Genomic DNA, 57,671 nt, shown 5'->3' on the forward strand with positions numbered 1-57,671 from the left:
CGGCAAACTTGCCGCATTGTGGGACGAAGCAGAGCCGTTAACGCCCGATTGCCCCGTTGTCCAGTATTGGACATCACGCGGCTTAAACGCGGCATACCTTCCCGAAAACATCCGCCATCATGCAGGCATGGAATATTGGACGCAGGGAGAGGACGGCAAACCGCTGTTCATCGGGCGTTTCCACGCGGCAATAGCGGCTTCCACACGCGGCGGCACTGTTTGCGGTTTGCACATTACCTATCTGGAAGCACAACGGGGCGGCGGCTTTGCCAAAGCGCGGATTAAGCACCCCCAAACGGGCGAAGCCTTGCCCGCCAAGAAAATGCGAAGCCGCAAACAGGGCGCAATGACGGGCGGGGCGGTTTACCTGTTCCCCGTCCCTGAAAACGGGCGGCTGATGGTAGCGGAGGGCATAGAAACCGCCTTAGCCGCGCGTGAGCTGTTCAACGCCCATGATTGGGGCTTATGCGCCTCCCTAAGCGCAAACGGCATGAAGCGGCTGGAGCTTTCAGACGGCATTAAAGAGCTTGCCGTTATCGCAGACCACGACGCACCGCGCCCCGTAGGGGAAACGGCGGCATTAAGCCTGGCAAAACGCGCCCAAAGCGGCGGAATAGCCGTCCGATACTGGATAAGCGGCACGGCGGGCTATGACGCGCTGGACGAATTGAACGACCGCAAACGCAGCGGCAAGGCGTAAAAAATGCCGTCTGAAAAACAGGCGGCATTTGTAGGCGGCAATGGATTATTTATCAAGCGGAAACCAAACGCGGAAAACTGCGAAAGGCAACCAAACCCATACAGGAGATTTTAACACTATGTGTAAAGAAGTAAAGCCGAATTTCGCAGAAGAAGCCGCCCCGTTGGGCGATATGTCGGAATTTGCCGCGCCGTTTGCACAGCCGCGCTACGACGTGGACAGTTCGGGCGTGTGGTATATCGGCGTTAAGACCGACAGGGAGGGCAACACGCAGGAAGCCACGCCGGTAAAACTCTCATCCCCTATCGACATCATAGGCAGGGGCACGGACAACGACGGCGCATATTACCGCGTGATACGCTGGCAGGACACCAACACGCACCGAACCAAAACCGCCGCCATCCCGCAATCGGAAATCGGTACAGTTCAAGGCTGGCAGCGTTTGCAGTCTTACGGCTTGGCTGTCTTATCGGGCAGGGTTAAGCGTGAGCGGCTTTCCGACTATTTGCAGACACAGGGCAGCGGCGATATTTACACCATTACCGACCGCGCAGGCTGGCACAAAGACACCTATATCATGCCTAGCGGGGAAACCATCACGGCAACCGACAAAGGCCCCGCCATCATCTATAACGGAGACACCAGCCAAAGGGAGGGCTATACGGAATCGGGCAGCCTTGAAGAATGGCGGCAGGAAGCCGCCCGATACGCAGAGGGCAACAGCCGCCTATGCCTTGCATTGGGCTTAAGCCTTGCCGCGCCGTTCTTGGCACTGCTGCACGAAGAGGGCGGCGGCGTACACTTGGCAGGCAGTTCGTCCAAAGGCAAAACCACAGCCGCCAACCTTGCATTAAGCGTATGGGGCAGCTATGAAGCCACAAAAAGCAACTGGGACACTACCGCATTAGGTTTGCAGAATGCCGCCTTAGCGCGTAACGACGGCTTTTTAGCACTGGACGAAATCGGACAGACCGCAGACCCGCGAAGAATCCCCCAAATGGTTTACAGCGTGATTAACGGCATATCGAAAACACAGGGCGCGAAAGACGGCGGCAACCGCAAACAAAAGACATGGCGCAATTTGATACTCTCAACGGGCGAAACCAACCCCGAAAGCCTAATCGGAGACCGCGCCCAATGGAAGGCAGGCAACCGCGCCCGATTGCCCGATATACAGGCAGAAGCCAAACACGGCATATACGACACGCTGCACGGCTTCACAGACGGCGCGAAACTGTCGGAGCATATCAACAGGGCAGCCGCCAAGAAATACGGCACGGCAGGGCGCGCCCTTATCCGCCAAATCCTTTCAGACGGCAAAGAAGCCGCCGCCGAAACCATAGAAGCAACACGCGCCCGATACCTTGAAGCCTTGCCGCCTATGGAAGGGCAGGCACGGAGGATAGCCCGCCGTTTTACCCTTTTAGCCGCCGTTTTAGAATATGCCGCGCCCATCACAGGATTAAAGACAGGCGGGGCGGCGGTTATGCAGTGCTTTCACGAATGGCTGGAAGAGAACGGCACAGGAGACCGCGAAGCAGAAGCGATATGCAGCCAGTTGGACGACTTTATCGCACAATATGCCGATTCCCCGCGCTTCCTGTCGTGGAGCGAAAGAGACGCGCCATACACCATGACAGGAGGTAAAGGCAAAGGGCATGCAGGCTTTAAAGTGCAGGTTGGCGGCAATGACGAGTTTTACATCCTGCCGCTGGTGTTTAGAGAAGAAATCGCCCAATCGTTCCCGATTCATACCGTGTGTAAGGTACTATCGGAAAAAGGACGCTTGAAGCCGTCCAAAAACGGCTACCAGCACCAAATCAAAGTGAACAAGAAGCCGATACGCCATTATTTAATCATTGAGCCGCTAGAACTTGATTGATACAGAGAGCCGCCGAAGGCAGCTTTGTCATACTGCTTTACAACGCATTAAACGGCAATGTATCATAATGATACATTGCAAGGGGGAGAGATGACGAAACAGGAAATTATCAGGCAGATACGCCAAGCGGCGGCAAGCGGCAAAATCCTTTATACCCAGCACGCAATAGAAAGAATGCAGCAGCGCGAAATATCCCGCCTTATGGTGGTGCAGTGTCTTTTAGCAGGCACATCAACGCGCCCAGCCTTTCATAATACCGCGCATCAAACCTATGAATGTAGGATTAGCCACTATGCCGCAGGTACAAATTATGACGTAGTTGCCGCTATATCGCCTCAAAGACCCGATGCAATCATTGTTACCGTTATTAATACCGACGACAGGGATTAGCCATGTATCACTATACAATGTCAGGACTGGACAACATTTATTTAAGCAACGGTTACACCGTGGAGCAGACACCATACGGGGAAGCTGTCAGCATAGAAGCAGCCGAAGAATTGGACGGACAAATCGCCCTGAATCTAATCAGCCAGCCGCGCCCGTTAAGCGCGAAAGAGTTTAGATTTTTACGCCAACAAACAGGAATGAGCCAAAGCGACGTGGGGGCATTTATCGGAGCAGACCGCCAAACCGTAGCAAGATGGGAGAAGCAGGAAACGCCATTGCCGCAATATGCAGACAGTTTAATCAGGCTGTTATATTCAGGCTATCACGCGCAGGACATCACAACAACAAGCCTGATAAAGACCCTGAACGCCTTAGACAAAGCCAAAAACAGCCGCATCATCCTAAGCAGGCAAAAAAGACAATGGGCAGCAGCCGAAACCGCCTAAACCGAAACAGCCGCCGAAAGGCGGCTTTTTTACGCTATCGAGAGCAGGGAGACGAAAGAAAAAGGCTATCACGGCACGGGAAAAGCCAAAAAATAGGCGGAAAACGGGGAAAGAGTTGTTACAGTTGTTACCGACTTGTTACCGAAAAACGCAAAAAGAAATATTAAAATCATAATGTTGCGAAGCGGTAACAAGAGTAACAACGGTAACAAGTGATTTTTATATATATACTGTTTTTTTATACGGGGCGGCGGCGCATGATTGCCGATGTTACAATGTGCCCATATTTTACAGCTTGGCAGAAATGCCACAAACCGCCCCTGAAAAATTTTGACTTTGACAAATTTACGGTATTTTTTACGGTATTATTGATTTTCCTAAAAATAAAATATATTTAAATCAGTGTGATATGCTTTCATTTCGAGAGAGATCCTGCCGCTTTTAGAGCGGTTATTTTTTTGTCTATTACTGTTTAATGAAATAGATAAGATTAAATACAATCAATATCTTAAGTTGTTGTTAGCCCTCTTGGTTCTGTCAATGCCGCCCAATACAGTCCGGTGCAATGAGCCATTTTCAGGAAGTATGGTTGGGAATATTTTTGATATATCAAAAATAAAATCAAGTTCAATCAATATTCCGAGTCTTTATTGGGATGAAACCCTGTAAATTTTAAAATTCTTGATACCGAAGAAGGATTTTTCACATCTGCCCCTCCTGTATAAACTGTCAACAATTTCCATCTTTCAAAAAAGGTACTCCTGATTTTATTCTTTTAAAATCAATCAATAATATCTCCATCTTCAAAAAATATTAAAAGATGAAAGATTTTTCTTGATTGAACTGTCGGTTTGCGTTATCGTTTCTACTCTTTTTCACAAACTCTGTGTTTCTTTCCAATTGATTGGATAATCCGTCTGTTGCTGTGTTCTTCCAATGCGCGTACCCTAAATCGCTGCTTGGTGGAATTGCATTACAGGTGCTGTGGCAAAGCGGTTTGTCCCTATTGGTTTGAAACCGTATAAAAGAGGTCGTTATGCAGTTATCAGGCGCACAAATCATAGTGCAGAGTCTCAAAGCCGAAGATGTCGAGTACGTTTTCGGTTATCCCGGCGGTGCGGTTATCGAAATCTACGATGCCCTGTTCCAACTCAATAAATTCAAACACATTCTTACCCGCCATGAGCAGGCGGCAGTACACGCGGCAGATGCGTATGCGCGCGTCAGCGGTAAGGTGGGCGTGGCATTGGTTACATCCGGCCCGGGCGTTACCAATGCACTGACCGGTATTGCTACTGCCTATACGGATTCGATTCCGATGGTGGTCATCAGCGGACAGGTAGGCAATTCCCTGATTGGTACGGATGCGTTCCAAGAAGTTGATACGGTGGGTATTACCCGTCCGTGCGTCAAACACAATTTCCTGGTTACGGACATCAATGAGTTGGCGGAAACCATTAAAAAGGCGTTCCAAATTGCCGCAAGCGGCCGACCGGGACCCGTGGTGGTTGATGTCCCGAAAGATGTTACGCAGGCGATGGCGAAATTCAGCTATCATCAGGAAGATATTTTTATCCGTTCGTATCAACCGGTTGTTCAAGGGCATATCGGTCAGATTAAAAAGGCCGTGCAGATGTTGGCATCTGCCAAACGTCCGGTCGTCTATTTTGGCGGCGGCGTGGTGTTGGGTAATGCTTCTGAAGAGCTGACCCGATTTGTCCGAATGACGGGTGCTCCGTGCACGGGTACGCTGATGGGCTTGGGTGCTTATCCTTCCAGCGACCGCCAATTCCTCGGTATGCTCGGTATGCACGGTACTTACGAGGCAAACCTTGCCATGCAGAATGCGGATGTCGTTCTTGCCGTAGGTGCGCGTTTTGACGACCGTGTGGTTTCCGTACCGTCCAAATTTTTCGAGAAGGCGAAGAAGGTTATCCATATCGATGTCGATCCTTCCAGCATCGCCAAACGCGTGAAGGTGGACATTCCGATTGTCGGCGACGTGAAAAACGTTTTGTCCGAGATGGTTGCGCTGTGGCAAAAACAAGAGTCCGTGCCGTCTGAAGATGCTTTGGGCAAATGGTGGAAAACCATAGAGGAATGGCGTTCCCGCGATTGCTTGTGGTTTGACAACGGCAGCGAAATTATCAAGCCCCAATATGTGATTCAGAAGCTTGCCGAGATTACCGGCAATTCGGCAATCATCACATCGGATGTAGGGCAGCATCAAATGTTTGCGGCTCAATATTATCCCTTCGAACGTCCGCGCCAATGGCTCAATTCCGGCGGTTTGGGTACGATGGGCGTGGGTCTGCCTTATGCGATTGGTGCAAAACTTGCCGCCCCGGATCAAGACGTATTCTGTATTACCGGCGACGGCTCGATCCAGATGAACATCCAAGAGCTGTCCACCTGTTTCCAATATCGGATTCCGGTTAACGTCATTACGCTGAACAACGGTTATCTTGGTATGGTACGCCAGTGGCAGGAAATATATTACGGCGGTCGAGAGTCGGAAACCTATTTCGATTCTTTGCCCGATTTCGTCAAACTTGCCGAGGCATACGGCCATATCGGTATCCGCGTGGACAAGAAGTCTGATGTGGAAGGTGCGTTGTTGGAAGCATTGAACCAAAAAGACAGGCTGGTGTTTATCGACTTCCTGACCGACCAGAAACAGAATGTGATGCCCATGGTCGGCAACGGCAAAGGTTTGGACGAAATGGTACTTCCGCCGCATATGCGTGCGGACGAAAAGGCGTAAGGAGAGACAAATGCGACATATCTTATCTGTTCTGATTGAAAACGAATCAGGTGCGATGAGCCGCGTGGTCGGTTTGTTCTCTGCACGCGATTACAATATCGATTCTTTGGCGGTTGCGCCGACCGAAGACAAAACCCTGTCCCGTATGACCATCGTTACCCACGGCGATGAGCAGGTCATCGAACAAATCACCAAGCAACTCAATAAATTGATTGAAGTGATTAAAGTGGTCGATTTGAACGAAAGTCGTTTTGTCGAACGCGAATTGATGCTGGTAAAAGTCCGCGCCGTTGGCAAAGACCGCGACGAATTTTTACGCCTGACAGAAATCTACCGTGGCAGCATCATCGATGTAACCGACCGTAGCTACACCATCGAAATCACAGGCTCAACCGACAAACTCGACTCTTTCCTCGAAACTGTCGGACGCGCTCAGATTCTGGAAACCGTACGTACAGGCGCAGCCGGCATCGGCCGCGGCGAGCGTATCTTGAAAATTTAATACCGCCGTTTTTCAGACGGCAATATGCCGTCTGAAAAACAAAGCGGGAGGAGAGATTGATGTCAAACATTAAAATCGTCGCACTGGTTACTGTTAAACCCGAATACACGGAAACGCTGAAACCCTTGTTCCAAAGCCTGGTCAAAGCCAGCCGCGCGGAAGAAGGCAACATCAGCTACGACCTGCATCAGGAAATCGGCAAGCCAAACCGTTTCGTTTTCGTTGAAAACTGGAAATCTCAGGCTGCCATCGATGCGCACAATGCCAGCGAACATTTTCAAGGTTTCGTTAAAGCCATCGACGGCAAAACCGATGCGCTCGAAATTGTTTTGATGGAAGATATCCCCGTTTAACCCTTTACCCTCAATCTAACCGTCCGGCATTCTCAACACAAAGCCGGAACTCATTTTATTCAAAGGAAATCAAATGCAAGTTTATTACGATAAAGATGCCGACCTGTCTCTGATTAAAGGCAAAACCGTTGCCATCATCGGTTACGGTTCGCAAGGTCATGCCCATGCCGCCAACCTGAAAGATTCGGGTGTAAACGTGGTGATCGGTCTGCGCCAAGGCTCTTCTTGGAAAAAAGCCGAAGCAGCCGGCCATGTCGTCAAAACTGTTGCTGAAGCGACCAAAGAAGCCGATGTCGTTATGCTGCTGCTGCCTGACGAAACCATGCCTGCCGTTTATCATGCCGAAGTTGCCGCCAACTTGAAACAGGGTGCAACCTTGGCTTTTGCGCACGGTTTTAACGTACATTACAACCAAATTGTTCCCCGTTCTGATTTGGATGTTATTATGGTTGCTCCTAAAGGACCGGGTCATACTGTACGCAGCGAATATAAACGCGGCGGCGGTGTTCCTTCATTGATCGCCGTTTACCAAGACAATTCCGGCAAAGCTAAAGATATTGCCCTGTCTTATGCGGCTGCCAATGGCGGTACCAAAGGTGGCGTGATTGAGACCACTTTCCGCGAGGAAACCGAAACTGACCTGTTCGGCGAGCAAGCGGTGTTGTGCGGTGGTGTGGTCGAATTGATTAAGGCCGGTTTTGAAACTTTGACTGAAGCCGGTTATGCACCTGAAATGGCTTACTTCGAATGTCTGCACGAAATGAAATTAATCGTCGACTTAATCTTCGAAGGCGGTATTGCGAACATGAACTATTCTATTTCCAACAATGCAGAGTACGGCGAATATGTTACCGGTCCCGAAGTAGTAAATGCATCGAGCAAAGAAGCCATGCGTAACGCCCTGAAACGCATCCAAACCGGCGAATATGCGAAAATGTTTATCCAAGAAGGTAATGTCAACTACGCATCTATGACTGCCCGCCGCCGTTTGAATGCCGACCACCAAGTTGAAAAAGTCGGCGCACAACTGCGTGCCATGATGCCTTGGATTACTGCCAACAAATTGGTTGACCAAGACAAAAACTGATTGTTTTCAAACGGGACTGCCTACACATCGTGTAGGCAGTTTTTATATGGATGCCGTCTGAACATCGTGTTCAGACGGCATCTGTGTTGCGGATGAATTTAAACAGGTACAGTTCTGTCAGTCGCCCAGAGCCGCGACCATTACCGCTTTAATCGTGTGCATACGGTTTTCCGCTTGGTCGAACACGATGCTGGCAGGGCTTTCGAATACTTCTTCCGTTACTTCTACGCCGTTTAAGCCGAAGGTTTCGTAAATCCATTCGCCGACTTTGGTTTCTCGGTTGTGAAAGGCGGGCAGGCAGTGCATGAATTTGACCTGCGGATTGCCCGATGCCGCCATCAGTTCGGGGGTAACGCGGTAATCTTTCAGCAAATCGATGCGTTCCTGCCAGACTTCTTTCGGCTCGCCCATGCTGACCCATACGTCAGTATGAATGAAACCGACACCTTTGACGGCTTCATGCGCGTTTTCGGTCAGGGTAATTTTTGCGCCGGTTTCTTTGGCGGCGGCGTGTGCGGCGGCGATAATGCCTTCAGACGGCCACAGGCTTTCCGGTGCTCCGATACGCACGTCCATTCCCAATTTTGCCCCTAAAATCAGCAGGGAATTGCCCATGTTGTAACGCGCGTCGCCGACGTAGGCAAACGCGGTTTGGTTCAGAGGTTTGCTGCTATGTTCGCGCATAGTCAGTGCGTCGGCAAGCATTTGTGTGGGATGGAACTCGTTGGTCAGCCCGTTGAACACGGGTACGCCCGCATATTTTGCCAATTCTTCAACAATTTCCTGACCGAAGCCGCGATATTCGATGGCATCGTACATCCTGCCCAAGACGCGCGCCGTGTCTTTGATGCTTTCTTTGTGCCCGATTTGGCTGGCAGACGGTTCCAGATAGGTTGCACCCGCGCCTTGATCGCGTGCGGCGACTTCAAATGCGCAGCGTGTGCGCGTGGATGTTTTTTCAAAAATCAGGGCGATGTTTTTCCCTTTCATCCGCTGCACTTCGCACCCTGCCTTTTTGGCGGCTTTCAATTCGGCGGCAAGGTCGAGGTAGGCGGTGATTTCTTCCGGCGTGAAGTCTAAGAGTTTCAAGAAGTGGCGGTTTTTCAGGTTCATATTATCGTCTGCCTTGTATGGCGGATGGGGAGGATTACATTATACTGCCCGTTAAAAGGGGAGATTGGCAGAATATTATAATGCCGTCTGAAAAACTTTCAGACGGCATGGGTGCCAACCCCTTATATCACGGGGTTGCTCCGGTTAAACATTCACGGTTTCGGCTACTTCGTTGTAGCTGTCGATTTCGTTGAAGTTCATGTAACGGTAGATTTGGTCGCCTTGTTCGTTGATGATGCCGATATTGGCTTGATATTCTTCAACGGTCGGGATTTTACCCAGTTTGGAGCAAATCGCCGCCAATTCTGCCGAGCCGAGGTAAACGAAGGTGTTTTTACCCAAGCGGTTCGGGAAGTTGCGGGTGGAAGTGGACATGACGGTCGCGCCTTCGTGCACTTGGGCTTGGTTGCCCATACACAATGAACAACCCGGCATTTCCATACGCGCGCCGGCGCGGCCGAGTACGCCGTAGTGGCCTTCGTCGGACAACTCTTTCGCGTCCATTTTGGTCGGCGGTGCTACCCACAAGCGGACGGGGATGTCGCTCTTGCCTTCCAAGAGTTTGGAAGCAGCGCGGAAGTGGCCGATGTTGGTCATGCACGAACCGATGAACACTTCGTCGATTTTGGTGCCGGAACGTTCGGACATGAAACATACGTCGTCGGGGTCGTTCGGACAAGCAATAATCGGCTCTTTAATGTCGTCCATGTTGATTTCAATCACGGCGGCGTATTCGGCATCTTTATCCGCTTCGAGCAATTCAGGATTTGCCAACCATGCTTCCATGGCTTTGATACGGCGTTCCAAAGTGCGCGGATCTTGATAGCCGTTGGCAATCATGTTTTTCATCAACACAATGTTGGATTTCATGTACTCGATAATCGGATCTTTGTTGAGCTTCACAGTACAACCTGCAGCGGAGCGTTCGGCAGACGCATCGGTCAATTCAAAGGCTTGTTCCACTTTCAAATCAGGCAGGCCTTCGATTTCGAGAATGCGGCCGGAGAAGATGTTTTTCTTACCGGCTTTGGCAACGGTCAGCAAACCTTGTTTAATCGCGTAAAGCGGGATGGCGTTCACCAAATCGCGCAGGGTTACGCCCGGTTGCAGTTTGCCGCTGAAGCGTACCAATACGGACTCGGGCATATCGAGCGGCATTACGCCCGTTGCGGCGGCAAAAGCGACCAAGCCTGAACCTGCGGGGAAGGAAATACCGATGGGGAAACGGGTGTGGCTGTCGCCGCCGGTGCCGACGGTATCGGGCAGCAGCAGGCGGTTGAGCCACGAGTGGATGACACCGTCGCCCGGACGCAGGGACACGCCGCCACGGGTGGAAATAAAGGCGGGCAGTTCTTTATGGGTTTTTACATCGACAGGTTTCGGATAGGCGGCGGTGTGGCAGAAAGACTGCATCACCATATCGGCTGAGAAGCCCAAGCAAGCCAAGTCTTTCAACTCGTCACGGGTCATCGGACCGGTGGTGTCTTGCGAGCCGACCGTCGTCATACGCGGTTCGCAGTAAGTACCCGGGCGCACGCCTTGCCCTTCGGGCAGGCCGCAGGCGCGGCCGACCATTTTTTGTGCCAAGGTGAAACCGGCTTTGCTTTCGGCAGGTGCTTGTGGCAGGCGGAATGCAGTAGAGGCAGGCAGTTTCAGGGCTTCGCGCGCTTTGGCGGTTAGACCTCGGCCGATAATCAGGTTAATACGGCCGCCAGCTTGCACTTCGTCCAGTAATACTTGTGATTTCAGGTTGAATTCGGCAACGGTTTCGCCGTTTTTCACGATTTTGCCTTCATAAGGCAGGATATCGACGACATCGCCCATTTTCAGCGCGGAAACATCGACTTCAATCGGCAGCGCGCCGGAGTCTTCTTGAGTGTTGAAGAAAATCGGCGCGATTTTGCCGCCCAAGCACACGCCGCCGAAGCGTTTGTTCGGCACGAACGGAATGTCTTCGCCGGTATGCCAAATGACAGAGTTGGTCGCGGATTTGCGTGAAGAACCGGTACCGACCACGTCGCCAACGTAAGCAACCGGATAGCCTTTGGCTTTGAGTTCTTCCAACAATTTAATCGGGCCGACTTCGCCCGGTTTGTCGGGATTGATGCCGTCGCGCGGGTTTTTCAGCATGGCCAGCGCGTGCAACGGAATATCGGGACGACTCCATGCGTCGGGCGCGGGAGAGAGGTCGTCTGTATTGGTTTCGCCGTCAACTTTGAAGACGGTAACGGTGATTTTTTCGGGAACTTTGGCACGGGAGGTGAACCATTCGGCATCTGCCCAAGATTGCAAAACTTCCTGCGCGTATTTGTTGCCTTTTTCGGCTTTTTCCTGAACGTCGTGGAAAGAATCGAACATCAGAAGCGTATGTTTCAGGCCTTTGGCGGCAATGGGCGCGAGTTTGTCGTTGTCCAAGAGTTCGATTAAGGCGTGGATATTGTAACCGCCGAGCATCGTGCCCAACAGTTCGGTCGCATATTCGGGGGAAATCAAGGGGCTGGATGCGCTGCCTTCGGCAACGGCAGCCAGGAATGAGGCTTTGACTTTGGCGGCATCGTCCACGCCGGGCGGCACGCGGTGGGCAAGCAATTCGACCAAAAATCCGCCTTCGCCTGCGGGCGGGTTTTTCAGCAGCTCGACCAAATCGGCGGTTTGCTGCGCGTTCAAAGGGAGGGCGGGAATGCCGAGGGCGGCACGCTCGGCGGCGGCTTTACGATAGGCTTCTAACATCTCTTTGTTCCTTTTTCTGTTTTTCTTTTATCCGGTTGCAAATGACTTGCGTTAAATATTGTAAACAATATTTGCACCGCTATCATAGACTAGTTTTAACAAAAATGGAACTGTTATGACAGGCTGTGTAATAGGGAACGGCTATCTGTCTGTGGGAATGTGCCAATGAAAACAAATGCCGTCTGAAGAGAGGTTCAGACGGCATTTGTTCAACGTTTTTCCTGTTTGCGTATCAACCGGACGGCAAGTAGGGCAAACAGGGCGGTGGGCAGGATGCCGGCGAGGAAGGGCGGCACGCCGTACAACTGGCCGGCAAACCCGAAGAGCCTGCCGGCAAAGTGGAACAGCAATCCGAGACAGATGCCGCCGAAGAGTTTCAAGCCCATATTGCCGTGGCGGGTGGTTTGCGGGGTGAAGGCGAAGGCGACGAGAGCCATGACCCAAGCGGCGACGGGGTAAACGAGTTTGCGCCACCACGCGATGGCGTAGATTTGGGTGTTTTGGCTGTTGTTTTGGAGGTGGCGGATGTAGGTGGTCAGCTCGCCGACGGACATTTGGTCGGGTTTGACGAGCAATACGTCCATCAGGTTGCGTTTGACGGAAATCGGCCAGCTTTCTTCGGCAGCGGTGGAGACTTCGACTTTGTCTTCGCCCAATATACTGCGGCGGATATTTTTCAGCTGCCAGCTGCCGTCGGTATTCAAAACGGCTGATTCGGCTTCCGCTGCTTGGGTCAGTTCGTTTTTATCGTTGCGCTGCCAAATTTTGATGCCCAAAAGCGTATGGTCGGGCAACATTTCGCGCACATTGATAATGCTGTTTTTTTCTTTCAGCCAAAGGCCGGTATTGCCGGCACTGATTTTGCCGTTGATGGCGGCGGCTTTGATGTTTTCGGCTTTTTGGCTCAGCGCGGGGGCAATCCATTCGCCGAGCGCGGCGGTGGCAATGGCGAAAATCAAACCGAACTGCGACAGGATCAACAGCAGCTTTTTGGTGCTCATGCCGCTGGCTTTGATGACAGTCAGTTCGCTGCCGGCGGCAAGCTGGCTGAGGGAAACCAGTCCGCCGATGAGAACGGCGAGGGGCATGAGTTCGTAGGCGTGTGCGGGCATCTGCATTAAAACATACTGCCCCAATTTTGCGCCGTTATAGCTGCCTTTTCCAAGATTGCCGACTTCGTTGATGATTTCAAAAAAGCTGTACAAAGCGAGGAAGGCAAGGAGGGCGTAAACCGCCATAACCGCCATTTGGCGGATGATGTAACGTGAAATCAGGTTCATTTTCCGCCTTTCAATGTCAGACTTTTGCCAACCGCCCGCCAGAAGGGTTGGCCGGGCATACTGCGGACGCGCAGAAGTACGATTGCGATGACGAACATGATGATGTGCATAGGCAGCAGTCCGAGCCAAAAATGGATTTTGCCGTCTTCCACGGCTTCAAAAAGCAGGGTCAGCCCGTTTTGGTAAATTAAAAACAAACCGATGGCAATCAGGATGTTGTAGGTGTGGCCGCTGCGCGGATTGAAATAGGAAAGCGGCACGGCAAGCAGGCAGAGCAGGAGGACGCTAACGGTCAGCGAGATGCGCCACATCAATTCCGCCCGGTGTTGGGGGTTGCTGCTGCCGATTAATTGGGCGGTCGGAATGGTGCGGCGGTGGGAAACAGGGTCGATGAGTTTGGGCGTGGTGCTGATAATCAGGCTGAGGTGTTGGAAGGAAACGCGGTTGTAATCGGCTTTGCCGGGCGTGCCGCTGTAACGGTAGCCGTCGTGCAGGTCGAGCGTGCGCTTGTTGTCGTTCAGCGAGAAATTGCCTTCTTTGGCGAAGATAATGTTGTCGTTGCCGTTTTTGTCCTGTTCGCGCAGGAACAGGTTTTTCATGATGCCTGATTCGGTGTCGAAGGTTTCGACGAAGTAAACCCTGCCGTTGCGCTTGCCCAGGCTGTTGAACTCGCCTGCTTCCACCATGGACAATTCTTGTTTCTGCTTGAGGATTTCGGCGTATTCACGGCTGCGCAGTTCCGCCCACGGCATGACCCAAAGCTGCATGACGGCAATCAGCAGGGCAAACGGCACGGCAAACTGCATGACGGGGCGTATCCACTGTTTCAACGCCAGCCCGCAGGAGAGCCAGACCGACATTTCGCTGTCGCGCCAGTAGCGGGTCAACACGGTCAGCGTGCTGATGAACGCAGTCAAAACCAGCAAAAGCGGCGTCATGCCGATAACCCAGAAACCGACCAATGCCAACACGGCATCGATGGCGACGCGCCCGTCGGCGGCTCGGCCGAGCAGGTTGATTGCCTGAGTGGAGACCAACACCGCCAAGAGGACGACGAAAATGCCGACGGCGGTAAAAGAGAGTTCTTTGATGAAGTTTCTTTGATAAATCATAGAATCGCGGCTAGGAGCGGTAGCGGTTCGGCGCAGGCGGATTGTCTGCGCAAGGTTTCAGACGACCTCTCAAATGGAGTACAATCTTTCCAACCGTTTTCAGACGACCCCTTGATGCAAAGGGTCGTCTGAAACTACCCGAAACCATCTCAATCAGGAGAATAAACGTGGAATTTAGCACAAAAGCCGGAACCTTGCAGCCGCAACAGGCAGGCGCGCAGTTATTTGTCTGCACCGAAACCGCACAATTAAACCACCCGACCGCCCTTGCCCTTTTGTCTTCGCTTGAAGAAGGTCAAACTTTTGCCGACACCAAAATCCCGACGGACAACGGTTTGCAGGCAGTCGCCGTCGTCCGCCTCGAAAAAACCGACCGCGCCGCGCTGAACAAAGCCGCCGCCGAAGCCGCCAAATGGGCGCAAAATCAGGAAACGGTCAATGTGGACATCCATGCCTTCGATGAAGCGCAAGCCGCCGCCGTTGCCGAAGCCTTTGCCATCGCATTTGGCAATGCCGCCTACCGTTTCGACCGCTATAAAAAAGAAGCCAAGCCCGCCAAATTCGCACAAGCCGTGTTCCACACCGTACACGAAGCCGCCGTCAAAGAAGCCCTGCGCGTCGCCGAGGCGCAGGTTTACGGACAAAGCCTCTGCCGCGACTTGGGCAACGCCGCACCCAACGAATGCACGCCCGAATTTTTAGCGCGCACCGCCAAAACCGAAGCCGAAAAACTGGGCGCACACGCCAAAATCATCGAAAAAGACTACATTAAAGAAAACATGGGTTCATTCTGGTCGGTCGCCAAAGGCAGCGTGGAAGACCCCTATCTGATTGAATTGAGCTACTTCGGCGCAGCCGACAAAGAAGCCGCCCCCGTCGTCTTGGTCGGCAAAGGCATCACCTTCGACACCGGCGGTATCTCCCTTAAGCCTGGTTTGAACATGGATGAAATGAAGTTTGACATGTGCGGCGCGGCAACCGTCATCAGCACCTTCTGTGCCGCCGTCAAACTGCAACTGCCGATCAACCTCGTCGCCGTCGTCGCCACCTGCGAAAACATGCCTTCCGGCGCGGCCAACAAACCGGGCGACGTCGTGAAAAGCATGAAAGGCCTGACGATTGAAGTGTTGAACACCGATGCCGAAGGTCGTCTGATTTTGTGCGACGCGCTCACTTACGCCGAGCAGTTCAAGCCTAAAGCCGTCATCGACGTCGCCACCCTGACCGGCGCGTGCATCATCGCCTTGGGACATGACGTCAGCGGCGTGATGGGCAACAATCAGGATTTGATCGACAGCCTGCTGGCTGCTTCCCGAAACGTGGACGATAAAGCATGGCAGCTGCCGCTCTTTGAAACCTATAAAGACCAGCTCAAATCCAATTTTGCCGACATTCCCAACATCGGCACGCCCGGCGCGGGCACGATTACCGCCGCAACATTCCTGTCTTACTTTACCGAAGGCTACCCGTGGGCGCACCTCGACATCGCGGGTACAGCGTGGAAATCCGGAGCGGAAAAAGGCGCGACCGGCCGTCCCGTGCCGCTGCTGTTGAACTACCTGCGCAATCTTTAACCCCGTAATCATGCCGTCTGAAACAGTGTGCCGCACCGTTCAGACGGCATCGTCCTGCCAAGCGTTCAAACAATATGCCGAAAGCCACCTTTTACACGCACGTTGCCCAAGTTCCGATTTTCACCTGCCGCCTGATTGCCCGTGCGATTCGGGACGGCGGCAGGATACTGGTGTGGTCCGACTCGTTCGGGCAGCTTCAGGAATTGGACAAAATGCTTTGGCAATACGAGGCCGAGAGTTTCATTCCGCACGAAATTTGGGAAACGGAAGAAGCCATGCCGTCTGAAACATCCGTCCTGCTTGCCTGCGGCGGCAATCTGCCCCGAATTCCCGAAGGCATGGCCGTTTTGAACTTGTCCGACAGTTTTTGGAACACCGCTCCGGTCTTGCCCGCGCGCGTTTTGGAAATCGTCGGCAACAGCCTGGAAGATCTCGCCGACGCGCGCGAACGCTTTGCCGCCTACCGCCGAAGCGGTTTTGCCATCGAACATCACGGCATGGAGGGCAAGGCATGAAATGCCGTCTGAAATGCCGCATTTACAAAATTTAAACAGGCTTGATTCTATTTGATTAAAATTTCCTTATCGGTTGAACCCCGCCACTTGGACATCTGTCCTTCGAGGCGGTAGAATCAGACCTTATTTGGGAAGGTTCAATTCCTTCCAAAACAGGGCAACACACAGATTGACACTTTATGTGTCATCCTGTGTGTTGAAACATTCAAACTCGGCTATAATCCCGTTTTTCCGACCTTATTAACAGCGAAGAGCTATTATGAACAAAATTTTCAAAATCAGCGCACTGACCCTTGCCGCCACTTTGGCACTTTCCGCCTGCGGCAAAAAAGAAGCTGCTCCCGCATCTGCATCCGAACCTGCCGCCGCTTCTGCCGCGCAGGGCGACACCTCTTCAATCGGCAGCACGATGCAGCAGGCAAGCTATGCGATGGGCGTGGACATCGGACGCTCCCTGAAGCAAATGAAGGAACAGGGCGCGGAAATCGATTTGAAAGTCTTTACCGAAGCCATGCAGGCAGTGTATGACGGCAAAGAAATCAAAATGACCGAAGAGCAGGCTCAGGAAGTCATGATGAAATTCCTGCAGGAGCAGCAGGCTAAAGCCGTAGAAAAACACAAGGCGGACGCGAAGGCCAATAAAGAAAAAGGCGAAGCCTTCCTGAAAGAAAATGCCGCCAAAGAAGGTGTGAAAACCACCGCTTCCGGCCTGCAATACAAAATCACCAAACAGGGCGAAGGCAAACAGCCGACCAAAGACGACATTGTTACCGTGGAATACGAAGGCCGCCTGATTGACGGTACGGTATTCGACAGCAGCAAAGCCAACGGCGGCCCTGCCACCTTCCCTTTGAGCCAAGTAATTCCGGGCTGGACCGAAGGCGTACAGCTTCTGAAAGAAGGCGGAGAAGCCACGTTCTACATCCCGTCCAACCTTGCCTACCGCGAACAGGGTGCGGGCGAAAAAATCGGTCCGAACTCCACTTTGGTATTTGATGTGAAACTGGTTAAGGTTGGTGCACCCGAAAATGCGTCTGCCCAACAGCCGGCTCAAGTCGACATCAAAAAAGTAAATTAAGTCCGAATCCATGCCCGAAACAGGTTTTCGGGCATTTTTACGGCAAATGCCGTCTGAAACCATCAAACAGCGGTTCAGACGGCATCCCTTTCAGAAGCGCACCATTATGAAAAACATCGTCATCCTGATTTCCGGACGCGGCAGCAATATGCAGGCAATCGTCAATGCTGCCGTTCCAAATGTCCATATCGCTGCCGTGTTGAGCAACAGCGAAACGGCTGCCGGTTTGCAATGGGCGGCCGAACGCGGCATCCCGACCGGCAGCCTGAACCATAAAAACTTTGCGTCCCGGCTTGCCTTCGATACCGCTATGATGGAGAAAATTGACGCATATCAACCCGATTTGGTGGTTTTGGCAGGTTTTATGCGGATTCTGACCCCCGAGTTTTGCGCCCATTACGAAGGCAGGCTGATGAACATCCATCCGTCCATTCTTCCCTCGTTTACCGGACTTCATACGCACGAACGCGCTTTGGAGGCAGGTTGCCGCGTTGCCGGCTGTACTATTCATTTCGTTACGGCCGAGCTGGATTGCGGCCCGATTGTATCGCAAGGGATTGTGCCGATACTTGATGGTGATACGGCAGACGATATTGCCGCACGGGTTTTGGCTGTCGAACACAAACTCTATCCGAAAGCCGTTGCCGATTTTGCCGCCGGCCGCCTGATTATCGAGGGAAACCGCGTCAGAAATTCGGAAAACGCCGATGCCGCCCGTTTCCTGACGGCGTAAACCGGGCGGGAGCAAATGATGAAGACTTTTAAAAATATATTTTCCGCCGCCATTTTGTCCGCCGCCCTGCCGTGCGCGTATGCGGCAGGGCTGCCCCAATCCGCCGTGCTGCACTATTCCGGCAGCTACGGCATTCCCGCCACGATGACATTTGAACGCAGCGGCAATGCTTACAAAATCGTTTCGACGATTAAAGTGCCGCTATACAATATCCGTTTCGAGTCCGGCGGTACGGTTGTCGGCAATACCCTGCACCCTACCTACTATAAAGACATACGCAGGGGCAAACTGTATGCGGAAGCCAAATTCGCCGACGGCAGCGTAACCTACGGCAAAGCGGGCGAGAGCAAAACCGAGCAAAGCCTTAAGGCTATGGATTTGTTCACGCTTGCCTGGCAGTTGGCGGCAAATGACGCGAAACTCCCCCCGGGTCTGAAAATCACCAACGGCAAAAAACTTTATTCCGTCGGCGGTTTGAATAAGGCGGGTACGGGAAAATACAGCATAGGCGGCGTGGAAACCGAAGTCGTCAAATATCGGGTGCGGCGCGGCGACGATACGGTAATGTATTTCTTCGCACCGTCCCTGAACAATATTCCGGCACAAATCGGCTATACCGACGACGGCAAAACCTATACGCTGAAACTCAAATCGGTGCAGATCAACGGCCAGGCCGCCAAACCGTAAATCGGTTTTCAGGCGTTTTTTTGCCGTTTTGTCCATATTTCTGTATAAGCCGCTTGAAATTGTTTACAATAACGCCATATGCAAAGCGGTTTTAACGCTATTTTCGGGAATGACACCATGCAGGTTACATCAAAATGGATAGACGGAATGTGCTTTGTCGGCACGACGGAAGGCGGGCACAGCGTCGTTATGGAGGGATCGGCGGCAGAAGGTGCGGCCAAGCGCGGGCCCAGCCCGATGGAAATGCTGCTGTTGGGCGTGGCGGGCTGTTCGAGCATCGATGTGGTGATGATTGCCGAAAAACAGCGTCAGAAAGTGACTGACTGCCGTGCGACGGTTACGGCGAAACGGGCGGACGATGCGCCGCGCGTGTTTACCGAAATCCACATCCATTTCAAAGTATTCGGGCACGATTTGAAAGAATCGGCCATTGAGCGCGCCGTTCAGATGTCTGCCGAAAAATACTGTTCGGCTTCGATTATGTTGGGCAAAGCGGCAAAGATTACCCACAGTTTTGAAATTGCCGGGGCAGATAAATAGGCATCGGGCGGCATTATGGAGAAACGGCTGATGCCGTCTGAAGGGGAAAGGTGCGGGCAAGCCGGAGGCGCATAAAAAAGCAGATATATTCGGACTGCACCTCCCGAATATATCTGCCTGCTGTTTCCTCTTTATTCAGCCTTTATAATACTTGGACTTGTCGGGGTATTGTGCAGGCTTGATTCCGGATTGTCAACAATTTTCGGTCAAATTTTAAATGCCGCGTTTTAAAATGATACCCGCCTGCTTCTGCGGGCGGGCGGAAGGCGGGAATCCCGTTATTTTAAGTAATATATTAATTTGTTGAATTAAAATAAATTTGTGTAATACTTTGATTTCCCCGACACGATTTGAAACACAGCCGTCTTAAAACATCTTAAAAAATTTGAAAGCGTAAAAATACGGAAAACATCATGAACTTTGAAAACGACGACATTATCCATGCGCCGACCACGTCTTCCCTGATTCTCGAAGAGCGGCACGATTCGGAGCTGTTCCGTGTTTACGCCCTGATTTTGGACGGCATTACCGATCAGGTGCTGCTGCCCGGCAAAAAGCTGACCGAGTCCGAACTTTGCCGTCAGATGGTGTGTTCGCGCAACACCGTCCGCGGCGCGCTGTCGCTTTTGGCGCACGACAAGATTGTCGATTTGCAACCCAACAGGGGCGCGTTCGTCCACGTTCCCGATTTGAAAGAAATGCAGGATGTGTTCAATGCGCGCATCGAAATGGAGACGATGATTTTGAACATCCTCGCCGACCTGCCGGATTTGGAAACGCGCCTCAAGCCGCTTTATGCGATGATACGGCGCGAAGAAGAGGCCTCCGGCAGGGGCGACCGCGTCGGCTGGAACCGCCTGTCCAATGCCTTCCACGTCGAACTGGCGCGACTGGTGGGCAACGATGTGCTGTTCGACATTATGAACACGCTGTGCGCGCGATCTTCCCTGATTGTCGCCGTGGCGGGCGTGCATCGCGAGGAAAAACACGCCATCAATATGCACACGCATTCCGAACATCGGGAAATCCTCGACCTGCTGCTGGCAGGCAGGCGCAACCGCGTGGTCAAAATCCTGCGCCGCCATTTGGGCAACTGTATGGAGCGTTTGGAAAAGACTTTGGAAGATTGAATGCCTGATGGAGAGAAAACCGTCTGAATCAGATGTTCAGGCGGTTTTTTAATGGCGAACCTGATGCCGTCTGAAATATGGATGCGGGTATCTGTAATTTTCAGACGGTAATTTTTAAGCTGCACATATCATGCGGCAATAAAGGAGGGCAGGGGATGGACAGCCTGATGATATTGATTTCGGTTTTGATACCGATGTTTGCCGGATTTTTTATCCGTGTGCCCAAGCCTTACCTGCCCGCTTTGGACAAGGTGCTGTCGGTTTTGGTGTATGCCGTGCTGCTGCTGATCGGCGTATCGTTGTCGCGCGTGGAGGATTTGGGTTCGCGGTTGGACGATATGGCGTTGACGGTTCTGTGGCTGTTTGTTTGTACGGTCGGGGCGAACCTGCTTGTCTTGGCAGTTTTAGGAAAGTTATTCCCGTGGCGGATAAAGGGGAAAGGGAAGGGCGTTTCGGTCGGCGTGTCGGGCAGTGTGGGGCAGCTCGGATGCGTGCTGTTCGGATTCTCATTCGGCAAACTGATGCGCGATATTTGGATGCCGTCTGAAAACGCGGGCATGTATTGTCTGATGCTGCTGGTGTTCCTCATCGGCGTACAGCTCAAAAGTAGCGGCGTATCGTTGCGGCAGGTTTTGGTCAACCGCAGGGGTATTCGGTTGTCGGTCTGGTTTATATTGTCATCTCTTTCGGGCGGGCTGCTGTTTGCCGCATCGGCAGATGGTGTGTCGTGGACGAAGGGTTTGGCACTGGCTTCTGGCTTCGGTTGGTATTCCCTCTCGGGTTTGGTCATGACCGAGGCTTACGGGGCGGTATGGGGCAGCATCATGCTGCTGAACGATTTGGCACGAGAGCTGTTTGCACTGGCATTTATCCCGCTGCTGATGAAGCGTTTTCCGGATGCGGCGGTGGGGGTTGGCGGTGCGACCAGTATGGATTTCACATTGCCCGTGATTCAGGGTGCGGGCGGTTTGGAAGTCGTGCCGGTAGCGGTCAGCTTCGGCGTGGTGGTCAATATTGCCGCCCCGTTTCTGATGGTGGTGTTTTCCGCTTTGGGTTGAACGCGGTAAAATCGGCATCCCGATGCAAGGAAGCAGAAAACGATGAAACCGAAAATCCAAAGGCATGGAGAGATTTTAAGCCTTGTCCGCCGGCATCAGTTTATGTCGGTGGACGAGCTTGCCGCCGCATTGGACGTTACCCCGCAGACGATACGCCGCGACATCCGCGAGTTGGAGGAGGGCGGCAGCCTGAAACGCCATCACGGCGGCGCGTCCTCGGGCGGAAACCTGCCGGAGGGGCTGCCCGCTAACCGCCAAATTCAATGTCAAAACGAAAAAAATGCCATTGCCCGGCTGATTGCGGAACATATTCCCGACGAGTCATCGCTGTTTGTCAGTATCGGCACGACGATGGAAGCCGTGGCATCGGAGCTGGTGAGGCGGCGCGGCAGCCTGCGGATTATTACCAACAATATCCACGTCGCCTCCATCGTTTCGGCGCGGACGGATTACACGGTCATCATCACTTCCGGAGTCGTCCGCCCTTTGGACGGCGGCATTACCGGCGTGGCGACCGTCGATTTTATCAACCAGTTCAAAGTCGATTATGCCGTGATGAGCACACACGGTGTGGAAAGCGACGGTTCGCTTTTGGATTACGATTACAAGGAAGTCAGCGTCATGCAGGCGATGATTGCCAACGCGCGCGTCCGCTTCCTGGGTGTCGATCACAGCAAATTCCGCAGCAACGCGCTGGTCAGGCTCGGCGACATTACGGCGTTTGACAAAGTATTTACCGACCGGCTGCCCGATACCGCGATGCAGAAGATGCTGAAAGAGGCGGGGGTGGAATGCCTGATTGCCGATGCCGTCTGAACGCTATGTCAAAGCGCGCAAGTCGGGTACAATAAACACATTCTCAAACCGCTTCAGACGGCATACGGAATCATTCCAATGCCGTCTGAAGCCATCCGTTCAAAGAAAACTATGCTCAATAAAGACCAATTCGCGGACAACCATTTTATCCGCACCATCATCGAAGACGACCTCAAAAGCGGCAAACATACAGCCGTCCAAACCCGTTTTCCGCCCGAACCCAACGGCTATTTGCATATCGGACACGCCAAATCCATCTGCCTGAACTTCGGTTTGGCTTATATTTACGACGGCTTGTGCAACCTGCGTTTTGACGATACCAACCCTGAAAAAGAAAACGACGAATACGTCAACGCCATCAAAGAAGACGTTGAGTGGTTGGGCTTCCATTGGGCGGGCGAGCCGCGTTTTGCCTCCAACTATTTCGACCAGCTTTACGACTACGCCGTCGGTTTAATCCAAGACGGCAAAGCGTATGTCGATGATTTGACACCCGAAGAAATGCGCGAATACCGCGGCACGCTGACCGAAGCGGGCAAAAACAGCCCTTATCGCGACCGCAGTATCGAAGAAAACCTCGACCTGTTCACGCGCATGAAAAACGGAGAATTCCCCGACGGCAGCAAAACCCTGCGCCTGAAAATCGACATGGCATCGGGCAACATCAATATGCGCGACCCCGTCATCTACCGCATCCGCCGCGCCCATCACCACAACACCGGCGACAAATGGTGCATCTACCCGATGTACGACTACACGCATTGCATTTCCGATGCCATCGAAGGCATCACGCATTCCTTGTGTACGCTCGAATTTGAAGCGCACCGTCCGCTTTACGACTGGGTGTTGGACAACATCCCCGCGCCGCACGCCACCCGTCCGCGCCAATACGAGTTTTCACGCTTGGAGCTTTTGTACACCATTACCTCCAAACGGAAATTGAATCAGTTGGTTGTGGAAAAACACGTTTCCGGCTGGGACGATCCGCGTATGCCGACCATTTCCGGTATGCGCCGCCGCGGATACACGCCCGAAGGTTTGCGCCTGTTTGCCAAACGCGCCGGTATTTCCAAATCTGAAAACATCGTCGACATGAGCGTGTTGGAAGGCGCGATTCGCGAAGAGCTGGAAAACTCCGCGCCACGCCTGATGGCGGTTTTGAACCCGCTCAAAGTCACCCTGACCAACTTTGAAGCCGGCAAAACCCAAAGCCGCCGTGCCGCGTTCCATCCGAACCACGAGGAAATGGGCGATCGCGAAGTACCTGTTTCCCAAACCATCTACATCGAAGCCGACGACTTTGCCGAAAATCCGCCCAAAGGCTTCAAACGCCTGATTCCCGGCGGCGAAGTGCGCTTGCGCCACGGCTATGTCATCAAGTGCGATGAAGTCGTCAAAGACGAGGCAGGCAATGTGGTCGAACTCAAATGCAGCATCGACCACGATACCTTGGGCAAAAATCCCGAAGGCAGAAAAGTCAAAGGCGTGATTCATTGGGTGTCTGCCGAACACGCCGCCGAAATCAAAGTCCGCCTGTACGACCGCCTCTTTACCGTCGAGCGTCCCGATGCCGTGCGCGGAGAAGACGGCGAATACCTGCCGTTCACCGATTTCCTCAATCCAGAATCCGTCAAGGAAATCACCGCCTACGCCGAACCTGCCGCCAAAGATTTGCCGGCAGAAAGCCGTTGGCAGTTCGAGCGTATCGGCTACTTCGTAACCGACCGCAAAGACCACGGCAAAGACACGCCGGTGTTTAACCGCACGGTCACGTTGAAAGACTCTTGGCAGCCTAAGTAAAACTCCATCCTTGCCGTCTGAATATTGTTCGGACGGCATTTCCCCTTTGCCCGCGAAATGCGGCACATTCGGCACACCGGAAAGGAAATATGATGAAAGTCCTCTTTATCGCCGACCCGATGGCAAGTTTCAAAACCTACAAAGACACCACCTACGCGATGATGCGCGAAATGGCAAAACGCGGCTGGCGGCTGTTTCACACATTGAGCGGGGAATTGTCTGTAAACGGCGGTTTGGTAACGGCGCAGGCATCGGCATTTGAATTTTTGGGTGCAAAAAACGATGATGATCATGCGTGGTTCAAATCTGCCGACAAAGTTCAGACGGCATTGAAAGCATTTGATGCCGTGATTATGCGTACCGATCCGCCGTTCGATATGCAATACCTCTACGCCACCCAATTACTGACGCTGGCGGAGCAGCAGGGCGCGAAGGTTTTTAACAGCGGACAGGCGATGCGCGACTTCAATGAGAAACTGGCGATTTTGAACTTCAGCCGCTTTACCGCGCCCACGCTGGTAACGACCCGTTCCGCCGATGTCCGCGCATTTTTGAAAGAACACGGCGACATCATCGTCAAACCGCTGGACGGTATGGGCGGTATGGGCATTTTCCGCCTGACCGAAAAAGACCCCAACATCGGCAGCATCCTCGAAACCCTGATGCAGCTTGATTCCCGCACCATTATGGCGCAACGCTACATTCCCGAAATCGTACACGGTGACAAACGCATCCTGATTATCGGCGGCGAAGTCGTCCCCTATGCTTTGGCGCGTATCCCGCAAAACGGCGAAACACGCGGCAACCTTGCGGCAGGCGGGCGCGGCGTGGCGCAGGAATTGGGCGGACGCGACCGCGAAATCGCCGAAACGCTCGCCCCCGAACTCAAACGGCGCGGCATCCTGCTGGCCGGTTTGGACGTTATCGGCAGCAACCTGACCGAAGTCAACGTAACCAGCCCGACGGGATTCCAAGAAATTATGAAACAAAAAGGTTTCGATGTGGCGGCAATGTTTGCCGATGCCGTTGCTGCGTGGTCGGTACGTTAAACCGATGCCGTCTGAAAGGCTTTTGCTTCACAACCGCCTGGTTTGATCGGGCAGGCAGGGTTTTCCCTCAGCCGGCAGGGATGTGCTTAATACCGTACGGACACCCCACCGCCCCGTTTTCAGACGGTATATATAGTGGATTAACAAAAATCAGGACAAGGCGACGAAGCCGCAGACAGTACAAATAGTACGGAACCGATTCACTTGGTGCTTCAGCACCTTAGAGAATCGTTCTCTTTGAGCTAAGGCGAGGCAACGCCGTACTGGTTTTTGTTAATCCACTATATTGAGAACATTTTGAAAGGATACCGATGGAACCTTCCTCCTACGCGGCAGAAAAAAAAGGCAAAGGCGGCATCAGGCGCGTCATCAACGCGTTCGGCTATTCGATAGACGGCATTGCCGCCGCCTACCGTTACGAAGCGGCATTCCGTCAGGTTTTGTGGCTGAACGCGCTGCTGGTGTGCGCGGCATTTTTTTGGGTTTCCGAAACGTCCCTCCGCCTGCCGTTGATTATCGCGTCTTTTGTGTCGGTCATTGTCGAACTGTTCAACACTGCCGTCGAAGCCGCCGTCGATCATACTTCGACTGAAAAACACGAGCTGGCTAAACGCGCCAAAGACGCAGGTTCTGCCGCACAATTGTTCGCGATGCTGATGTTAGCGGCGGTTTGGCTGTCCGCCCTGTTCGGGTAAAACGCTTGCAGCAGGATTTGTAACCCTTTAGGATTAGTATGTAGTATTTATTATTCGCTTAATCTATATCAAATTTCTGAACGGTATTTGTTTGTAAGATGAGCGCATCCTCGTTTGACATTTAAGGAGTAGAAAGATGAAAAAACTATTGGCAGCCGTGATGATGGCAGGTTTGGCAGGCGCGGTTTCCGCCGCCGGAATCCACGTTGAGGACGGCTGGGCGCGCACCACCGTCGAAGGTATGAAAATGGGCGGCGCGTTCATGAAAATCCACAACGACGAAGCCAAACAAGACTTTTTGCTCGGCGGAAGCAGCCCTGTTGCCGACCGCGTCGAAGTGCATACCCACATCAATGATAACGGCGTGATGCGTATGCGCGAAGTCGAAGGCGGCGTGCCTTTGGAGGCGAAATCCGTTACCGAACTCAAACCCGGCAGCTATCACGTGATGTTTATGGGTTTGAAAAAACAATTAAAAGAGGGCGATAAAATTCCCGTTACCCTGAAATTTAAAAACGCCAAAGCGCAAACCGTCCAACTGAAAGTCAAAACCGCGCCGATGCCGGCAATGGATCACGGTCATCACCACGGCGAAGCGCATCAGCACTAATCTGCTGAAAATATTTGAAATGCCGTCTGAAAAAGCCCGGGCTTTCAGACGGCATTTTTATGCCCACCTTTAAAATGTGTTAAAATCTGCCTTTAAAAACCGCCGTTTCCAACCATATTCTACGCATGAATACGACAGCAAACCCTTCCAATATCATCGTCGGGCTCTCCGGCGGTGTCGATTCTTCCGTAACCGCCGCCCTGCTCAAGCAGCAGGGTTATCAAGTGCGCGGTGTGTTCATGCAAAACTGGGAGGAAGACGACAATGACGAATATTGCAGCATCAAACAGGATTCGTTTGATGCCATCGCCGTTGCCGATATTGTCGGCATCGATATCGACATCGTTAATTTCGCCGCGCAATATAAAGACAAAGTCTTTGCTTATTTTCTTCAGGAATACAGTGCGGGGCGCACGCCGAATCCGGATGTGTTGTGCAACGCCGAAATCAAATTCAAATGCTTTTTGGACTACGCCGTAGGGCAGGGCGCGGATACCATCGCCACCGGCCACTATGCGCGCAAAGAAGTCCGCAACGGCGTGCATTACCTGCTCAAAGGTTTGGATCGAAACAAAGACCAAAGCTATTTCCTCTACCGCCTTAAACCTTTCCAACTCGAACGCGCGATTTTCCCGTTGGGCGGTTTGGAAAAACCCGAAGTACGCCGCCTTGCCGCCGAGTTCAAACTGCCGACCGCCGCCAAAAAAGACAGCACGGGCATCTGCTTCATCGGCGAACGCCCGTTTCGCGAGTTTCTGCAAAAATACCTGCCGACCGACAACGGTAAAATGGTTACGCCCGAAGGGAAAACCGTCGGCGAACACGTCGGGCTGATGTTCTACACGCTCGGACAGCGCAAAGGTTTGGGCATTGGCGGCGGGGGCGAACCGTGGTTTGTTGCGGCTAAAGATTTGACGAAAAACGAACTGATTGTCGTGCAAGGACACGACCATCCGCTGCTCTATACCCGCAGCCTTGTGATGAACGATTTGAGTTTCACGCTGCCCGAACGCCCGAAGGCAGGACGCTATACCTGCAAAACGCGTTACCGTATGGCGGACGCGCCTTGCGAATTGCGCTATTTGGATGATGAAACGGTCGAGCTGGTGTTTGACGAACCGCAATGGGCGGTTACGCCGGGTCAGTCCGCCGTGCTGTACGACGGCGATATCTGTTTGGGCGGCGGCATCATCCAAACGACCGACAAACCCGTCATCATCACGCGATAAAGGTAATGCCGTCTGAAACGGTTTTCAGACGGCATTGTTCCGCTCAATTCCACTTTAAAGACCGATACCTATGGAAAAAATCTGGTTAGACAGTTACGAACAGGGCGTCAGTGCCGAAATCGATATCACGCAATACAATTCCATCGGCGATGTATTCCGCCAAAGCGTGGAAAAATTTGCCAGGCTGCCCGCTTTTCAAAATATGGGCAAAACGCTCACTTATGCCGAAACCGGCAAACTGGCAACAGATTTCGCCTCTTATCTGCAAAACGTCCTGAAGTTGCCGCGCGGCGAACGTGTTGCCATTATGATGCCGAACGTATTGCAATACCCGATTGCCCTTTTCGGTATTTTGCAGGCAGGTTTGGTGGCGGTGAACACCAATCCGCTCTATACCCCGCGCGAGCTGGAGCATCAGCTGAAAGACAGCGGCGCGACCGCCATCATCGTTTTGGAAAATTTCGCCAACACGTTGGAGCTGGTGCTGCCGCGCACGCAGATCAAACACGTCATCGTCGCCTCTGTCGGTGAAATGTTCGGGCTGCTTAAAGGTTCGCTGATTAATTTCATCATCCGAAAAATCAAGAAAATGGTGCCCGAATACCGCATTCGGGAAACCGTTTCCTTTCAGACGGCATTGCAAGAGGGGGCGAAGCACGTTTTCCAACCTGTCGCATTAAACCGCGAAGATACCGCGCTGTTGCAATACACGGGCGGCACGACGGGCGTTGCCAAAGGGGCGGTGCTGAGTCACGGCAACATCTGTGCCAATATGCTTCAGGCAAAAGAATGGATTAAAAACCAGTTGCGCGAGGGCAAAGAAACCGTTATCGCCGCCTTGCCGCTGTACCATATTTTTGCCTTAACCGTGAATCTGATGATTTTTGCCAATGCCGGCTCAAAAATCATCCTGATTACCAACCCGCGCGATATGAAAGGCTTTATCGGAGAACTGAAAAAACAGCGGATTAATGTATTTATCGGCGTGAACACGCTGTTTAACGCGATGGTCAACCGGCCCGATTTTGCCGAAGTCGATTTTTCAGGATTGCGGCTGACTTTGGGCGGCGGTATGGCGACCCAAAAAGCCGTTGCCGAAAAATGGAAAAAAATTACCGGTACGCCTATTGTCGAAGCCTACGGTCTGACCGAAGCCAGCCCAGGCGTGTGCTGCAACCCCTTAAACATCGAATCATACAGCGGCAGCATCGGTTTGCCCGTCTCGTCCACCGAAGTAGAATTGCGCGATGCAAACGGCAAAGAAGTCCCCGTCGGGCAGCCGGGCGAATTGTGGGTAAAAGGCCCTCAAGTGATGCAAGGCTACTGGAACCGTCCCGAAGAAACCGCCAAAGCCATAGACGCGCGCGGTTTCTTGGAAACCGGCGATATTGCCGTCATGGACGAAAAAGGCTGGTTGAAGCTGGTTGACCGTAAGAAAGACCTCATTGTTGTTTCCGGTTTTAATGTTTATCCGAACGAAATCGAAGAGGTAATCGCGCATCACGGCAAAGTGATGGAAGTCGCCTGTATCGGCGTTCCCGACGAAAAAACCGGCGAGGCACTCAAAGTATTCGTCGTCAAAAAAGACCCGTCATTGACCAAAGAAGAACTTATCGCCTTTTGCCGCACCGAATTAACCGCATATAAAGTACCGAAAAATATCGAATTCCGCGACGAGTTGCCCAAGTCCAACGTCGGCAAAATCCTGCGCCGCGAGTTGCGCCAAAGTACCGGGAAATAAAGAAAAGATGCCGTCTGAAAACAGCCGTCCACCGTTCAGACGGCATCCGTCCGTTTGCCAGAACCGCGCGCTTCACGTTAAAATCACGCATTCCAACATGGGTATTCCATCATGACCAAATTCATTTTCGTAACCGGCGGCGTTGTCTCCTCACTGGGTAAAGGTATCGCCGCCGCTTCTATTGCCGCCATCCTCGAATCGCGCGGCTTGAACGTTACCATGCTCAAGCTCGATCCTTATATCAACGTCGATCCCGGCACGATGAGCCCGTTTCAACACGGCGAAGTGTTCGTAACCGACGACGGCGCGGAAACCGACCTCGACTTGGGACACTACGAACGTTTCATCGATTCCACGATGACCCGCCGCAACAGCTTCAGCACGGGGCAGGTGTACGAAAACGTCATCGCCAAAGAACGACGGGGTGACTACCTCGGCGGTACGGTTCAAGTCATTCCGCACATTACCGACGAAATCAAACGACGCATCCATGAAGGCGCGGCGGGTTACGATGTGGCTATTGTCGAAATCGGCGGCACGGTCGGCGACATCGAATCGCTGCCGTTTTTGGAAGCCATCCGCCAGATGCGCAGCCAGTTGGGACGCAACAACACCCTGTTCGCCCACTTGAGCTACGTCCCCTACATCGCCGCCGCAGGCGAAATCAAAACCAAGCCGACCCAGCACACCGTTAAAGAAATGTTGAGCATCGGTTTGCAACCCGACATCCTGATTTGCCGCATGGACAGGAAAATGCCTGCGGACGAACGCCGCAAAATCGCCTTGTTCTGCAACGTGGAAGAACGCGCGATTGTGGGCAGCTACGACGTGGACAGCATCTACGAATGCCCCGAAATGCTGCACGACCAAGGCATCGACAACATCATTACCGAGCAATTGCAGCTTAACGTACAGCAGGCGGATTTGACCGCGTGGAAAAAAATCGTCCACGCCATCCAAAACCCGAAACACACCGTCAAAATCGCCATGGTCGGCAAATACGTCGATTTGACCGAGTCCTACAAATCGCTGATCGAAGCCTTGAAACACGCAGGTATTCACACTGAAACCGACGTACAAATTACCTTTGTCGACAGCGAAAGCATCGAGAAAAACAACGGCGACGTTTCTATGCTCAAAGATATGGATGCCATCCTCGTTCCCGGCGGTTTCGGTTCACGCGGTGTGGAAGGCAAAATCGCCGCCGTGCGCTACGCCCGTGAAAACAACGTGCCATACTTGGGCATCTGCCTCGGTATGCAGATTGCGCTGATCGAATACGCCCGCGACGTGGCAGGTTTGAAAGGTGCGAATTCCACTGAGTTCGACCTCAAATGCGCCGACCCCGTCGTTGCCCTGATTGACGAATGGCAAACCGCCGACGGCAGCGTCGAAACCCGCGACGAATCCGCCGATTTGGGCGGCACGATGCGTTTGGGCGCGCAAGAAGTCGAATTGAAAGCAGGCAGTCTCGCCGCCAAAATCTACGGCAGCGAACATATCCGCGAACGCCACCGCCACCGCTACGAAGTCAACAACAACTATGTTCCTCAGTTGGAAAAAGCAGGCTTGGTTATCGGCGGCGTATCCGCCGGACGCGAACGCTTGGTTGAAACCATCGAGCTGCCGAACCATCCTTGGTTCTTCGCCTGCCAGTTCCATCCCGAATTCACTTCCAACCCGCGCAAAGGGCATCCCTTGTTCACCGCGTTTGTCAAAGCCGCGTTGAACAATAAAAAAGCCTGATAAAGCGTTACTTGATGATCAAAATGCCGTCTGAAAAACGGCACCCCCCTGCCACGTCTTTAATCGAAGCCGGTGTGGACGTCGATTTTCCGTTGGTAATGCGCGCCGAAGCAGGTTTAGGCAGCGTTGTCCAAGCCGCAGGATGCTGCAACCGCGAAGGCAAAAGGCCGTCTGAAAACAGATCTGTCTGGATATTCGCGCCCGAAGCACAATGGAAAGCCCCGTCTGAACTTACCGCCTAAGCTGCCGTTATGCGCCTGACCGCCGACAGCTTTTCAGACGACTTCATTCCACAGATTTTCGATTTTTCAACGCCTCAAGCTATTTGTATGGCTTGTTCGTTAAATTTTGCACGTTTCAAATTTGGAGAATCGATGTGAATTTCGACTATATAGCCCACGCCCGCCAAGACGCATCAGGAAATTGGCACCCCCACCCCCTGCAAGACCACCTGCAAAAAGTCGCTCAACTCGCCAAACGTTTTGCAGGGCGTTACGGGGCGTTGTTTGCCGAATATGCGGGGCTTTTGCACGATTTGGGGAAATTTCAGAAAGCTTTTCAGAAATATATCCGTAATGCATCCGGCTTTGAAAAAGAAAATGCCCATTTGGAAGATGTCGAATCTACCAAGTTGCGCAAAATTCCGCATTCCACTGCCGGTGCAAAATATGCAGTAGAGCAAGAGCACCTTAATCTGTTTTTTGGGCATTTGTTGGCGTATTTGATTGCCGGGCATCATGCAGGGCTGGCAGATTGGTATGATAAAGGCAGCCTGAAACGCCGTCTGCAACAGGCGGATGACGAGTTGACGGCATCTTTGTCAGGTTTGGCGGAAAGTGGTTTGTCTGAAGATTTTTTCCCGTTATCAGAAGATGATCTGAAGCGGGATTTTTTTGGATTTTGGAAAGACAGTGCAAAGCTGGAAGAGCTGCATATTTGGCTGCGTTTTCTCTTTTCCTGCTTGGTGGATGCCGATTTTTTAGATACCGAAGCCTTTATGAACGGCTACGCCGATACAGATGCCGTGCAGGCTGCCGGATTGCGCCCGAAATTTCCCAGTTTGGATGAGTTGCACCGGAGATATGAGCAATATATGGCGCAACTTTTGGAAAAAACAGATAAAAATTCAACTTTAAATCAAGAACGCCATATCATTTTGCAGCAATGTTTTTCCGCCGCCGAAACCGACCGCACTTTGTTTTCTTTAACCGTGCCAACCGGCGGCGGCAAAACTTTGGCGAGCTTGGGGTTCGCTTTGAAGCACGCACTGAAATTCGGCAAAAAACGTATTATCTACGCGATTCCCTTCACCAGTATTATTGAACAGAACGCCGATGTTTTCCGCAAAGCATTGGGCGATGATGTGGTTTTGGAGCACCACAGCAATTTGGAAGTGGCCGATAACAAAGAAACCGCCAAAACCCGCCTTGCCACGGAAAATTGGGATGCACCGCTGATTGTTACCACCAACGTGCAACTGTTTGAAAGCCTGTTTGCGGCGAAAACCAGCCGCTGCCGCAAGATTCACAATATTGCCGACAGCGTGGTGATTTTGGATGAAGCCCAGCAGCTTCCGCGCGATTTCCAAAAGCCGATTACCGACATGATGCGGGTGCTGGCGCGTGATTACGGCGTTACTTTTGTGCTGTGCACGGCAACCCAACCGGAGCTTGGCAAAAATATCGACGCATTCGGTCGCACTATTTTGGAAGGCCTGCCGGATGTGCGCGAAATTGTGGCAGACAAAATTGCCTTATCGGAAAAACTGCGCCGCGTCCGTATCAAAATGCCGCCGCCAAATGACGAAACACAAAGCTGGCAGGAAATTGCCGATGAAATCGCCGCGCGTCCATGTGTTTTGGCAGTAGTCAATACGCGAAAACACGCCCAAAAACTCTTTGCCGCCCTGCCTTCTGACGGCATCAAACTGCATTTGTCCGCCAATATGTGCGCCACACACCGAAGCGAAGTGATTGCGTTGGTTCGCCGATATTTGGCACTGTATCGCGCAGGCAGCCTGCACAAGCCCTTGTGGCTGGTCAGCACGCAGTTGATTGAAGCCGGCGTGGATTTGGATTTCCCTTGCGTTTATCGGGCGATGGCAGGACTGGACAGCATTGCCCAAGCGGCGGGGCGGTGCAACCGTGAAGGTAAACTGCCACAGTTGGGTGAAGTGGTCGTGTTTCGTGCCGAAGAAGGCGCGCCCAGCGGCAGCCTGAAACAGGGGCAGGACATTACCGAAGAAATGCTGAAAGCAGAGCTGCTCGGCGACCCGCTTTCCCCGTCGGCATTTGCCGAATATTTCCGCCGGTTCAACGGCAAAGGCGATGTGGACAAACACAACATTACAAGACTCTTGACGGCAGAATCATCCAATGAAAATCCGCTGGCAATCAAATTCCGCACCGCTGCCGAACGCTTCCGCCTGATTGATAACCAAGGCGTGGCACTCATTGTGCCGTTTATCCCGTTGGCTCATTGGGAAAAAGACGGCAGTCCGCAAATTATCAAAGCAAACGAGTTGGACGATTTTTTCAGACGACACTTGGACGGCGTGGAAGTTTCAGAATGGCAGGATGTTTTGGACAAACAACGCTTTCCTCAGCCAACCGACAACTCCTTCGGGCAAACTGACAGTCCACCTCTGCCCGAGCCGTTTGAAAGTTGGTTCAAATTTTTAGAAAGCGATCCACTCAAACACAAATGGGTTTACCGCAAGCTGCAACGCTACACGATAACGGTGTACGAACACGAACTGAAAAAGCTGCCTGTACATGCGGTTTTTTCTAGGGCGGGATTGCTGGTGTTGGATAAGGGCTATTACAAAGCCGTGCTTGGCGCGGATTTTGACGATACGGCTTGGCTACCTGAAAATTCAGTTTTATGAAATAAAAGCAATAAGGAGATGATATGAGTTTTATCCTAGAAATCAGCGGCGATTTGGCATGTTTCACCAGGCCCGAGCTTAAGGTGGAGAGGGTAAGCTACCCCGTTATCACACCGTCTGCTGCCAGAAACATCCTAATGGCGATATTGTGGAAGCCGGCGATTCGCTGGAAGGTCTTGAAGATAGAAATCCTAAAACCGATTCAGTGGACGAATATCCGCCGCAACGAAGTGGGAACTAAGATGAGTGAGCGTAGCGGCTCGCTCTATATTGAAGATAACCGCCAGCAGCGCGCATCCATGCTGCTGAAAGACGTTGCCTACCGCATTCACGCCGATTTTGACATGACCAGTGAAGCGGGCGAGAGCGACAACTATGTTAAATTTGCCGAAATGTTCAAGCGGCGGGCAAAGAAAGGACAATATTTCCACCAACCTTATTTAGGCTGTCGTGAGTTTCCTTGTGATTTCAGGTTGCTGGAAAAAGCCGAAGATGGATTGCCACTCGAAGACATTACCCAAGATTTCGGTTTTATGCTGTATGACATGGATTTCAGCAAATCCGACCCGCGTGATTCCAATAACGCCGAGCCGATGTTTTACCAATGCAAAGCGGTAAACGGCGTGATTACCGTGCCGCCTGCCGACAGCGAGGAGGTGAAACGATGATTTTGCACGCGCTCACCCAATACTATCAACGCAAAGCCGAAAGTGATGGCGGTATTGCCCAGGAAGGGTTTGAAAACAAAGAAATACCGTTCATTATCGTTATAGACAAACAGGGTAATTTTATTCAGCTGGAAGATACCCGTGAGCTGAAAGTTAAGAAGAAAGTTGGCCGCACTTTTTTAGTACCGAAAGGTTTGGGCAGGAGCGGTTCAAAATCCTACGAAGTAAGCAATTTATTGTGGGATCACTACGGTTATGTACTTGCTTATGCCGGAGAAAAAGGGCAGGAGCAGGCGGACAAACAGCATGCCAGCTTTACCGCCAAAGTAAATGAATTGAAACAGGCGCTGCCCGATGATGCAGGTGTTACTGCGGTTGCTGCCTTTTTGTCTTCTGCGGAAGAAAAAAGCAAAGTCATGCAGGCTGCAAATTGGGCGGAGTGTGCCAAAGTCAAAGGCTGTAATCTCAGCTTCCGCCTGGTGGATGAAGCGGTAGATTTGGTTTGCCAGTCAAAGGCGGTGCGGGAATATGTGAGTCAAGCAAATCAAACGCAATCCGATAATGTCCAAAAAGGCATTTGCCTGGTAACGGGCAAAGCTGCGCCAATTGCGCGGCTGCATAACGCCGTGAAAGGCGTGAATGCCAAGCCCGCCCCGTTTGCATCGGTAAATCTGTCGGCTTTTGAATCATACGGCAAAGAGCAGGGCTTTATCTTTCCCGTGGGCGAGCAAGCCATGTTCGAATATACCACCGCCTTGAACACCTTGCTTGCTAGCGAAAACCGATTTCGTATCGGCGATGTAACGGTCGTATGTTGGGGCGCGAAACGGACTCCGTTGGAGGAAAGTCTTGCTTCGATGATTAACGGCGGCGGCAAAGACAAGCCCGATGAGCATATCGATGCCGTTAAAACTCTTTATAAAAGCCTATACAACGGTCAATACCAAAAACCTGACGGCAAAGAAAAATTCTACCTTTTAGGTTTATCGCCCAATTCCGCGCGCATTGTCGTCCGCTTTTGGCATGAAACCACCGTTGCCGCCTTATCAGAAAGTATTGCGGCGTGGTATGACGATTTGCAAATGGTGCGCGGCGAAAACTCGCCATACCCCGAATATATGCCGCTACCGCGCCTGCTGGGTAATTTGGTGTTGGACGGCAAAATGGAAAACCTGCCATCTGACCTGATTGCCCAAATAACCGATGCCGCGCTCAACAACCGTGTTTTACCCGTCAGCCTGTTGCAGGCTGCTTTGCGGCGCAACAAGGCGGAACAGAAAATTACCTATGGCAGAGCAAGTCTGCTTAAAGCCTATATCAATCGCGCAATCCGTGCGGGTCGTCTGAAAAACATGAAGGAGCTAACTATGAGCCTAGATAGAAACCGTCAAGACATCGGCTATGTGCTGGGGCGGCTGTTTGCCGTGCTGGAAAAAATACAAGCCGAGGCCAATCCCGGCTTGAACGCCACCATTGCCGACCGCTATTTCGGTTCGGCAAGCAGCACACCGATTGCCGTATTCGGCACACTGATGCGCTTGTTGCCGCACCATTTGAACAAACTGGAATTTGAAGGACGTGCCGTACAACTGCAATGGGAAATCCGCCAGATTTTGGAACATTGTCAGAGATTTCCTAACCATTTGAATTTGGAACAGCAAGGCCTATTCGCCATCGGTTGCTACCACGAAACCCAATTCCTGTTTACCAAAGACGCATTGAAAAACCTGTTCAACGAAGCGAAAACCGCATAAGGAGCAAATGCTATGACTATTGAAAAACGCTACGACTTTGTCTTTTTATTTGATGTGCAAGACGGCAATCCCAACGGCGATCCTGACGCAGGTAACCTGCCGCGTATCGACCCGCAAACCGGCGAAGGTTTGGTAACTGATGTTTGCCTGAAACGCAAAGTCCGCAACTTTATCCAAATGACTCAAAATGACGAACATCACGACATCTTTATTCGCGAAAAAGGCATTTTGAACAACCTGATTGACGAAGCCCACGAGCAGGAAAACGTAAAAGGCAAAGAAAAAGGCGAGAAAACCGAAGCTGCCCGCCAATACATGTGCAGCCGTTATTACGACATCCGCACATTTGGCGCAGTGATGACTACCGGCAAAAATGCAGGACAAGTGCGCGGTCCCGTGCAACTGACTTTTTCTCGCTCTATTGATCCCGTCATGACCTTGGAACACAGCATTACCCGCATGGCGGTTACCAACGAAAAAGATGCCAGTGGAACCGGCGACAACCGTACAATGGGTCGCAAATTCACCGTCCCCTACGGTCTATACCGCTGCCATGGCTTCATTTCTGCCCATTTTGCCAAACAAACAGGCTTTTCCGAAAACGATTTAGAGCTGTTTTGGCAGGCACTTGTCAATATGTTTGACCACGACCATTCCGCCGCACGCGGACAAATGAACGCACGCGGGCTCTATGTGTTTGAACACAGCAATAATCTAGGTGATGCGCCTGCTGATAGTCTGTTCAAACGCATTCAGGTAGTCAAAAAGGACGGTGTAGAAGTAGTAAGGAGTTTTGACGATTATCTTGTCAGCGTAGACGATAAGAATCTTGAAGAAACCAAGCTGTTGCGTAAATTAGGCTGAAAATGACCGCACTTTCAACTGAAACCCAAGGGGAAAATCAGGACACGCACCTGATTCCCCTTTCCGCCTTGCAACACTACGCCTTCTGCCCGCGTCAATGCGCGTTGATTCACAACGAACAGGCGTGGGCGGAGAACTATTTGACCGCGCAGGGCAAGGCACTGCATGAGCGGGTGGATTCGGGCGAGCCGGAAACGCGCAAGGGCGTGCGCTTTGAGCGGACTGTGCATGTGTCGGCGGAGAAACTAGGCATCAGCGGCATATTGGATTTGGTGGAAGTGGAAACGAAAACAGGCCGTCTGAAACCCGTGGAATACAAACGCGGCAAGCCCAAACCCGACCCGATGGATGAAATCCAGCTTTGCGCCCAAGGCTTGTGCTTGGAAGAAATGACAGGGCAAACCGTCTCTGAGGGAGCGCTGTGGTATATGCAAACCCGCCACCGCGTTCCCATCACGTTTTCAGACGACCTGCGCGCCCAAACACTCGCTACCATCGCCGCTGTGCGCGAACTCCTGAACAGCGGCCAAACCCCGCCGCCCAACTACGGCAAACGCTGCAAAGCCTGCTCGCTGATGGAGATTTGCCAGCCGGAATTGTTGGGAAAACGGGATAGGAGTGTGGGGTATGTGGAAGCGTTGTTTATTGTGTAAGAAAAAACCGCAGGTATTTTGAACCTGCGGTTTTTTTGGTTTACAACTTGCTGTCTTCACTGTCTAAGAAGCTTCTCAAACGGTCGCTGCGGGTCGGGTGGCGCAACTTGCGGAGTGCTTTTGCCTCAATTTGGCGGATGCGTTCGCGGGTTACGTCAAACTGTCTGCCGACTTCTTCCAGCGTATGGTCGGTATTCATATCGATGCCGAAGCGCATACGCAGGACTTTTGCCTCACGAGGTGTCAGGCTTTCGAGTATTTCTTTGGTTACTTCGTGCAGGCTGGTGTACATTGCCGCATCAGCCGGCGCAATATTGTTGGAATCCTCGATAAAGTCGCCCAAGTGCGAATCGTCGTCGTCGCCGATGGGGGTTTCCATGGAAATCGGTTCTTTGGCGATTTTCATGATTTTACGGATTTTGTCTTCGGGCATCTGCATCAGTTCGGCAAGTTTGGCGGAATCGGGTTCTTCGCCGGTTTCTTGAAGGTGTTGGCGCGAGATGCGGTTCATCTTGTTGATGGTTTCAATCATATGCACCGGAATGCGGATGGTGCGTGCCTGATCGGCAATCGAGCGGGTAATCGCCTGGCGGATCCACCATGTCGCATAGGTGGAGAATTTGTAGCCGCGTCGGTATTCGAATTTATCGACCGCCTTCATCAAGCCGATGTTGCCTTCTTGAATCAAATCAAGGAACTGCAAACCCCGGTTGGTGTATTTTTTGGCAATGGAAATCACGAGGCGCAAGTTTGCCTGAATCATTTCCTGCTTGGCGGCTGCGGTTTCTTTTTCGCTCGACACCATATTTTTGTTGATTTCTTTCAACTCTTCGATGGAAATGCGGGTTTCTTTTTCCATATCTGCCAACTCGGTTTGTTTTTCGAGAATGGCGTGGCGGAAGCGGTCGAGTGCGTCGCTCCAGACCCTGCCTTTGGCGATTTCTTCTTCAATCCATTGCAGATTGGTGATTTCGGGCAGGAAGTTTTGGATGAAATAGTCGCGTTCCATATGGACGCGGTCAAGGCAGATATCGCGGATTTCGCGTTCGAGTTTGCGGATGTTTTCTACTTTTCCGCGCAGGCTGCTGCTGAGGCTGTCGATTTGGCGGGTGGCGAAGCGGACTTCCAAAAGTTTGTTGGCGATGGCATCGCGGTAGGCGAGATAGTCTTTGTGCCGGCTGTGGTGTTTTTCCAAACGGCCGATCATTTTTTTGTAGTCTTTTTCGATTTGGGCAAAGTGGCCGATGACTTTTTGTTTCAATTCGGCGAGATTGGCTGCCGAGATTTCATCCGCATCTTCTTCCGACTCTTCGTCGTCTTCGTTTTCATCCGAATTGTCGTTGGAAGGTTTCTCGGGCACTGTGGTTTCCAAGTGTCCCAAGCCCAATTCGTTGAGCAATACTTCATTCGGGTCGATAATGGCTTCTACGACTTCGTCGACGCGGATTTCGTCTTTGCGGATTTTTTCGATGAGTTCTAAGATTTCCGCAATGGATCCCGGGCAGGCGGAGATGGCCTGAACCATATTTTTCAGGGCATTTTCGATTTTTTTGGCGATGATGATTTCGTCTTCGCGGGTCAGCAGGTCGACCTGTCCCATTTCGCGCATATACATGCGGACGGGGTCGGTCGTCCTGCCGAACTCGGAATCTGCACTGGAAAGGGCGGCCTCGGCTTCTTCGACGGCATCATCGTCGGTAACGGCGGCATTGTCGCTTAACAATATGTCTTCCGCATCGGGGGCGTGTTCGGTAACTTGGATGCCCAAACCGGAAATCATACTGACGATGTTGTCGATTTGGTCGGCATCGGACATATCGTCGGGCAGTGCGTCGTTGATTTCGGAGTAGGTGATGTAGCCGCGTTCTTTGCCCATAATGATGAGTTGGCGCAGGCGCGCGCGTTGTTCCTCAATCGTCAGGGGGCGGGTATCGTCTTGGTATTCTTCGTGATTTTGGTTTTTGGACATTGTCTGCTTTCTGTTGGTAAGGTGCCGACGGTTTGCGTTTGGACGCACCTGAAGGCGTGGCAGAGAGGGTACTCTGATGCCGTCTGAAGGCTTTTTGGGATGGGTGTTCTGCAGGTGTCGTTGTTGCAGCCGGTGCGAATGCTTTTCAGACGGCATAACGGTTTACGGGTGGCGGAATCCGCCGGTCAATTTTGTTTTGCGGTCAGCAGCGACAGCAAAAGTTTTTTCTCACTTTCATTTAAGCCGGATTGCAGGCTTTTTTGTTTTAATGTTTCGATTTGGCTGTATTTTAACTCATTGAGCAGTTTTTTCATGCCGATTTGGAAATTCTCGCAATCTTCTTCACTGCTGCTGTTCATTTCTTCCGACTGGTGCGTTGAATGGAAGATTCGGTTTATTGTTTCTTCGTAAGGCGAGCCGCGCATATACTCTAAAACCTGAGCGGTTTCGGGTACGGCGGCATGGCTTTTAATCGATTCGGCAAGATTGGCAAGGCAGGCGAAATCACCGTCCAACGCCAGATAATCGGGCAGGTCTATATATGCAGCCCAATCCGGATTTATCAAGAGGCTGCGGATTTGCCGTTGCACCAGCGTCAGCATGACTGGCTGTTTGACGGAAATCGGAGGCAGTTTGTAGCTTTTTTGTTTAACGTGCCGCTTCGGCGCTTCCTGCCCCAGCAGTTGGGCGAGATTGTCGGGATCGATGCCGACCAGCTCGCTAAGTCTTTGTTTCAACAGATAAGCCAATGCCGGCGCGGTAATTTGCGCCAAAAGCGGCGAACTGGTTTTCACCAATTCCGCCTTACCTTCCTGCGTATTGAGATTGAGGTCGTCTGAAAGATGTTCCCAGAAATATTCCGACAGCGGCTTGCTTTGATTCAACAGCGCATCTTCAAATTGCGCTTTTCCGTAGGCGCGGATGTAGCTGTCGGGGTCGTGTTCTTCTGGTAAGAACAAAAAATGCAGCGATTTGTCGTCTTTCAACTGCGGCAACGCATTTTCCAGCGCGCGCCAAGCCGCTTTCCGTCCCGCGCTGTCGCCGTCGAAACAGAAATAAATACTGTCCGCCTGACGCATTAGGATTTTGACGTGTTCAGCTGTTGTTGCCGTGCCCAAGGCCGCCACACCGTAGCCCACGCCGAACTGTGCCAGCGCGACCACGTCCATATAGCCTTCGACCACCAGAATCCGCCCCGCTTCCTTGACAGCGGCACGCCCCTCATACAGTCCGTAAAGGTTTTTCCCCTTATCGAACAAAGGCGTATCGGGAGAATTTAAATATTTCGGCTTCGAGTCGTCCAGCACCCTGCCGCCGAAACCGATCACCTGCCCGCGCAGATTGCGGATGGGGAACATAATCCGATGGCGGAAGCGGTCGTAATGCCGTCCCTCATTGTCAATCACCATACCCGTATCCACCAACGCGGTATTCGGGTACGGTTGGAACACTTGCGCCAAAGGCTGCCAGCCGTCGGGCGCGTAGCCCAAACCATAATGCGCGATGACTTCCGCGCTCAAGCCGCGCCTGTCCAAATAAGCCTTCGCCGCCGGATTGAATTTTAGCTGTTGCGCGTAAAAATCCGCTGCCGCCGCCGTCGTTTCTTCCAGCGTCTGCTGTTTTTTCTTGCGCTCGGCACGGACTTCGGGATTATCGTTCTGCCCACGCACTTTAGGCACAACCATGCCCACGCGGTCGGCAAGAAACTGTACCGCCTCCGGAAACGACAGCCCCTGATGTTCCATCACAAAACCAATCGCCGAACCATGCGCCCCGCAACTGAAACAATGGTAAAACTGCTTGGTCGGACTGACCGAAAACGACGGTGTTTTTTCCTTGTGGAACGGGCAACACGCCATATAGTTCGCCCCGCCTTTTTTTAGCGGAACCTGTTCGTCGATGATGTCGACAATATCGGTTTTGGCTAGAAGTTCGTCAATGAAGTCGGATGGAATCATAGTTCGGCGGGGCGGATGCCTGTTTTTAGTTCGGATGGTATCAAATCGGGAGTTTTCGGATTGTCGGTCAGATACGGCGATTCAGGCAAAATGCCGTCTGAAACCGGAAACCGGATGTTCAGACGGCATTTGCGTTCAAACGCTTAAGCCAATTTGCCGTGGCATTGTTTGTATTTCAAACCGCTGCCGCAGGGGCAGGGGTCGTTGCGGTGGACGATTTGCCCCCGCGCTTCCAAGGCTTCGGGGCTGAAATCCGTCCCATCGGGATTAAAGGCTTCGGTAACCAGATCGGTTTGCGATTGACCCAAAAGTTCTTCCATATCGGGCGATTCGGAATGGATGGACTGGATGTTGCCGACAGGTTGCTCTTCAACAGCCGCGACAGGGTTTTGTTCGATTTGAACCGAGGTAAGCAGGGAGGTGATATGGAATTTGATGCCGTTCCACAGGTCTTGGAACATGGTAAAGGCTTCACGTTTATATTCCTGCTTCGGATTTTTTTGAGCATAGCTGCGCAGGTGTATGCCTTGTCGCAGGTAGTCCATGGCGGCAAGATGTTCGCGCCATTGGTTGTCGATGACCTGCAACATCACGTTGCGCTCGAAATCGGCCATTGCCTGCTTGCCGACCAGTTCGGTTTTGGCGGCATATTCGTTTTCGATGCGTTCGATCAGGCGTTCTTTGATGTCTTGACCGTCAATCGCATTGTCCGCCTTCAGCCAGGATTGGATGTCTTCCTGAAGCCTGAATTCGGCAGCCAGGCGGTTCTCTAAAGTCGGGATGTCCCATTGTTCTTCCATGCTGTCGGGCGGCATATAGGTATCCACGAGGTTGCTGACGACATCAGAACGGATTTCCTGCATCAGGTCGCTGATGTCTTTGCTGGTCAGAATTTCGTTGCGCTGGCTGTAAATGACTTTGCGCTGTTCGTTGGCAACGTCGTCGTATTCCAAAACCTGTTTGCGCATATCGAAGTTTCTGCCTTCGACTTTGCGTTGCGCGCCTTCGATTTGGCGCGTCAGCAGGTTGTGTTCGATGGCGACGCCGCGTTCGGGTGCAAGGCGGTTGAGGATGGCGGCGGCACGGTCGAGCGCGAATAAGCGCAGCAGCGGGTCCTCAAACGAGAGGTAGAAGCGGCTAGAGCCGGGGTCGCCCTGACGGCCGGAGCGTCCGCGCAACTGGTTGTCGATACGGCGGCTTTCGTGGCGTTCTGTGCCGATGATGTGCAAACCGCCTGCTTCCATCACTTTGTCGTGTTCTGCCTGCCAGCCGTTTTCGAGTGCGGCGATTTGTGCCTGTTTCTCTTCGTCGCTCAAGGTTTCGTCGGCACGGATGGCTTCGATTTGGTGCTTCAGGTTACCGCCCAATACGATGTCCGTACCGCGTCCCGCCATATTGGTGGCAACGGTAATCGCGCCGACTTTGCCGGCTTGGGCGACAATCAGCGCCTCGCGTTCGTGTTCTTTGGCGTTGAGGACGTTGTGCGGCAGTCCGGCTTTTTGCAGAAGGTGGGAGACCAGTTCGGAGTTTTCGATGCTGGTCGTACCGACGAGAACGGGCTGCCCGCGTTTGTGGCATTCCTCGATGTCTTTGACGACGGCTTCGAATTTTTCTTCGGCGGAACGGAAAATCTGGTCGTTGAAGTCTTTGCGCTGTACGGGGCGGTTGGTCGGGATGATGACGGTTTCGAGGTTGTAGATGCTTTGGAACTCGAAGGCTTCGGTATCGGCTGTGCCGGTCATGCCGGAGAGCTTGGTGTACAGGCGGAAATAGTTTTGGAAGGTGATGGAGGCGAGGGTTTGGTTTTCGCGTTTGATTTCCACGCCTTCTTTGGCTTCGACGGCTTGATGCAGACCCTCCGACCAGCGGCGGCCGGACATCAGACGACCTGTAAATTCGTCCACGATGACGATTTCGCCGTCTTGGATGACGTAATGTTGGTCTTTGTGGAAGAGGGAATGCGCGCGCAATGCCGCCATAAGGTGGTGCATCAGGGCGATGTTGGCGGCGGAATAGAGCGAGTCGTTTTCTGCCAGCAATCCCATTTTGGTCAGGATTTGCTCGGCGTGTTCGTGGCCGGCTTCGCTCAGGATGACCTGGTGCGCCTTTTCATCTACCCAGTAGTCGCCTTCGCCTTCTTCGGTTTCTTGGCGGACGAGGTGGGGCGGGACGGTGTTCATGATTTGGTACAACTGGATGTTGTCGTCTGCCTGACCGGAGATAATCAGCGGAGTGCGCGCTTCGTCAATCAAGATGGAATCCACTTCATCGACAACGGCAAAATTCAATTCGCGCTGCACTTTGTCGTATTGGTCGGTTACCATATTGTCGCGCAGGTAATCGAAGCCGAATTCGTTGTTCGTACCGTAGGTGATGTCGGCAGCGTAGGCGTTTTGACGGTCGAACGGCTGCATATCTGAAATAATCACGCCGACGGTCAGGCCGAGGAAATTGTAGAGCGGCTCCATAATGCCTGCGTCGCGCGAGGCGAGGTAGTCGTTGACGGTAACGACGTGCACGCCTTTGCCGGCCAGCGCGTTGAGATAGACGGCGAGGGTGGCGACCAGGGTTTTGCCTTCGCCGGTACGCATTTCGGCGATTTTGCCGTCGTGCAGCACCATACCGCCGATAAGCTGTACGTCGAAGTGGCGCATACCGAGTACGCGGCGAGACGCTTCGCGGCAGACGGCGAAGGCTTCGGGCAAAATGCCGTCCAAAGTCTGACCGTCGGCGAGGCGTTGTTTGAATTCGGCAGTTTTGGCTTGCAGATCAGCATCGCTTAGGGCTTGCATCTGTTCTTCGAGCGCGTTGATTCTGGCAACGGATTTACGGTATTGTTTCAGCAAGCGGTCGTTGCGGCTGCCGAAGATTTTCTTGGCAATGTTTGTCAGCATGAATAATTCCTGCGCCTGATATAATAGTGGGGCGAAAACGCGATTTTAACACAAGCGTTTGTGCAAAGTGCTAATGCCGTCTGAAATAAAGGCGCGTTTGCGGTATTTCAATCTTTTTGGGTGTATGTTTTATGAATTTGGAACAGTTGGGCAGGCGGGACGCGCTGCTTTCCGGACTTTTGAAACAGGCGGGACAGTGGCGGCGGTTGGATGCGGCGGTAAAGGGGCTGCTGCCCGCCAACCTGCATCCCCACTTTCAGACGGCATGTATCGAAGACGGCAGGCTGATTCTTTTGGCGGCAAACAATATGGCGGCATCGCGCTTGAAGATGATTGCCCCGTCGGTCTTGCCGAAGCTGGCCGGTTTGGATGAATCGGTGCGTTCCGTTGCGGTCAAGGTTGTGCCGAAGCGGGAAGGGCTGCCGAAAACCAATACCCTGCATTTGAGTCCGGCCGCATTGGAAAGTTTGAACTCGGCGGCAGCAGACTTGGAAGGCAGGCATCCCGAATTGGCGGAGGCATTGGTGGAACTGGTCAGGAAACACGGGGAATAAGGCGGCAGGTAGGGATGTTGTAAATATCCGTTAATATTTGCGCGGAAGGGGAGGATTTCCCTAATACTAAAGAAATAGCTTCGGGATAAAATTGCCCTTTTTTGGGTAAAAGATTGTAAACTTGCAAGCGGGCTTTGATTTTAAACGAAGTTTGTAGCAAAATGCCGCCCCGAAACATCTGTTTGTGCAACGCGGCGGAATCTTTTTCAAGGTTTTGTTAATGGTGCTTGCACTTTGATTTCCGTAAAACCGAACATTATTTCATCAATTGGAGATTTGTTATGAAAGCTTATCTGGCTCTGATTTCTGCTGCCGTTATCGGTTTGGCTGCCTGCTCTCAAGAACCTGCCGCACCTGCTGCCGAGGCTCCTGCAGCTTCTGAGGCTCCTGCTGCCGAAGCACCTGCGGCCTCTGAGGCTGCACCGGCTGACACCGCAGCCGCACCTGCCGCCGGCAACTGTGCAACTACTGTTGAAGCCAACGACAATATGCAGTTCAACACCAAAGACATCCAAGTCAGCAAGGCTTGTAAAGAGTTCACCATCACTCTGAAACATACCGGTACGCAACCCAAAGCCAGCATGGGTCACAACCTCGTGATTGCCAAAGCTGAAGACATGGACGGCGTATTTAAAGACGGCGTAGGTGCTGCCGATACCGATTATGTTAAACCTGATGATGCACGCGTTGTTGCCCACACCAAACTGATTGGCGGCGGCGAAGAAGCTTCCCTGACTCTGGATCCTGCTAAATTGGCCGGCGGCGAATATAAATTCGCTTGTACCTTCCCAGGTCACGGTGCTTTGATGAACGGTAAAGTTACTTTGGTTGACTAATCCGTCTAAAGCTTGAAAACAGACAGCCTGCCTTGCGCAGGCTGTTTTGTTATAATCTGGAAATGTTAATTTAAGAATAAAACCTAAAAACCATGAATCCGTTTGAAACCAAAAGCGTTACCTTTGCCGAACCGATTGAAATGCTGTATGCCTGCCACGGCAAAGTGCGCCGTTTCTGCGGACAAGTCGCCATGCTGTCGGACTATATCGCCGAAAACGGCTGTAATCAGATTGTTTTGCAAACCATCCGCCAAATCGCCCAGTATTTTAATGTTGCCGCGCCGCTGCACCATGAAGACGAAGAAGAAAACTTTTTCCCTCTCCTGCTGCAATATGCGCCGCAAGCACGTGAAGGTGTGGACGAGCTTTTGCGCCAACATATCGGGCTGCACGACAACTGGGCGGCTGTTTCCGCCGAATTTGCCAAGCTCGAAGCAGACAATGCTTATGTTCCCGATGCGGAAGCGTTCAAACGTTTTGTGGCGGGATATGATGTTCATTTGGCGATTGAAGAGCCGCTGTTTGATATGGGCAACACCTTTATCCCAAAAGAAAAACTGACCGAAATCGGCGAAATCATGGCGGCGCGCCGGCGCAAATAATGCCGTCTGAAACAATCGTCTCAAGGATATATTATGCTGACCCCGAAAAGTTGCGATTTGTTCAATATCCCGTTTTTCCAATTTTCCCAGCTTAAAAAATACCAGCCTGAAAGCATTCCGCAAATCAAGGCTGACTATAAAGAAAACTGGCAGATATGGCAGCAGCTGATTCAGCAGGTTGCCGCCGAATTGGGTGCGCCGTTTGCGCCGCCGCACATCGAACGCTGGTGTAACGGCTGGCAGGTTCGCGCCCATTTCTTTGCCTACTTCAAATACGAACAATATAAAAATTCCGCCGCGATTTTGTCGATACTGCTCAACCGCCGCCGACTGAGCGTCAGCTTGGATTGGCACTGCTACAAAGCCGACGTGTCGCCGATTGCGCTGCCTGATTACAACCGTTGGTTGGATAATTTTGACACTGAAAAATACGCCGCATTCGATATGTGGCACGGCGCGGAAAGCGAATACGACGACTATCGCACCGTCGCACAACAAAGTGAATCCGACCGAAGATTGCAAAACGACGAAGACTTTTTCTGCATCGGCAAACACATCGAACGCGACGATTTGGGCAAACAGGATGTAGCAAAATGGATAGCCGAAACGGTGGAAGATTTGCTGCCGCTTTATGAAGCCTGTCATGGCAAATGATTTAGAACCTATCAACCCAAAGGTCGTCTGAAAATCAGCTTCAAGACATTTCAGACGACCTGATTTCCAAAGTGAACAAAATGACCGAAACCCAATCCCTAGAACTCGCCAAAGCGTTGATTTCCCGCCCGTCCGTTACCCCCGACGACCGAGATTGCCAACAACTGCTTGCCGAACGCCTGCAAAAAATCGGTTTTGCCGTAGAAGAGCTTCATTTCGGCGACACCAAAAACATCTGGTTGCGACGCGGCACGAAAGCCCCCGTCGTCTGTTTTGCAGGGCATACCGACGTTGTGCCGACCGGCCCTGTTGAAAAATGGGATTCGCCCCCGTTCGAGCCGACCGAACGCGACGGAAGATTATACGGGCGCGGCGCGGCGGACATGAAAACCGGCATCGCCTGTTTTGTTACCGCCTGCGAACGCTTTGTTGCCGAACACCCCGACCATCAAGGCAGCATCGCGCTCCTAATTACTTCCGACGAAGAGGGCGACGCGCTGGACGGCACGACCAAAGTCGTCGATGTGTTGAAAGCGCGCGGCGAGTTGATTGACTACTGCATCGTCGGTGAACCGACCGCCGTGGACAAATTGGGCGATATGATTAAAAACGGCCGGCGCGGCTCGCTGTCGGGCAATCTGACTGTCAAAGGCAAGCAAGGCCATATTGCTTATCCGCATTTGGCAATCAATCCCGTCCATACTTTTGCTCCGGCCTTGTTAGAGCTGACGCAGGAAGTCTGGGACGAAGGCAACGAATACTTCCCGCCGACCAGCTTTCAAATTTCCAATATCAACGGCGGCACAGGCGCGACCAACGTCATTCCGGGTGAGTTGAACGTCAAATTCAATTTCCGCTTCTCCACCGAGTCCACCGAAGCAGGGCTGAAACAACGCGTCCACGCCATTTTGGACAAACACGGCGTGCAATATGATTTGCAGTGGTCGTGTTCGGGGCAGCCCTTTCTGACCCATGCGGGCAAACTGACCGACGTGGCACGCGCAGCCATTGCCGAAACCTGCGGCGTAGAGACCGAATTATCCACCACCGGCGGCACTTCGGATGGACGCTTCATCAAAGCCATTGCCAAAGAACTCATCGAATTAGGCCCGTCCAATGCCACCATCCACCAAATCAACGAAAACGTGCAGCTGGATGATATTCCGAAGCTGTCTGCGGTGTATGAGGGGATATTGGCGCGCTTGTTGGCTGGAAATGCCGTCTGAAAGCAGATTGTTTGCCGAATATGGATATCCGACCATTTGCTTAGATTTAACATAAATTTGAGATAACGCATTGATTTTTATGTAGAGCGATTTATTTAAACGGCAATCCATTCCCTCTCCCGTGGGAGAGGGTTAGGGAGCGGGCATTGGGACGGCAATGGAAATATTGTCTGTATCTGCCCCGTTTTACCCTCTCCCTGAGCCTCCCCCACAGGGGAGGAAGTCAAGTTGCAGGTACGCCGACGGAATATGGTTGAAACCCGGCCATTCGGGGCGGTGGGATTTTGGTTTATTTTTTGGGAAGTAACCCCTCCCAAATCAGGGTAAACAGGGCTGCACCTTTATGTGCAGCCCTGTGTGTTGAAACATTGAGGAAGATAACCGTGCCGTCAAATTACTTTCATACGCGCGAACGATTGGGTGCTTTGGGCAGCATTGTGCAACATCATACCGCCTTGTACCGCAGCGTGGCGGTATATGAACCGGCTGTGCTTATCGTGCGGTGCGGATGCAAGAAGCTGCGGTGGGCGGGGCGCAAATTGAGGATTGCGTCGGGTGAGGCGGTCGCATTGGCAGGCGGACAGACGTTTGACGTCATCAATATTCCCGATTCAGACGGCCTCTATCAGGCGCAATGGATTGCTTTCGAACAGGAAACCGTAGAAAGGTTCGCCGCACAATACGGGACGGTACAGGCAGTGTGCGATGCGGTAAAGCTGCCGCACCCCGGGCGTATGGGCGCGGCGTTTGATTATGCGGCTGCGGTACTGGCGGATGAAGAAGTGCCGCACAATGCTGCGGAGGCCGCGCTTTGCGGCGTGTTGGCGTGGTTGCAGCATGACGGCATCGGTTTTGCCGTGTACGAAGGCGTCAACCTGATGCGGCAAATTCGCAAACTGATTACCGCCGATATGGCTGCGGACTGGTCGTCGGCGATGCTGGCGCAGCGGCTTAATTGCAGCGAGGCCGCGTTGCGGCGACGGTTGGCGAGGCAGGACACGAATTTCCGTACGCTGCTGACGGATGTACGCATGATGCGCGCGCTGACGCTATTGCAGGTTACGCAATGGCCGGTGGCGCAGATTGCCGGCGCGGTCGGCTATGACTGCCCGTCCCGTTTCAGCGCGCGCTTCAAAGAGAGGTTCGGTTGCGTACCGTCGGCGGTCCGCTCGGAAGTGGAGTCGGCAGCATATCGGCGCACGGGGCAGGTTAGCGTCGGTGTTCGACCGTGAATTTCGCTTCGCCCAAGCTGTTTGCCTTAGTAAAGAAACTGACCAGCGCGGGTGTGGATTCAGCGGTGATGTTCGGCAGCTTGGCGACTTTTAGCGCGGTGAGCGTGAATTCGTAGCGGTGTTTCCTGCCTTCGGGCGGACACGCGCCGCCGTAGCCCGGCGTGCCGAAGTCTGTGCGGGTTTGCAGCGCGCCTTTGGGCAACCTGCCGTCTTGCGCGGTAATGCCTGCGGGCAGGCGGCGGACATCGGCGGGAATGTCGGCGACCACCCAATGCATCCAGCCCAGGCCGGTCGGCGCGTCTTTATCGTAAACGGTCAGGACGAAACTTTTTGTCCCTGCGGGCGGATTTTTCCACGACAGCGCGGGCGAAGCATTGCCGCCCGAACAGCCAAAGCCGTAAGGCGCGCTCAAAAGCTGGTTTTGCGTGAAGCCGCCGTCTTTGGACGGGTTGTCGAATTGCAGCGTGAATGCGCCCTCGGCAAAGGCAGCGGTTGAAAAAGCCAGCAGTACTGTGGAGAGGATGCGGGTTTGCATAGATGATTCCTTTGCTTGATGAATAAGTGGATTCATTATAGGCTGTCAACGGCGGCAGGAATGTGCCGAAACGGTTGGATGATGTGCCGAAATGCGCAAATGCAAAAATCCGTGGTTTCAGACGACTCTTTGCAGGTCGTCTGAAATCTTTAATTCCTTTCCCTGAGGCTTTGGAAATATCGAATATTTAGGAATTGCCGCAACCCAACACCCTCAAGATTTACGTCATAGCCCGTTCCTGCATCGGCGTGCGGGAATGGCGAAAATTAGGGATTTTGCCGTCAAATCCATGATAGAGATACGGAGCAAACGAATGATTACCCTGCCTTCCTTAAACAATCTGCCGTCAAAATGGGATGAAATCCGCCATTGGCTCGAAACCCAAGCTTTTGAGTGTGAAGTCATGCCGTATCCCAATCTGACGGAACACGAAGCCAAACAGTTCGAGCAGGATTTTATCGACCGTATCAGTTGCGCGCCTGAAGAATATGTCCGTATCCGCCGAGCCATCCGTCTGTTGGAGGCACGTTATCCTGATAGCTCGAATGAACTGACCGCTGCCGCCATTGCCACGCCTTTGGGCGAGATGTTGGCGGTGTTCGGCGGTAAAGGCTTGTGTTTGCTGGAATTTGTCGGGCAGAAGCATATGGAACAGGAAATTACCGCCGTCCAAAAAGCCTTGCGCGGACGGTTTGTGTTTCGGGAAGATGAGCGAACGCAACTTCTGCGGCAGGAATTGGACTTATACTTCAAGGGTCGTCTGAAAACCTTTGCCACGCCTTTGGAAATGATTGGTACGGCGTTTCAAAAACAGGCGTGGGACGTGCTTTTGGCGATTCCTTACGGCGAAACGCGCAGTTATAAGGAGCAGGCGCAGCGTTTGGGCAACCCCAAAGCCGTCCGCGCCGTTGCCGCCGCAAACGGGCAGAACAAAGTGTCCATTCTGATTCCCTGCCACCGCGTCATCGGCAGCGACGGCAAACTGACCGGCTACGCGGGCGGGTTGAACCGCAAACAGTTTTTACTGGCTTTGGAACGCGGCGAAGTTCAGACGGCATTGTTTTGACGGGTGCGGCGGACAACGGGGCTTGAGGGGTTCAAGCCCCGTCCGCCTTTCAGACGGCATCGGAGGTTTTTTCCGCCCCGGTTTGGCTTTGTGCCGTCTGATACAGGTAAACCGTTGCCAACGGCGGTACGGTTACGGACAGGGAATTTGGTTTGCCGTGCGACCAAACTTCTTCCGTTTCCAACGTTGCGCCGGTAGAAACGCCGCTGCCTTTGTAATGCAGGCCGTCTGAATTGAGGATTTCGCGGTATCCGCCGGCAGAATTTACGCCGAAACGGTAGCCTTCGCGCACCACAGGCGTGAAGTTGCTGATGACGATGACGCGGTTGCCTTCGCGGTCGCGTCGCTCGAAGACGAATACGGAGTTGTCGCCGTCGTCGGCAACCAGCCACTCGAAGCCTTCCGGCCATTGGTCTAATTGGTAAAGCGGCGCGGTGTCTTTATAGACGCGGTTCAAATCGCGCACGAAGTCTTGCACGCTTTTGTGCCGGCCGCCTTCTTGTTCGAGTAAAAACCAATCCAGTCCTTCGTTGTAGTTCCACTCTCTGCCTTGCGCGAATTCGTTGCCCATAAACAAGAGTTTTTTGCCGGGGAAGCCGTACATAAAGCCGTAGTAGGCGCGCAGGTTGGCGAATTGCTGCCAACAGTCGCCGGGCATCCGTCCGAGCAGAGAGCGTTTGCCGTGCACGACTTCGTCGTGCGACAGGGGCAGCACAAAGTTTTCGCTGTACTGGTACATCATTCCGAAGGTCATTTTATTGTGGTGGTATTTGCGGTTGATGGGGTCTTCCATCATGTAGCGCAGGGTGTCGTTCATCCAGCCCATATTCCATTTGAAGCTGAAGTTCAAACCTTCTTGACGGGTTATGTTGGCGAACGAGGTGGATTCTTCGGCAATTTCGGCGGCAGCCGGAACTTCCTTTTTCAACATGGTGTTGGTATCGCGCAGGAAAGCGATGGCTTCAAGGTTTTCATGGCCGCCGTATTGGTTGGGTATCCACTCGCCGTCTTTGCGTGAGTAGTTGCGGTAAATCATCGAAGCCACCGCGTCAACGCGGATGCCGTCGAAGCCGAAGCGTTCTATCCAATACAGGGCGTTGCCTTGCAGGAAATTTTTGACTTCGTTCCTGCCGAAGTTGTAAATCAGGGTGTTCCAGTCTTGGTGGAAACCTTCGCGGGGGTCGGCGTGTTCGTACAATGCCGTGCCGTCGAATTTGGCAAGCCCGTGGTCGTCGGTGGGGAAGTGTCCGACCACCCAGTCGAGGATGACACCGATGCCTTCGTCGTGGGCGGCTTTAATCAGGGCGCGCAATTCGTCGGGCGAACCGAAACGGCTAGTCGGTGCATACAATCCGGTCGCCTGATAGCCCCACGAGCCGTCAAACGGGTATTCGGAGACGGGCAAGAGTTCGATATGGGTAAAGCCCATGTCTTTGACGTAGGCGATCAGTTCTTTGGCAAGCTCTTCGTAAGTCAGCCAGAAGTTGTTTTCGGGATTGCGTTTCCACGAACCCAAATGCACTTCATAAATGCTGATGGGGCTGTCAACGGCGTTGGCGCGGGCGCGGAAGTCGGGGGCTTCGACTTTTTCCGGCAAACCGCGCACGACAGATGCGGTATTGGGACGCAACTCCGCACCGAAGGCATACGGGTCGGCTTTTTGCCGCACATTGCCGCCGACATCACGGATTTCAAATTTGTAGAGGGCATTGAGTTTGACTGCCGGAATAAAGATGTCCCAAATGCCGTTGTCGCGGTGGAAACGCATCACATGGCGGCGGCCGTCCCAGTTATTGAATTCGCCGATGACAGACACGCGCTGCGCGTTTGGCGCCCATACGGCAAAGCTCACGCCCTTCACACCGTCCACTTCGGCAAAATGCGCGCCCAAAGTTTCATAAGGGCGCAGGTGTCTGCCTTCCGCCAACAGCCAAGAATCCATTTCTTTCAATGCCGACGGGAAGCGGTAGGGGTCTTCTTCGCGCACGGGGTTGCCGTTTCCGCCGTAATAGACGTTCAGCGCGTAATCGGGAGCGTTTTCGGGCAATACGGCGACAAAAAATCCGCGCTCATCGATTTTTTCAGACGGCACAATCAGTCCGCCGCTTTCACGGTTGACAATATCTACTGCAGAAGCGTCGGGAATCAGCGTGCGCACGACTTCGCCGCCTTCGGGAAGGCGGTGCCGTCCCAAATAGGCGAATACGTCGCCGTGGGCCGCAAAAAACAGGCTGTCAACCGTGTCGCGTTCGGCTTGATCGGGTTGGCGGTAGGAAAGGGTTGGGCAGTTCTTTTTCATACGGACTCCGTCAATCATGGCAAGTTGGGCGGTCATGGTTCGGCAATCTGCAAAGTCTTCCAGCGCGACGGGCATTTTGCACGCCCAGTTGGGATAACCTTCGGCAACGCCCGGCACATTCAGGTTGTCGCCCACGCCCAGCAGGTTTTCCAGTTGCACCGCATACAGCCTGCCGCGGCTCATCGCGGCGTATTTGTGGATGGCGGACATCAGCCCTTCCGTCATTTCAGACGGCATTGTGCTGTCTTTGTCCAAACAGCCGCATTGTTTAAGCTTGTCGAACAGGTCTGCCTTGTCGTGTTCGCGCGCTTCCAATGCCGTCTGAAAAGTTTCCTCATCGGGAATCGTGCCCAAGCGGAACATCCAATCCAAATCCTTGCCCGTCCAATAACCCGCCAAAGGCGCGACATCGTGCGTGCTGACGACCGTAATCGCCTGTTCGGGATATTCATCGGGCAATTCAAAGCCGTGCCTGCCTTTGCTGAAATACACGACCTTATAAGAAAACACCTGATAACGGTTCAACAAATCACGCACCCGGTCGGGCACTGTCCCCAAATCCTCGCCGATAACGATGCAGCGGTTGCGCCGGCTTTCCAAAGCCAAAATGGCAAACATCACGTCCGCGTCGTAATGCACATACGCGCCCAAGTCCGTCGTCTCGCCCGCAACCCACCACAGGCGGTACAAAGCCATTACATGATCGATGCGCAAGATGCCGTAAAGCCGCATATTTTCACGCAATAGCCGGGCGAACTTCTCATAACCCGTGTGCTTCAGCATTATCGGATTGAGCGGCGGCAAATCCCAGTTTTGCCCCGTCGGGCACAAAGGATCGGGCGGTGCGCCGACAGACATATCCATACAATAATCTTGGCGGTTTAACCAAGTGTCCGCACTGCCGCGCGCCACGCCGACCGCCAAATCGCCGTAAATCCCCAACTTGATGCCGAGTCTGACCGCCGTTTCCTGCACTTTGTACCATTGTTCCGCGCAAAGCCATTGCAGCCACATATGAAAACGGATGTCGTGTCCGTGGTTGGCGGCAAAGTTTTTGACGGCTTCTCCGCTGGGGTCGTGAAACTCGGCAGACCAGGATTGCCAGCCTATGCCGTCGCAGCCACCGTAATATTGGTCGAGGGCTTCAAACAGCCCGAATCCCGACAGTGCCGCTCCTTTTTCTTCCGCAAATGCGGCAAAAGCCGCACGTTCCTTTTGGGCGGCTTCGCACGGTTCGGTTTCAAATGCTTGGAATGCCGCCTGCAGAGCTTCGCGTTTGAACGCCCAAACCGCCGTGTAGGTTACGGTATCGGTAATCCGCAGCGCGGCAATGCGCCGCTGCATTTTTTCTTGGGCAAAACGGTTTTTCAGGGTTTCGCTGTAGGAAAACGCCCCGACTTTTTCCACATCGAGATAAATCGGATTGAGCCATTCGCGCGAAGACGGGCTGTACGGACTGGCAAAGGCAGGCTTGGCACTGAAAAGCGCGTGCAGCGGATTGATGCCGACGAAATCCAGCTTTTTCTCTGCCGCATAAGCCATCAGGTTCTGCAAATCGGTAAAGTCGCCTATGCCCCAGTTGCGGTGCGAACGCAGGCTGTACAAATGCACCGTCAGCCCGTTCATTCTTGCGCCGCAGTTTGCTTCGGGCGGCCGGTAAACCGATTGCGGTGCGACAATCAGACGGATTTTTCCGGCAGCGCACGAAAGGGTGTAGTAGCCGCAGGAAAGATCGGGCAGGGCAAGCCGGTATGTGCCGTGATCGTCGCGGTCGAGGGGTAAAACCCGATGTGTGCCGTTTTCATCTTCCAAAACGGTTTCCGTTTCGTCCGACCATGCGGACGGCAGGGTCAGATTTTCGCATCCGTGTTCGCGGGCTGCCAGCGTGTCGAGATAAATGCCGTCTGAAACACCGTCTTTCTGCAAGGTGTCGGCTATCGTTTCCCATACCTCGGGCAGCGTGGCGCGATATACGCCGTTAATATCGTGAAACCCCAAGCTGATGCCCAAAGCAGAGGCCTGCTGTTCCGATACGGTATCCATCTTGTCGTCCTGTCTGTTGTCCGTAATCTCAAGGCGTAATCTTAATATAAATACGGAATGATGACGGCTGTAATTGCGTGCAACGGCAGTTTCTTCCATATTGTTTGATTTGAACCAATATGCCGTCTGAAGCCGGTTTTCCCGTTCAGACGGCATATTTGGTTAAATGTCTTTTCCATTCATATATTTGTAGTTTTGTTACCCGTTTGGACAAAATTAAGGATTGACACATTTTTTCCGGACGCTATAATACGCCCCATTCCCCGATAGCTCAGTCGGTAGAGCGACGGACTGTTAATCCGCAGGTCCCTGGTTCGAGCCCAGGTCGGGGAGCCAAAATTCTAAAGCCTGAACATGATTGTTCAGGCTTTTTCATATTTGCACGTCCGGCGTTCGGAATGCGGCAAGATAGGTTTTCCAACGGTTTCGCGGTAAAATTCTGCCTGTCTGATTTCGGTTTCTTGTTATGTCCATCAAAATCCTGATTATTTCCCCCAGTTGGATAGGCGACTGTGTGATGACCCAGCCCTTGTTCCGCCGTTTGAAGGAACTTCACCCCGGTTGCACGATTGATGTGTTCGCACCGAAGTGGTCGATGGCGGTGTTTGAGCGTATGCCTGAAGTGAATGAGATTCTTGAAAATCCGTTCGGACACGGTGCGTTGGAGTTGAAACGCCGCTGGCGGGTCGGCAGGGATTTGGGGCGGCGCGGATACGATCAGGTTATCGTGCTGCCCGGTTCTTTGAAATCGGCAATCATCGCGCTGGCAACGGGTATCGGAAAAAGAACGGGTTATGTAGGAGAAAGCCGTTATTTTCTGTTGAACGATATACGCAGGCTGGATAAGGAACGTCTGCCTTTGATGGTGGATAGATATACGGCTCTTGCGCATCAGAGTCAGAAAGATTTTGACGGGTGTTCAGGATTTCCTAAGTTTTCCATTGATGAACGGCAGAGGAAAATTTCTGTCGAAACCTTTGGCTTGGATATTGGAAAGCCTGTTTTGGCTTTTTGTCCGGGTGCGGAATTCGGGCCGGCAAAGCGTTGGCCGGCAAAGCATTTTGCCGAGTTGGGCAAACATTATTCGGCGGCGGGTTGGCAGGTTTGGCTGTTCGGTTCGCAAAAAGATGATGAAATTGCCGAGGAAATCAACCGCCTTTCAGACGGCATATGTGTGAATTTATGCGGAAAGACCGATTTGTCGCAGGCAATGGATTTGCTGTCGTTGGCAGATACGGTTGTGTGTAACGACAGCGGGCTGATGCACTTGGCGGCAGCTTTGGGCAGAAAGGTAGTGGCGGTTTACGGTTCTTCCAGCCCGACGCATACGCCGCCTTTGAGCGACAGGGCGAAAATCGTCAGCCTGCACTTGGAATGTTCGCCCTGTTTCAAACGTGAATGTCCGTTGGGGCATACCGACTGCCTCAACAGGCTGTATCCCGAGAAGATTGTGCAGGCGGTTGAAGAGGCGGTATGATGGGTTCTGTTTTCGGATTTATGCCGTCTGACGGCGGATATTGATAGGATGTTTATGGCTATTGCGAATAATAAAAAAGCATTTCACGATTTTTTCATTGAAGACCGGATTGAAGCCGGTTTGGTATTGGAAGGCTGGGA

47 protein-coding genes, 1 tRNA gene and 1 pseudogene (1 of these 49 running past the window's edge) are annotated in these 57,671 nt (G+C 52.6%); 40 read left to right on the forward strand and 9 right to left on the reverse strand.

Annotation, left to right across the window (positions count from 1 at the left end; all coding sequences use genetic code 11):
• The 8 genes from RDY34_RS00005 to ilvC form a co-directional block, all read left to right on the forward strand.
• Positions 1–700 (forward strand): DUF7146 domain-containing protein (locus RDY34_RS00005; RefSeq protein ID WP_308184438.1); only part of this gene is annotated, 700 nt, incomplete at its 5' end.
• A gap of 118 nt (positions 701–818) precedes the next feature.
• A complete protein-coding gene (locus RDY34_RS00010; RefSeq protein ID WP_308074141.1) occupies positions 819–2,582 on the forward strand; it encodes a DUF927 domain-containing protein in 1,764 nt (587 codons plus the stop codon).
• A gap of 57 nt (positions 2,583–2,639) precedes the next feature.
• Positions 2,640–2,972, forward strand: a complete 333-nt coding sequence (locus tag RDY34_RS00015; protein ID WP_308074142.1) for a DUF4258 domain-containing protein — start codon at positions 2,640–2,642, stop codon at positions 2,970–2,972.
• 2 nt (positions 2,973–2,974) lie between these two features.
• A complete protein-coding gene (locus tag RDY34_RS00020) occupies positions 2,975–3,418 on the forward strand; it encodes a helix-turn-helix domain-containing protein (protein WP_308074143.1) in 444 nt (147 codons plus the stop codon).
• Positions 3,419–4,454: 1,036 nt separating this feature from the next.
• Positions 4,455–6,182, forward strand: coding sequence for a biosynthetic-type acetolactate synthase large subunit (ilvB, locus tag RDY34_RS00025; protein ID WP_308074144.1), 1,728 nt, complete (start codon positions 4,455–4,457; stop codon positions 6,180–6,182).
• Between the two features lie 10 nt (positions 6,183–6,192).
• The gene (gene ilvN / locus RDY34_RS00030; protein WP_308074145.1) at positions 6,193–6,684 is read left to right on the forward strand and encodes an acetolactate synthase small subunit; all 492 of its coding nucleotides are present in this window, start codon (positions 6,193–6,195) and stop codon (positions 6,682–6,684) included.
• 59 nt (positions 6,685–6,743) lie between these two features.
• Positions 6,744–7,037, forward strand: coding sequence for a putative quinol monooxygenase (locus RDY34_RS00035; protein ID WP_107819372.1), 294 nt, complete (start codon positions 6,744–6,746; stop codon positions 7,035–7,037).
• A 73-nt stretch (positions 7,038–7,110) separates the two neighbouring features.
• Positions 7,111–8,124 carry a ketol-acid reductoisomerase gene (ilvC, locus tag RDY34_RS00040; RefSeq protein ID WP_308075228.1) on the forward strand — a complete coding sequence of 338 codons (1,014 nt, stop codon included), beginning with the start codon at positions 7,111–7,113 and terminating at the stop codon, positions 8,122–8,124.
• A gap of 117 nt (positions 8,125–8,241) precedes the next feature.
• Here ilvC and RDY34_RS00045 read toward each other — a convergent pair whose 3' ends face one another.
• The 4 genes from RDY34_RS00045 to lptF form a co-directional block, all read right to left on the reverse strand.
• The gene (locus tag RDY34_RS00045; protein WP_003754438.1) at positions 8,242–9,237 is read right to left on the reverse strand and encodes an ornithine carbamoyltransferase; all 996 of its coding nucleotides are present in this window, start codon (positions 9,235–9,237) and stop codon (positions 8,242–8,244) included.
• 144 nt (positions 9,238–9,381) lie between these two features.
• A complete protein-coding gene (gene acnB, locus RDY34_RS00050) occupies positions 9,382–11,967 on the reverse strand; it encodes a bifunctional aconitate hydratase 2/2-methylisocitrate dehydratase (RefSeq protein WP_115437533.1) in 2,586 nt (861 codons plus the stop codon).
• A 209-nt stretch (positions 11,968–12,176) separates the two neighbouring features.
• Positions 12,177–13,247 (reverse strand): LPS export ABC transporter permease LptG, encoded by a 1,071-nt coding sequence (gene lptG, locus RDY34_RS00055; protein ID WP_115437532.1) that lies wholly within the window; start codon positions 13,245–13,247, stop codon positions 12,177–12,179.
• The gene (lptF, locus tag RDY34_RS00060; protein ID WP_308074150.1) at positions 13,244–14,359 is read right to left on the reverse strand and encodes an LPS export ABC transporter permease LptF; all 1,116 of its coding nucleotides are present in this window, start codon (positions 14,357–14,359) and stop codon (positions 13,244–13,246) included. Before lptF ends, lptG begins: the two co-directional genes overlap by 4 nt.
• Before the next feature lie 167 nt (positions 14,360–14,526).
• Between lptF and RDY34_RS00065 the strand changes: the two genes are divergently transcribed.
• From RDY34_RS00065 to cas4, 22 genes and pseudogenes are all read left to right on the forward strand, one after another.
• Positions 14,527–15,933 (forward strand): leucyl aminopeptidase, encoded by a 1,407-nt coding sequence (locus tag RDY34_RS00065; protein ID WP_308074151.1) that lies wholly within the window; start codon positions 14,527–14,529, stop codon positions 15,931–15,933.
• A 74-nt stretch (positions 15,934–16,007) separates the two neighbouring features.
• Positions 16,008–16,448 (forward strand): DNA polymerase III subunit chi, encoded by a 441-nt coding sequence (locus tag RDY34_RS00070; RefSeq protein WP_003754458.1) that lies wholly within the window; start codon positions 16,008–16,010, stop codon positions 16,446–16,448.
• 259 nt (positions 16,449–16,707) lie between these two features.
• Positions 16,708–17,526: an FKBP-type peptidyl-prolyl cis-trans isomerase gene (locus RDY34_RS00075; RefSeq protein ID WP_003754459.1), complete on the forward strand. Its 819-nt coding sequence runs from the start codon at positions 16,708–16,710 to the stop codon at positions 17,524–17,526.
• Between the two features lie 106 nt (positions 17,527–17,632).
• Positions 17,633–18,259, forward strand: coding sequence for a phosphoribosylglycinamide formyltransferase (gene purN, locus RDY34_RS00080; protein WP_025456935.1), 627 nt, complete (start codon positions 17,633–17,635; stop codon positions 18,257–18,259).
• Positions 18,260–18,274: 15 nt separating this feature from the next.
• Entirely contained in the window at positions 18,275–18,946 is a 672-nt protein-coding gene (locus RDY34_RS00085) for a DUF3108 domain-containing protein (RefSeq protein ID WP_003754463.1), read from the forward strand.
• Positions 18,947–19,063: 117 nt separating this feature from the next.
• Positions 19,064–19,486, forward strand: coding sequence for an OsmC family protein (locus RDY34_RS00090; RefSeq protein WP_002216804.1), 423 nt, complete (start codon positions 19,064–19,066; stop codon positions 19,484–19,486).
• Between the two features lie 413 nt (positions 19,487–19,899).
• Positions 19,900–20,616 (forward strand): GntR family transcriptional regulator, encoded by a 717-nt coding sequence (locus tag RDY34_RS00095; protein WP_003754468.1) that lies wholly within the window; start codon positions 19,900–19,902, stop codon positions 20,614–20,616.
• 155 nt (positions 20,617–20,771) lie between these two features.
• Positions 20,772–21,674 (forward strand): LysO family transporter, encoded by a 903-nt coding sequence (locus tag RDY34_RS00100; protein ID WP_025456937.1) that lies wholly within the window; start codon positions 20,772–20,774, stop codon positions 21,672–21,674.
• 42 nt (positions 21,675–21,716) lie between these two features.
• A complete protein-coding gene (locus RDY34_RS00105) occupies positions 21,717–22,490 on the forward strand; it encodes a DeoR/GlpR family DNA-binding transcription regulator (RefSeq protein ID WP_308073208.1) in 774 nt (257 codons plus the stop codon).
• Positions 22,491–22,601: 111 nt separating this feature from the next.
• Complete coding sequence (locus RDY34_RS00110) at positions 22,602–24,290, forward strand: glutamine--tRNA ligase/YqeY domain fusion protein (RefSeq protein WP_308074289.1); 1,689 nt, start codon at positions 22,602–22,604, stop codon at positions 24,288–24,290.
• Between the two features lie 92 nt (positions 24,291–24,382).
• Positions 24,383–25,339, forward strand: coding sequence for a glutathione synthase (gene gshB / locus RDY34_RS00115; protein ID WP_308074290.1), 957 nt, complete (start codon positions 24,383–24,385; stop codon positions 25,337–25,339).
• A 311-nt stretch (positions 25,340–25,650) separates the two neighbouring features.
• Complete coding sequence (locus RDY34_RS00120; RefSeq protein ID WP_250314213.1) at positions 25,651–26,034, forward strand: diacylglycerol kinase; 384 nt, start codon at positions 25,651–25,653, stop codon at positions 26,032–26,034.
• A gap of 136 nt (positions 26,035–26,170) precedes the next feature.
• Positions 26,171–26,644: a copper chaperone PCu(A)C gene (locus tag RDY34_RS00125; RefSeq protein WP_308074152.1), complete on the forward strand. Its 474-nt coding sequence runs from the start codon at positions 26,171–26,173 to the stop codon at positions 26,642–26,644.
• Positions 26,645–26,769: 125 nt separating this feature from the next.
• Positions 26,770–27,873 (forward strand): tRNA 2-thiouridine(34) synthase MnmA, encoded by a 1,104-nt coding sequence (gene mnmA, locus RDY34_RS00130; protein ID WP_308074153.1) that lies wholly within the window; start codon positions 26,770–26,772, stop codon positions 27,871–27,873.
• 70 nt (positions 27,874–27,943) lie between these two features.
• A complete protein-coding gene (locus tag RDY34_RS00135; RefSeq protein WP_308074154.1) occupies positions 27,944–29,614 on the forward strand; it encodes an AMP-binding protein in 1,671 nt (556 codons plus the stop codon).
• A gap of 111 nt (positions 29,615–29,725) precedes the next feature.
• The gene (pyrG, locus tag RDY34_RS00140; RefSeq protein WP_308074156.1) at positions 29,726–31,360 is read left to right on the forward strand and encodes a CTP synthase; all 1,635 of its coding nucleotides are present in this window, start codon (positions 29,726–29,728) and stop codon (positions 31,358–31,360) included.
• Between the two features lie 50 nt (positions 31,361–31,410).
• Positions 31,411–31,599, forward strand: a pseudogene (locus RDY34_RS00145) (hypothetical protein); the annotation flags it as partial.
• A gap of 137 nt (positions 31,600–31,736) precedes the next feature.
• Positions 31,737–34,247 (forward strand): CRISPR-associated helicase/endonuclease Cas3, encoded by a 2,511-nt coding sequence (locus tag RDY34_RS00150; RefSeq protein ID WP_003754488.1) that lies wholly within the window; start codon positions 31,737–31,739, stop codon positions 34,245–34,247.
• Positions 34,248–34,270: 23 nt separating this feature from the next.
• Complete coding sequence (gene cas5c, locus RDY34_RS00155) at positions 34,271–34,915, forward strand: type I-C CRISPR-associated protein Cas5c (RefSeq protein WP_308075227.1); 645 nt, start codon at positions 34,271–34,273, stop codon at positions 34,913–34,915.
• On the forward strand, positions 34,912–36,669 hold the full coding sequence (cas8c, locus tag RDY34_RS00160; RefSeq protein ID WP_118787163.1) for a type I-C CRISPR-associated protein Cas8c/Csd1: 1,758 nt from the start codon (positions 34,912–34,914) through the stop codon (positions 36,667–36,669). The genes cas5c and cas8c overlap by 4 nt, the downstream gene beginning before the upstream one ends.
• A 12-nt stretch (positions 36,670–36,681) precedes the next feature.
• Entirely contained in the window at positions 36,682–37,533 is an 852-nt protein-coding gene (gene cas7c / locus RDY34_RS00165; RefSeq protein WP_114935546.1) for a type I-C CRISPR-associated protein Cas7/Csd2, read from the forward strand.
• Between the two features lie 2 nt (positions 37,534–37,535).
• Positions 37,536–38,186: a CRISPR-associated protein Cas4 gene (gene cas4 / locus RDY34_RS00170; protein ID WP_308075226.1), complete on the forward strand. Its 651-nt coding sequence runs from the start codon at positions 37,536–37,538 to the stop codon at positions 38,184–38,186.
• A 40-nt stretch (positions 38,187–38,226) separates the two neighbouring features.
• On the opposite strand, the gene rpoD is transcribed toward cas4, so the two are convergent.
• The 3 genes from rpoD to secA form a co-directional block, all read right to left on the reverse strand.
• Complete coding sequence (gene rpoD / locus RDY34_RS00175; protein ID WP_308075225.1) at positions 38,227–40,155, reverse strand: RNA polymerase sigma factor RpoD; 1,929 nt, start codon at positions 40,153–40,155, stop codon at positions 38,227–38,229.
• A gap of 185 nt (positions 40,156–40,340) precedes the next feature.
• A complete protein-coding gene (gene dnaG / locus RDY34_RS00180; RefSeq protein WP_308075224.1) occupies positions 40,341–42,113 on the reverse strand; it encodes a DNA primase in 1,773 nt (590 codons plus the stop codon).
• Positions 42,114–42,256: 143 nt separating this feature from the next.
• On the reverse strand, positions 42,257–45,007 hold the full coding sequence (gene secA / locus RDY34_RS00185) for a preprotein translocase subunit SecA (protein ID WP_118997283.1): 2,751 nt from the start codon (positions 45,005–45,007) through the stop codon (positions 42,257–42,259).
• A gap of 131 nt (positions 45,008–45,138) precedes the next feature.
• Here secA and RDY34_RS00190 point away from each other — a divergent pair, with 131 nt between their 5' ends.
• From RDY34_RS00190 to RDY34_RS00215, 6 genes are all read left to right on the forward strand, one after another.
• Positions 45,139–45,561, forward strand: a complete 423-nt coding sequence (locus RDY34_RS00190; RefSeq protein ID WP_308074164.1) for a DciA family protein — start codon at positions 45,139–45,141, stop codon at positions 45,559–45,561.
• Positions 45,562–45,842: 281 nt separating this feature from the next.
• Complete coding sequence (gene azu / locus RDY34_RS00195; RefSeq protein WP_250314201.1) at positions 45,843–46,397, forward strand: azurin; 555 nt, start codon at positions 45,843–45,845, stop codon at positions 46,395–46,397.
• Between the two features lie 92 nt (positions 46,398–46,489).
• A complete protein-coding gene (locus RDY34_RS00200) occupies positions 46,490–46,999 on the forward strand; it encodes a hemerythrin domain-containing protein (RefSeq protein ID WP_101121782.1) in 510 nt (169 codons plus the stop codon).
• A gap of 33 nt (positions 47,000–47,032) precedes the next feature.
• Entirely contained in the window at positions 47,033–47,653 is a 621-nt protein-coding gene (locus RDY34_RS00205; protein ID WP_003750147.1) for an HI_0552 family protein, read from the forward strand.
• A gap of 80 nt (positions 47,654–47,733) precedes the next feature.
• Complete coding sequence (gene dapE / locus RDY34_RS00210; RefSeq protein ID WP_308073200.1) at positions 47,734–48,879, forward strand: succinyl-diaminopimelate desuccinylase; 1,146 nt, start codon at positions 47,734–47,736, stop codon at positions 48,877–48,879.
• A 416-nt stretch (positions 48,880–49,295) separates the two neighbouring features.
• Positions 49,296–50,111: a helix-turn-helix transcriptional regulator gene (locus RDY34_RS00215; protein WP_308073222.1), complete on the forward strand. Its 816-nt coding sequence runs from the start codon at positions 49,296–49,298 to the stop codon at positions 50,109–50,111.
• Here RDY34_RS00215 and RDY34_RS00220 read toward each other — a convergent pair.
• Entirely contained in the window at positions 50,089–50,646 is a 558-nt protein-coding gene (locus RDY34_RS00220) for a YbhB/YbcL family Raf kinase inhibitor-like protein (RefSeq protein ID WP_308073199.1), read from the reverse strand. The two genes, RDY34_RS00215 and RDY34_RS00220, sit on opposite strands and share 23 nt — an antisense overlap.
• Before the next feature lie 256 nt (positions 50,647–50,902).
• On the opposite strand from RDY34_RS00220, the gene RDY34_RS00225 reads away from it, so the two are divergent.
• Positions 50,903–51,712 carry a methylated-DNA--[protein]-cysteine S-methyltransferase gene (locus RDY34_RS00225; RefSeq protein ID WP_308073198.1) on the forward strand — a complete coding sequence of 270 codons (810 nt, stop codon included), beginning with the start codon at positions 50,903–50,905 and terminating at the stop codon, positions 51,710–51,712.
• A gap of 49 nt (positions 51,713–51,761) precedes the next feature.
• On the opposite strand, the gene glgB is transcribed toward RDY34_RS00225, so the two are convergent.
• Positions 51,762–56,054 carry a 1,4-alpha-glucan branching protein GlgB gene (glgB, locus tag RDY34_RS00230; protein ID WP_308073220.1) on the reverse strand — a complete coding sequence of 1,431 codons (4,293 nt, stop codon included), beginning with the start codon at positions 56,052–56,054 and terminating at the stop codon, positions 51,762–51,764.
• Between the two features lie 260 nt (positions 56,055–56,314).
• Between glgB and RDY34_RS00235 the strand changes: the two genes are divergently transcribed.
• The 3 genes from RDY34_RS00235 to smpB all read left to right on the forward strand — a co-directional run.
• Positions 56,315–56,390 (forward strand) — tRNA-Asn (locus RDY34_RS00235).
• A gap of 130 nt (positions 56,391–56,520) precedes the next feature.
• Positions 56,521–57,531, forward strand: coding sequence for a lipopolysaccharide heptosyltransferase II (gene waaF / locus RDY34_RS00240; protein WP_003751234.1), 1,011 nt, complete (start codon positions 56,521–56,523; stop codon positions 57,529–57,531).
• Between the two features lie 54 nt (positions 57,532–57,585).
• Positions 57,586–57,671, forward strand: the 5' end (the start) of a protein-coding gene (smpB, locus tag RDY34_RS00245; protein WP_010358325.1) for an SsrA-binding protein SmpB. 361 nt of this gene lie beyond the right edge of the window; the window shows 86 of its 447 coding nt (coding positions 1–86); its start codon is at positions 57,586–57,588; its stop codon lies beyond the right edge, outside the window.

It is taken from the genome of Neisseria polysaccharea (assembly GCF_963392925.1).
GTDB lineage: Bacteria > Pseudomonadota > Gammaproteobacteria > Burkholderiales > Neisseriaceae > Neisseria > Neisseria polysaccharea.

Coding starts and splice junctions, on each gene's coding strand:
- gshB (WP_308074290.1), top strand. CDS start 24,383: ATGAAAGTCCTCTTTATCGCCGACCCGATGGCAAGTTTCAAAACCTAC.
- RDY34_RS00125 (WP_308074152.1), top strand. CDS start 26,171: ATGAAAAAACTATTGGCAGCCGTGATGATGGCAGGTTTGGCAGGCGCG.
- RDY34_RS00225 (WP_308073198.1), top strand. CDS start 50,903: ATGGCGAAAATTAGGGATTTTGCCGTCAAATCCATGATAGAGATACGG.
- RDY34_RS00095 (WP_003754468.1), top strand. CDS start 19,900: ATGAACTTTGAAAACGACGACATTATCCATGCGCCGACCACGTCTTCC.
- lptF (WP_308074150.1), bottom strand. CDS start 14,359: ATGATTTATCAAAGAAACTTCATCAAAGAACTCTCTTTTACCGCCGTC.
- RDY34_RS00120 (WP_250314213.1), top strand. CDS start 25,651: ATGGAACCTTCCTCCTACGCGGCAGAAAAAAAAGGCAAAGGCGGCATC.
- ilvN (WP_308074145.1), top strand. CDS start 6,193: ATGCGACATATCTTATCTGTTCTGATTGAAAACGAATCAGGTGCGATG.
- RDY34_RS00200 (WP_101121782.1), top strand. CDS start 46,490: ATGAATCCGTTTGAAACCAAAAGCGTTACCTTTGCCGAACCGATTGAA.
- waaF (WP_003751234.1), top strand. CDS start 56,521: ATGTCCATCAAAATCCTGATTATTTCCCCCAGTTGGATAGGCGACTGT.
- cas4 (WP_308075226.1), top strand. CDS start 37,536: ATGACCGCACTTTCAACTGAAACCCAAGGGGAAAATCAGGACACGCAC.
- cas8c (WP_118787163.1), top strand. CDS start 34,912: ATGATTTTGCACGCGCTCACCCAATACTATCAACGCAAAGCCGAAAGT.
- RDY34_RS00110 (WP_308074289.1), top strand. CDS start 22,602: ATGCTCAATAAAGACCAATTCGCGGACAACCATTTTATCCGCACCATC.
- mnmA (WP_308074153.1), top strand. CDS start 26,770: ATGAATACGACAGCAAACCCTTCCAATATCATCGTCGGGCTCTCCGGC.
- ilvB (WP_308074144.1), top strand. CDS start 4,455: ATGCAGTTATCAGGCGCACAAATCATAGTGCAGAGTCTCAAAGCCGAA.
- RDY34_RS00045 (WP_003754438.1), bottom strand. CDS start 9,237: ATGAACCTGAAAAACCGCCACTTCTTGAAACTCTTAGACTTCACGCCG.
- RDY34_RS00075 (WP_003754459.1), top strand. CDS start 16,708: ATGAACAAAATTTTCAAAATCAGCGCACTGACCCTTGCCGCCACTTTG.
- dapE (WP_308073200.1), top strand. CDS start 47,734: ATGACCGAAACCCAATCCCTAGAACTCGCCAAAGCGTTGATTTCCCGC.
- dnaG (WP_308075224.1), bottom strand. CDS start 42,113: ATGATTCCATCCGACTTCATTGACGAACTTCTAGCCAAAACCGATATT.
- RDY34_RS00190 (WP_308074164.1), top strand. CDS start 45,139: ATGAATTTGGAACAGTTGGGCAGGCGGGACGCGCTGCTTTCCGGACTT.
- acnB (WP_115437533.1), bottom strand. CDS start 11,967: ATGTTAGAAGCCTATCGTAAAGCCGCCGCCGAGCGTGCCGCCCTCGGC.
- azu (WP_250314201.1), top strand. CDS start 45,843: ATGAAAGCTTATCTGGCTCTGATTTCTGCTGCCGTTATCGGTTTGGCT.
- RDY34_RS00090 (WP_002216804.1), top strand. CDS start 19,064: ATGCAGGTTACATCAAAATGGATAGACGGAATGTGCTTTGTCGGCACG.
- ilvC (WP_308075228.1), top strand. CDS start 7,111: ATGCAAGTTTATTACGATAAAGATGCCGACCTGTCTCTGATTAAAGGC.
- RDY34_RS00035 (WP_107819372.1), top strand. CDS start 6,744: ATGTCAAACATTAAAATCGTCGCACTGGTTACTGTTAAACCCGAATAC.
- RDY34_RS00010 (WP_308074141.1), top strand. CDS start 819: ATGTGTAAAGAAGTAAAGCCGAATTTCGCAGAAGAAGCCGCCCCGTTG.
- RDY34_RS00020 (WP_308074143.1), top strand. CDS start 2,975: ATGTATCACTATACAATGTCAGGACTGGACAACATTTATTTAAGCAAC.
- RDY34_RS00100 (WP_025456937.1), top strand. CDS start 20,772: ATGGACAGCCTGATGATATTGATTTCGGTTTTGATACCGATGTTTGCC.
- cas5c (WP_308075227.1), top strand. CDS start 34,271: ATGAGTTTTATCCTAGAAATCAGCGGCGATTTGGCATGTTTCACCAGG.
- RDY34_RS00105 (WP_308073208.1), top strand. CDS start 21,717: ATGAAACCGAAAATCCAAAGGCATGGAGAGATTTTAAGCCTTGTCCGC.
- lptG (WP_115437532.1), bottom strand. CDS start 13,247: ATGAACCTGATTTCACGTTACATCATCCGCCAAATGGCGGTTATGGCG.
- RDY34_RS00015 (WP_308074142.1), top strand. CDS start 2,640: ATGTATCATAATGATACATTGCAAGGGGGAGAGATGACGAAACAGGAA.
- RDY34_RS00205 (WP_003750147.1), top strand. CDS start 47,033: ATGCTGACCCCGAAAAGTTGCGATTTGTTCAATATCCCGTTTTTCCAA.
- secA (WP_118997283.1), bottom strand. CDS start 45,007: ATGCTGACAAACATTGCCAAGAAAATCTTCGGCAGCCGCAACGACCGC.
- RDY34_RS00220 (WP_308073199.1), bottom strand. CDS start 50,646: ATGCAAACCCGCATCCTCTCCACAGTACTGCTGGCTTTTTCAACCGCT.
- cas7c (WP_114935546.1), top strand. CDS start 36,682: ATGACTATTGAAAAACGCTACGACTTTGTCTTTTTATTTGATGTGCAA.
- rpoD (WP_308075225.1), bottom strand. CDS start 40,155: ATGTCCAAAAACCAAAATCACGAAGAATACCAAGACGATACCCGCCCC.
- RDY34_RS00070 (WP_003754458.1), top strand. CDS start 16,008: ATGCCGAAAGCCACCTTTTACACGCACGTTGCCCAAGTTCCGATTTTC.
- RDY34_RS00085 (WP_003754463.1), top strand. CDS start 18,275: ATGATGAAGACTTTTAAAAATATATTTTCCGCCGCCATTTTGTCCGCC.
- purN (WP_025456935.1), top strand. CDS start 17,633: ATGAAAAACATCGTCATCCTGATTTCCGGACGCGGCAGCAATATGCAG.
- pyrG (WP_308074156.1), top strand. CDS start 29,726: ATGACCAAATTCATTTTCGTAACCGGCGGCGTTGTCTCCTCACTGGGT.
- RDY34_RS00135 (WP_308074154.1), top strand. CDS start 27,944: ATGGAAAAAATCTGGTTAGACAGTTACGAACAGGGCGTCAGTGCCGAA.
- glgB (WP_308073220.1), bottom strand. CDS start 56,054: ATGGATACCGTATCGGAACAGCAGGCCTCTGCTTTGGGCATCAGCTTG.